We start from the raw sequence: 53,345 nt of genomic DNA on the forward strand, positions 1-53,345 counted from the left end.
GCTGGCCGGACCGGGCCCGCGCGCAGGAGGTCGTCGCCCGGCTGCGCGCCGCCGCCCCGATCGTCACGCCCGCCGAGACCGCCCGGCTCGCCGAGCGGCTGGCGGCCGTCGCCCGGGGCGAGGCCTTCCTGCTCCAGAGCGGCGACTGCGCGGAGACCTTCGCCGACAACACCGAGCCGCACCTGCGCGCCAACCTCGGCCTGCTGCAGCGGATGGCCCTGGTGCTCGCCCGCACCACCGGACTGCCGGTGGTGCCGGTCGCCCGGGCCGCCGGCCAGTACGCCAAGCCGCGCTCCCACCAGGTCGACGCCCACGGCCTGCCGGTCTACCGGGGCGACATCGTCAACGGCGTCGAACCCACGCCCGCCGCCCGCACCCCGGACCCGGAGCGGATGCTGCTGGCCCACGCCGAGGCCTCTCGGACGGTGGACATCGCCCGCCGGCTCCGCCGGGACGGCCTGGGCGACCCGCACGCGCTGCACGCCGAGAACCTCCGCTTCGTCCGCGACGCGCCGGGGGGCCACCGGTACGCGCCGGCGGCCGAGGAGATCGGCCGCGGCCTGGGCCTCCCGGCCGGCCCGGGAGCCGGTGGCGGGACGGCGCCCGGGAGCGAGGTCTACGTCAGCCACGAAGCCCTGCTGCTGGACTACGAGAGCGCCCTGCTCCGGGTGACGGACGACGGGCCGGAGCCGCTGTACTCCAGCGGACTGGCGCACTTCCTCTGGATCGGCGAGCGCACCCGCGGGCCCGAGGACGCGCACATCGCCTTCGCGGAGCTGCTGGCCAACCCGATCGGCGTGAAGATCGGCCCGGGCACCACCCCCGAGCAGGCGGTCGAGTACGTGCGCCGGCTCGACCCGCACGGCACCCCCGGGCGGCTGACGCTGATCAGCCGGATGGGGCACGCGCGGGTCCGCGAGGTGCTCCCGCCGATCGTCGAGAAGGTCACCGCCTCCGGCCACCAGGTGGTCTGGCAGTGCGACCCGATGCACGGCAACTCCCGCACCGCGGACAACGGGTACAAGACCCGCCACTACGACCACGTCGTCGAGGAGATCGCCGGCTTCCTCGACGTCCACCGCGCGCTCGGCACCCACCCCGGCGGCCTCCACCTGGAGGCGACCGGCGAGGACGTCACCGAGTGCCTCGGCGGCGCCCGGGGGATCGCCGAGCACGAGCTGCCCGGCAACTACCGGACCGCCTGCGATCCGCGCCTGAACGCCGAGCAGTCGATGGAACTCGCCTTCACCGTCGCGGAGATGTTCGCGGAGGCGGTCGCACAGGGCACCGCACCCCGCCCCGGGAGGCCACGATGACCGACACCCCGCAGCCCGCCATCCCGCCCGGCCCGCCGATCGGCGGGGCCACCCGGCTGTACGCCGTCCTCGGCGACCCGGTCGCCCAGGTGCAGTCACCCGGGCTGCTGAACCCGCTGTTCGCCCGGCTCGGCATCGACGCGGTGCTCGTCCCGGTGCACGCCCGGCCGGGGGACCTGGCCACGGTGGTCCGCGGCCTGCAGCACATCGGCAACCTGGACGGCCTGTTCGTCACCGTGCCGCACAAGGCCGCCGCCGCCGGCCTCGCCGACCGGCGCAGCCGCACCGTGGAGATCACCGGCACCGCCAACGTGCTGCGCCGCGAACCCGACGGCGGCTGGCTCGCCGAGAACTTCGACGGCTCCGGCTTCGTCGCGGGCCTGGCGCGGGCCGGCCACGACGTCCGCGGCCGCCGGGTCGCGCTGGCCGGCGCCGGCGGGGCGGGCAGCGCCATCGCGGCCGCCGTGCTCGCCGCGGGCGCGGAGCGGCTCGCCGTCACCGACCCGGACGGGCCCCGGCTGGCCGCGCTCGTCGCACGGCTGGCCGAGCACTGGCCCGGCCGGGTCCGGGCCTCGGCCGAACCGCCCCTGCACGACAGCGACATCGCGGTGAACGCCAGCCCGCTGGGCCTGCGCCCGGGCGACCCGCTGCCGTTCCGGCCGGACGCCCTCGCGCCCGGCGCCGTGGTGGCGGACATCATCATGCAACCGAGGGAGACGCCGCTGCTGCGGCTGGCGGCCGCCCTGGGGTTCGACGTCCACCACGGAATCCACATGCTGAACGGTCAGGTGGACGAGTACCGCGCATTCTTCGGGCTGCGCTGACGGGTGATCGGCAGGTCGGGGCCGACGACTACCAGAACGAGGGATGCGGGCCGCCGAGGGCGGCGCCTACTGTGAGGCCGCAATACCTTGCGTGACATCCCAGGGGCCATTGTTCCGCTCTTCCGTCGGCCACGCGCCCCGCCCGCTCAATCCCGCCAGGCCGTCCAAAAGCGGAGACCAGTTCGTAGCGGAGATTTGGAGAGACATGAACGCGCGACCGGCACCGGAATTCCCCTCCTGGCCGCAGTACGACGACGACGAGCGGAGCGGCCTGATACGCGCTCTGGAGCAGGGCCAGTGGTGGCGCATGGGCGGGGACGAGGTGAACTCCTTCGAGCGCGAGTTCGCCGACCACCACGGCGCACCGCACGCCCTGGCGGTCACCAACGGCACGCACGCGCTGGAGCTGGCGCTGCAGTGTCTGGGCGCCGGCCCGGGCACCGAGGTCATCGTGCCGGGCTTCACCTTCATCTCCTCCTCCCAGGCCGCCCAGCGGCTCGGCGCGGTCGCCGTCCCCGTCGACGTCGACCCCGTGACCTACAACATCGACGTGGCGGCCGTGGCCGCCGCGATCACCCCGCGCACCCGGGTGATCATGCCCGTGCACATGGCCGGGCTCATCGCGGACATGGACGCCCTCGGCAAGCTCTCCGAGTCCACCGGCGTCCCGCTGCTCCAGGACGCCGCGCACGCGCACGGCGCGCGCTGGCAGGGCAAGCGGGTCGGCGAGCTCGGCTCGGTGGCCGCCTTCAGCTTCCAGAACGGCAAGCTGATGACCGCCGGCGAGGGCGGCGCCCTGCTGTTCCCCGAGTCGGAGCTGTACGAGGCCGCGTTCCTGCGGCACAGCTGCGGCCGGCCGCGCACCGACCGCCGGTACTTCCACCAGATCGCCGGCACCAACATGCGGCTCAACGAGTTCTCGGCGTCCGTGCTCCGCGCCCAGCTGCGCCGCCTCGACGCCCAGACCGACCTGCGCGAGGAGCGCTGGAACCTGCTGTCCGGCCTGCTCGGCGCGATCGACGGCGTCGTCCCCCAGGGCAGCGACCCGCGGGCCGACCGCAACTCGCACTACATGGCGATGTTCCGGATCCCCGGCATCTCCGAGGAGGGCCGCAACGAGCTCGTCGACCGCCTGGTCGACGCCGGCCTGCCGGCCTTCGCCGCGTTCCGCGCGATCTACCGCACCGACGCGTTCTGGGAGACCGCCGCCCCCGACGAGACCCCGGAGGCGGTCGCCGAGCGCTGCCCCAACACCGAGGCCATCAGCCGGGACTGCGTCTGGCTGCACCACCGCGTCCTGCTCGCCTCCGAGGAGGCCCTGCACGCCACCGCCGCGATCGTCGCCGACGCAGTGGCAGCCCTGTGAGGCATCGCGCCGCCGTCGTCGGGCTCGGCTGGGCCGGCCGGGAGCTCTGGCTCTCGCGGCTCAGGACGCACGAGGACTTCGACGTGGTCGCCGTCGTCGACCCCGACCCGGCGCTGCGGGCGGCGGTCGGCGAGGCGACGGGCATCCCCGCCCACGCGGCGGTGGACGCCCTCCACCCCGAGGACGTCGACGTCGCCGTCGTCGCCGTGCCCAACCACCTGCACGCCGAGGTGGCCGCGGCGCTGCTGCGGCGCGGCCTCGCGGTCTTCCTGGAGAAGCCGGTCTGCCTGACCTCCGCCGAGGCGGACGACCTGGCGCGGGCCGAGCTCGACGGCGGCATGCTGCTGGCCGGCAGCGCCGCCCGGCACCGCGCCGACGTCCGCGAACTGGCGGCGCTCGTCCCCGACCTGGGGCGGGTGCGGCACGTCGACCTGTCGTGGGTGCGGGCCCGCGGCGTCCCGAAGGCCGGCGGCTGGTTCACCCGGCGCAGCACGGCCGGCGGCGGGGTGCTGGTCGACCTCGGCTGGCACCTGCTGGACGCGCTGGCCGCCCTGGTCGGGCCGGCCGAGTTCGCCCAGGTGGTCGGCGCGACCTCCGACGACTTCGTCAACGTCGGCGCCTGGTCCGCCGCCTGGCGCCAGGACCGGCCCGCCGACGCGCTCACCGGCGACGTGGAGGACACCGCCCGCGGCTTCCTGGTCCGCGAGGACGGCATCTCCGTCTCGCTGCGGGCCAGTTGGGCCTCCCACGAGGCCCTTGACGTCTCCCGGATCGTGGTCGAGGGCAGCGCCGGCAGCGCGGAACTGCGCTGCACCTTCGGCTTCAGCCCCAACCGGCAGCCCGAGCCGGTCCTGACCCTGACCCGGGAGGGCACCACCCGTCGGATCGCCGTGCCGGCGGAGCCGATCGGGGCCGAGTACCGGCGCCAACTGGACGGCCTCGGGGCACTGCTGGCCGACCCCGCCCATCGCGGCCGGGCCATCGCGCAGGCGCGTGGCACGGTCCAGCTCATCGAGAGTTTCTACGAGTCGGCCCGTGTTGCCGGCCGGGCGCGATCCGCCCGTCCCGCAGCCGCCCACGAGGAGGTGAGGACCTCATGACCGCCACATCGGCACCCGGGTCCGCCACGACCACGGACAGAGCAGCGAACCCCCGGCAGGCGGTCGTCTTCGACCTGGACGGGGTCATCGTCGACAGTTTCGCCGTGATGGGCCAGGCGTTCTCCATCGCCTACGCCGAGATCGTCGGCGACGGCCCGGCGCCCTTCGAGGAGTACCAGCGCCACCAGGGCCGCTACTTCCCGGACATCATGCGGATCATGGGCCTGCCGCTGGAGATGGAGGCGCCCTTCGTCCGCGAGAGCTACCGGCTCGCGCACCAGGTGCAGGTCTTCGACGGCATCCCCGAGCTGCTCCAGGAGCTCCGTGACCGGGGCCTGCGGATGGCCGTGGCCACCGGCAAGGCCGGCGACCGGGCCCGCTCCCTGCTGGACGGCCTGGGCCTGCTCCCGTACTTCGCCCACGTGATCGGCTCCGACGAGGTGGCCCGGCCCAAGCCCGCCCCCGACATCGTGCTGCGCGCGCTGGAACTGCTGGACGTACCCGCCGACCAGGCCATCATGATCGGTGACGCGCCGACCGACCTGGCCAGCGCCCGCGGCGCCGGGGTCGCCTCCGCCGCCGCCCTCTGGGCCGGTCCGGACGAGGCCGAGCTGCTCGCGGCCGGCCCCGACGTGGTGCTGCGCCGCCCGGTCGAGCTGCTCGCCCTCTGCCCGGCCCTCAGCGGGCGCTGACCCGACCGCGCGGAGGCGGCACACCATGCGGACCGGCGAGAACGGACCGGCACCGGGGCCCGGCGGCGCGACGGACGCCGAGGAGGCGCCGCGCTACCTCGGCATCGACGTCGGCGGCACCAAGGTCGCCCTGCGGGCGGAGTCGGCGACGGGCCGGGCCGAGGAGACCACCTTCGCCTGGGGCCCGGGCCGCGACGCCGACCACGACCTGGCCCGGCTCGCCGAGCACGTCGGCACGCTGACGGCCCGGTCGGGCGCGCCCTTCCGGGCCGTCGGTGTCGCGATGCCCGCCACCGTCGGCCCGGACGAGCGGGTCACCGCCTGGCCCAGCCGGCCGGAGTGGACCGGTCTGCCCCTGGGCCCGGCGCTGCGGGCGCTGTTCCCCGGGGCGGCCGTCGTCTGGGCGGACGACGGGGACCTCGCGGCCCTCGCCGAGGCCGAGGCGGCGGCCTGCGCCGACCTCCTCTACCTGGGCGTCGGCACCGGCATCGGCGGCGGCCTCGTGCTCGGCGGCCGGCTCTGCCCGGGCCCGGCGCACGGCTCCTTCGAACTCGGCCACCTGGTCGTCGAACTGGACGGCCCGGTCTGCGTCTGCGGCCGCCGGGGGTGCCTCCAGGCGACCGCCTCGGGGCCCGCCACCCTGGCCCGCGCCGAGCGGCTGCGCGGCGCGCCCGTCACCTTCGACGAGCTGCGGGCGGGGCTGCGGGCCGGGCAGTCCTGGGCCGTCACGGCACTCGACCGGACCGGCCGCGCCCTGGCCGCCGCCGCCGTGGGCGTGGCGGAGCTGCTCCACCCCCGGCTCGCCGTGCTCGGCGGCGGCTTCGCGGCCGGGATCCCCGAACTCGCCGACCGGACGGCCGAGCACCTCGCCGCGCTCGCCCGGCCGGGCCTGGCCCCGCTGCCGGTCGCCCCGGCCCGGCTGGGCGGGCTCTCCTCGCTGCGCGGCGCCGTGCTGCTGGCCCGCGGGCAGTAGGGCGCGGGACGGCCCGCCCGGACCGGCCGGTCCGGGCGGGGCCGCGCCGCGTCAGCCCCCGTGGCCCGCCGCGCCCGCCGGTACGGCGGCCGTCAGCCCGGCCCGCAGCCCGTCCACCAGCGCGGCCGCGCCCGCCGGCTCGCCGGCCGCGCCGAACACGTGGTAGTCCGGGCGGACCAGCAGCGCGCTCGCCCCGTACCGCGCCAGGTAGGCCCCGTAGACGCCGTCCGTGTCCACCACCCGGACCTCGCCGGATTCCCCGGCGCCGGCGTCCCCCTGCCCGTCCCCCTGCTCGTCCCGGGTCCGGCCGGCCGGCAGCAGCCGCACCACGTGCGCCCGGAGCCCGGCGAGGAAGGAGAGCCGCTCGGCGCCGAGCCGGGCGTCCGCCCCGGGCGCGAGCAGCAGCACGAAGCCGCGCCCGACCACCTCGTCGAACAGGCCGCGGCCGCCGGGCCCGTCGACCACCCCCTGCGGCACGACCTCGCCGGCCGGCCTGAGCGGTCCGTCGCCCCCGCCGCCGTACAGCAGGCCCTCGGTGAGGGGCTTGGCCGGCTCCGGCCGGGTCGGGCCCCGGCCGTGCCGGTTGGCCAGCACCGTGGCGTCCCGCTCGGCGGCGGCGGCCGGGTCGGTCACGCAGATCACCCGGCCCAGCTGGACCGAGGCCAGGATCGACTCCCTGACCTGCGCCCGGCGTTCCCCGGTGTAGGTGTCCAGCACCGCCTCGTCGGCGAGACCGCGCAGCACGAGGTCCAGCTTCCACGACAGGTTGACCACGTCCCGGATGCCCGAGCACATGCCCTGCCCGGCGAACGGCGGCATCAGATGGGCCGCGTCACCGGCCAGCAGCACCCGGCCCGCCCGCCAGCGGTCGGCCCACCGGGCCTGGAACATGTAGGTGGTGCTGCGCAGCAGGGTGGCGGTGTCCGGCGTGACCCCGAACGGGGCGAGCAGCCGCCAGGCCGTCTCCTCGCGGTTCAGCTCGGCGGCCCGCTCGCCCGGCAGCCGCATGAACTCCCAGCGCCGGTGCCCGGGGCCGCTGCCCACCAGCGTGGTGGGCCGGGCCGGGTCGCAGATCTGCAGGTTGGTCGGTACGAAAGCCCGCGGTTCGCGCAGTTCGACGTCGCACAGCAGCCACTCGTAGGAGAAGCCGAGGTCGGTGACGGGGACGTCGAGGTGGTCCCGGACGAAGCTGTTGGCGCCGTCGCAGCCCACCACCCAGCGGGCCGAGACCGTCCGCGCCGCGCCGTCCTCGTCCTCGGCCGTCACCAGGACCCGGTCGCCGTGGTCGGCGATCCCGACGACCTGCCGGCCGCGCTCCACGGTGACCCCGGGCAGCCGCGCCGTCCGGGCGGCCAGCAGCTCCTCCAGGGCGGGCTGGTGCATGGTGTTGGCATCCGGCCAGCCGTACGGGCCCGGGGTCCGGAACTCGATGTCCAGCAGGGTCTCGCCGGCCGCCGTCCGCCACTGGTAGCCGGAGGCCGGTTCGGTGATCCGGCCGAGGTCCGGGCCGATCCCGCAGGCGGCGAGCAGCCGGGCGGTCTCCCCGTCGAAGCTGGTCGCCCGGGGCAGTGTGTACGGGCGCCGGCGGCGTTCCAGCACGGTCGTCCGCCAGCCGTGCTGGGCGAGCAGGACGGCGAGCGCGGACCCGATCGGCCCGTTGCCGACGACGACCACGTCCGTGTCCGTCGGGCCGGTCGGGGGCTCGTGCGGTGACACCTTGGGCATAGGGACCCCTCATCGCAGGGAGGCGGCGGACCGGTGCGGACCGGTGCACGGCGGGTGGGCACGGCGGCGGGAACACGGCGGAGGAGCGCGCAGGCGCTGCTCGGACGCCGCGGCGGCTGCGCGCGACAACGGGGCGCGACAGCCCTGGCAGGAACATCGGAAGACTACTACCGCGACCCGCGTGAAGCGTCAACGTCCGCCCCGGGCTATCAGATCGGGGGATACCACGACCGGTCTTGATCGGCCTACTGTGCGGACGTCCCGAAGAATCCGGGGACCCGTGCGCAGTCCGCCCGCCACCGCCTTCCGGCGTGGGCCCGCGGCCGCGCCACGGACCGTTGCCCGAAGGGAAGATCCGGCATGGCCCAAGCGACGACCGCCCACTACGAGAAGTGGGTCAGTGTCTTCCACCCGGTGCCGACGAGCACCGTGCGGCTCGTCTGCCTGCCCTACGCCGGCGGGTCCGCGAGCTTCTTCTTCCCGGTGTCCCGGGTGCTCGCCCCGAAGGGGATCGAGGTGCTGGCGATCCAGTACCCGGGCCGTCAGATGCGCCACCAGGAGCCGGGCATCGACAACATCCCCGAGTTCGCGGACGAGATCTTCGCGGCGGTGCGCCACCTGGACGACAAGCCGCTGGCGCTGTTCGGCCACAGCATGGGCGCGGTGCTCGCGTACGAGGTGGCCCTGCGCCTGCGGCGGGCCGGACTCCCGGCGCCGGTAAGGCTGTTCGCCTCCGGCCGGCGGGCGCCGTCCCGCTACCGCGACGAGAACGTCCACACCGGCTCGGACGCCGACGTGGTGGCCGAGCTCAAGGCGCTGAGCGGTACCAGCCAGCTCATGCTGGCCGATCCGGAGAACCTGGCGATGATCCTGCCGGCCATCCGCAGCGACTACACCGCCATCGAGCGCTACCGGCACGACCCCGACCAGCGGCTGGACTGCCCGCTGACGGTGCTGGCCGGCGACAGCGACCCGCGGGTGTCGATCGACGAGGCGCGGGCCTGGGAGGAGCACACCACCGGGGCGACCGAGCTGGAGGTCCTCCCCGGCGGACACTTCTTCCTCGCCGACCGGAGCGCCGAGGTGATCGAGCTGCTGGCCCGGAGACTCACCGGGCAGGACGCCGCAACCAACCGCTGAACCACCTCCTGGAATGGGTCGACATGCGAACCGCCGCACCCTTGCCGACGATCGGCCAGCACTCGCTCCTGGTGTTCCTCCTCCAGGTCGCCGTGCTGCTCCTCCTGGCACTCGTCCTCGGCCGCCTGGCCCAGCGCTTCAACCTGCCCGCGGTGGCCGGTGAGCTGTGCGCGGGCGTACTCCTCGGGCCCTCGGTCCTCGAACCGCTGCTGCCGGGCTTCTCCGACTGGCTGCTGCCGCAGAAGCCAGACCAGCTGCACCTGCTGGACGCCGTCGGGCAGCTCGGCGTGCTGCTGCTCGTCGGGGTCACCGGCGCGGAGCTGAAGTTCGCCCTGGTCCGCCGGCGCGGGCTGACCGCGGCCCGGGTCAGCATCGCCGGTCTGCTGCTGCCGCTGGGCCTCGGGATCGGCACCGGCTACCTGCTGCCGCGGTCCTTCCTCCCGAGCGGCGCGGACCCGGCGGTGTTCGCGCTCTTCCTCGGCGTGGCGATGTGCGTCACGGCGATCCCGGTGATCGCCAAGACCCTGCTGGACATGAAGCTGCTGCACCGCGACATCGGCCAGCTCATCCTGGCCGCCGGGGTGGTCGACGACGTGGTGGGCTGGTTCCTGCTCTCCGTCGTCTCGGCGATGGCCACCGCCGGGCTGACCGCCGGGGTGGTCACCACCGCGGTGCTGTACCCGATCGGCGTGGTGGTCTTCGCCCTGGTGGTCGGCCGCCCGCTGGTCGGCCGGGCCCTGCGCGCGGCCGGCCGGTCGGAGGGCCCGATGCCGACGATCGCCACCGCCGTGGTGCTGGTGCTGTTCAGCGCGGCGGCGACGCAGGCGATGCACCTGGAGGCCATCTTCGGCGCCTTCGTCTGCGGTGTGCTGATCGGCACCAGCGGCGAGCTGGACCCGGCGAAGCTGGAGCCGCTGCGGACGACGGTGCTGGCCTTCCTGGCCCCGCTCTTCTTCGCCACCGCTGGCCTGCGGATGGACCTCACCGCGCTGGGCCGCCCGATCGTCCTGGGCGTCGCGGTCGCGGTGCTCGCCGTGGCGATCTTCGGCAAGTTCGTGGGGGCCTTCATCGGGGCCAGGCTCAGCCGGCTCAACCGCTGGGAGGCGCTGGCGCTCGGCGCCGGGATGAACTCCCGCGGCGTCGTCGAGGTGATCGTCGCGATGACCGGCCTGCGGCTGGGCGTCCTGAACACCGAGACGTACACCATCATCATCCTCGTCGCGATCGTGACCTCGCTGATGGCGCCGCCCATCCTGCGGTACGCGATGACCCGCGCCGAGGAGGTGGCCGGGGCCGAACTCGGCCTGGGCGACCAGCACACCGACCCGGTACAGACCCCCGACCGGGCACCCGGCGCGATCCGCGTCTCCGACCAGCGAGGTGACTCATGACCACGATGCTTCTCCTGAACGGCCCCAACCTCGGGATCCTCGGCCAGCGCGAGCCGGAGATCTACGGCACCGACACGCTGGCCGACATCGAGAAGGCCGTCGCCGAGGAGGTGAGCGGCGTGGGCTGGGAGGTCCGCTCGATCCAGCACGACTCCGAGGGCGACCTCGTCCGGGCCATCCACGAGCACCGGCTCAGCAGCGTCGGCGCGGTGGTCAACCCCGGCGCGCTGATGATCGCCGGGTGGAGCCTGCGCGACGCGCTGGCGAGCTATCCGCAGCCCTGGGTCGAGGTGCACCTGAGCAACGTCTGGGCGCGCGAGCAGTTCCGGCACGAGTCGGTGATCGCCCCGCTGGCCGGCGGTGTGGTGGTCGGCCTCGGCGCCTTCGGCTACCGCCTGGCGGCCCGCGCCCTGGTGCACCTGACCGCCGCCGACCGCTGACGACCCGCCGCGGACGGCCGCCGGACACCGCCGGCCCGTCAGACACCTCCGGACCGTCCGAACCACGCGTTGAGAGGAAGACCCGGCCCATGAGGCTCAAGCTCCACGAAGTCGGCGACGGCGACAAGGTCGCCCTGCTCGTCCACAGCATCATCTCGTCGTCGGACACCTGGAGCCGGGTGGCGCCCCGGCTGGCCGACCGCGGCTACCGGGTGATCATGCCGGACCTGCGCGGCCACGGCGAGAGCCCGCAGGCCGACTCCTACTCGCCGGAGCTGCTCGCCGCCGACCTGGTGGAGTCGCTGCCGGCCGGCGCCGACCTCGCGATCGGCCACTCCTTCGGCGCCTCGGTGCTCTCGCTGGCGGTGGAGGGGCTGCGCCCGGCCAAGGTGGTCTACAGCGACCCCGCCTGGCGTTTCACCGAGAAGGCGGTCGCGGAGATCCGCGAGTTCGCCCAGTTCACCAAGGCGGCGACCGCCGAGGCCATCCGTCCGATGTTCCCGCGCTGGCAGCCCGAGGACATCGAGGCCGAGCTCGCCGGGTACGCGCGGTGGGACGTCCGGGCCGTCGACTGGCTGGAGAGCTCGCACAGCTACGTACCGGCCCGCCCGGTCGTGCCCTCGCTGGTCCAGGGCGCCGGCGACCACCACCTCGTCCCGGACGAGCTGGCCGAGACCCTGCGCGCGAGCGGGTTCGAGGTGCGGTACGTGCCGGACACCGGCCACTGCATCCACCGGGACGACCTGGACGGCTTCCTGGCCTCCCTCGAAGGCTGGATCTGACCCTATGGGCAACGGAAGTTGACGTCCGATCAGGTCTTTCGGCCGGCGACGCGACACGGTCGCCGGCCGAGCGGCCGAACGGTGATCGGCCTGCGTGGTAGTGTCGCCGCGTGAGCTCTGGCCGCCTTGATCACGCACATGAGGGCACTTCTCCGACCGACGGGAAACCGCAGGTCGTCCACGGTTCCTTCGCCCTGCAGGTCGGCTTCTCGGCGCCGCCGGAGCAGGTCTTCGCGGCCTTCGCCGAGCCCGCGCTGCGCACCCGCTGGTTCCGCCTCCCCGGCTCCTCGAAGCACGCCACCCACGCGCTGGACTTCCGGGTCGGCGGCAGCGAGGTGGCGACCAACCTGTTCGTCTCCGGGGACATCGAGGAGCGGCTCGAATACCGCTCCCGGTTCCACGACATCGTGCCCGGCGAGCGCATCGTCTACGTGTACGAGGCCCACGTGGACGGCCTGCGCCGCTGGGTCTCCCTGGTGACGCTCGAACTCGCCGCCCAGGGCGCCGGATCCCGGCTCGACTGGACCGAGCAGTACGCGTACCTGGTGCTGAGCGGGGACGGCACCCAGGACACCGCCCACCTCCAGGGCGGCACCCGGCTGATGCTCAACGGACTGTCCGCCGTGGTCGACCCGGAGCGCTACCGGGGCCTGGCGAAGATCCGCCCCGAAGGATCCTGACCGTTCGTCAGTTCCTCGCGAGAGGCGCAGCCGGCACGGGCGGCCCCCCTGCCGAGGGGGCCGCCCGGACCGCCGGCCGTGACGGGACCCGGGTGGCGGCCGGGATCCGCTCGCGCGGGGGGCGACGGAGCGTCAGGTGTTCGAGGCGCGCACCGCGGTGAGGGTGGCCGGCTCCGCCGGGCTCGGCGCGGGACGGCGGCGCCGGGCGAGGGCGAGGAGGAGGGCGCCCGCGGCCGCGCCGGCGAGGAGGACGATCGCGGCGACCGAGGCCGCGCGGCCGACGGCGTCGGTGAAGACCTGGGCCACGTCCTGCGGCCGCGGGTTCCGGAGGGCGCCGAGCCGCTCGCCGAAGCGGCTGGTCATCAGGGTGCCGAGGACGCTGGTGCCGAGCACCGCGCCGACCTGGCGGGCGGCGTTGACCGTGCCGGCGGCCGCGCCCTCCTTGCCGCGCGGCACATGGCCGACCGCCAGCGCGGTCGAGGGCGCGCCGGCCAGGCCGCAGCCGAAGCCGAACAGCACCAGCGCCGGGGCGTAGCCGCCGAACCCGTCGGCCGGTTCGACGGTGGCGAACAGGCCGGCGCCCGCCGCCGCCAGCAGCAGCCCGGTGACGATGAGCCGGGCCGCGCCGAACCGTGGCCCGAGGATCCCGGCGACCGCCGAGGCCAGGATGAACATGCCGAATTCCGTGAGGAGTTGGACGCCCACCTGGAGTGCGGTCAGCCCGCGCACCTGCTGCAGCCAGAGCACCTGGAGCATGGCGAGCCCGACGAAGCCGAACAGGACGGTGCCGGCCAGCAGCAGCGCCGCGCTGTACGAGGGGTCGCGCATCAGCCGGAGGTCGAGCAGCGGGTGGGTGCGGCGCAGTTCGACCACGGCGAAGGCGGCGAGCAGGACGGCCGCGCCGAGGGCGGCGGCCAGCGGGGCGCCGCCGAGGTAGCTGTGGTGGCCGCCGTCGATCAGCCAGTAGATGAGCAGGGCGAGCCCGCCGGTGGCGAGGATCTGCCCGGGCCAGTCCAGGCGGACGCCCTCGGCCCGGGACTCGGTCACGCCGAACAGGGCGGCGGCGCCGGCGAGCGCGGCGATCACGGGGCCGAGCCAGAACGCGGTGTGCCAGGTCGACCAGCGCAGCGCCAGCCCGGCCGTGATCGGCCCGAGGGCGAGGCCGAGGCCGGAGGCGGCGGCCCAGGCGGCGATCGCGCCGGCCCGCCGGCGCGGGTCGGGGAAGGCGTCGGTCACCAGGGCGAGCGAGCTGGGGGTGATCAGCGCGCCGCCGAGTCCGGCCACCGCCTGTCCGAGCAGGACGGTGGACAGGCTCCCGGCGAACACCAGGACCACCCCGCCGGCGGCCATCGCGAGCGCGCCCAGCAGGAAGATCCGCCGGCGGCCCCAGCGGTCGGCGAACGCGCCGCCGCCGAGTACGACGGAGGCCACCACCAGGGTGTACATGCTCGGGATCCAGACCAGGTCCGCGGCGTCGAGGCCGAGGTCGGCGCGGACCGCGCCCAGCGTGCCGATGGTCTGGGTGGTCTGGATGAAGACGGTGAAGAGGCCGAGGCAGGCGGCCAGCAGCACGGTCCCGGTGCGGTCAGTGCGCGGCATCCGGCACCTCCGGGGTGCGGGGCGCGGCGGTGCGGGGGGCGGTCACGAGAGCTCCCAAGGGGCGTGGGTTTGACATCGCGACTCACTGTAGCGGCATGCGTTTGATAATCCAACTATGCAGGTGGATGGCGTGACGCAGCGGCGGGGCGCCCGGTAGGTCCGAGGCGCCCCGCCGCCGGGGGAGGAGTGGTCGGTCAGCTGGGCGTGCTGCCCGTGGCGCCGGGGCAGGGCGGGAGGGTCGAGGGCGCGACGGTCGCACAGGTCGCCGTGGCCACCGTCGGTCCGGACGCCGTCGCCGAGTTCGCGGACGCCGTCGCCGTGGAGGGCGTCACGCTGGCGGTGGACGGGCCGGGCGGCGAGGACGAGGTGGGGCCGGCGGACTTGGTCGACGACGAGGCCGACGCCGAGCCGGTGCTCGCCGAGGACGACGGGCCGGAGGACGGCCCGGACGGCGTGCCCGAGGAGCTGGAGGCCGAGGCCGACCCGGTCGACGGACCGGTCGAGCCCGAGGTCGAGCCGGAGGTCGAGGGCGAGCCCGAACCCGAGGTGGAGCCCGACATCGACGCCGACGGGGAGACCGGCTTCATCGGAGCGGCCGGCGGGATGCCCGGCACCAGGACCTCCGGCGGCTGGACCGTCTTGTCCACCACCTTGATCTGCCCGGTCACCCGGGCGAACCAGCCACCGGTGGTGATGTCCACCAGGACGAGCTCCGTCACCGGCTTAGGCGCCGCCACCACGATGACCAGCGAGGACGGCTGGAAGCCGGTCCACGACTTGCCGGTGTACTTGGCGTCGCTCACCAGCTCCGGCGGCTTCAGCGGGTTCCCGCAGCTGCAGCGCACCCGCGGTACGCCCTGCGCGTCGACCAGGACGGCGGTGCCGGCCTGCAGCACCGACTGGTAGGCGACCGACGCCCCGCCCTTGTAGCTGTGGTTGGTGACCCGGGTGTCCACCCGCAGGTAGGCGGAGGTCAGCGAGCGCAGGTAGCCCGGGATGGCGGACTGCTCGATCCCCTGGGCGGCCGCCCAGGCCCGGCCGGTGTCTCCGGTCGACGTCATGGAGATCAGCCGTTCGACGTCGCAGGCCGGCTTGGACTTCTCACCGGCGTAGAGCCCGGCCGAGGAGCCCTGCACGGTGTGGATGCCGCTCGGTGAGGCCGCGGCGGTGCTCTTCGTGGCGCCGCCCGGACTGCCCGGGGCCGACGCGGGAGAGGAGACGGCGGTGGTCTCGACCGACTGGGTGAACGGCGCCGGTCCCGGATCGCCCGGCGTCTGCAGCGCCACCTCGTTCGCGGCCGGGATGGCATCGCTGGGGGTACCGCTCCCGCCGCCGCTGTTGACGATCAGCACCGTCGCGAGCACGGCCAGCGCCGCGGTCCCCCCGGCCAGCGCCAGCTTCGTGCGGGACCGCCACCACGGCGTCGGACGCCCACCCGGCCCACCGGCCGAGGAGCCGCCCGGCCCGGACGGCCCGGACGGGGGAACGGACGGCGGTCCCGGCGGGCCGCTGGACGGCGGCCCGGAGAGCGGGCCGGACGGCGGGCCGGACGGGGGCCCGGAGAGGGGCGGTTGGGAACTCATCGAGGCTCCGTTTCGCGGGCGGCCGGCGAAACGACCGGCACAGAAGGCTCCTGCCACTGGCTTCCATTTCTGCCCCCGCCCGCCAACCGCCGCAACAGCACGCCACCGCCGGCTCGCCGTGCGCACACAGCGCGCGCGGCCCGGTCCTGGGTGACGCTGGACTCAGACGCGAGGGGGGCACCCGAGTCCACCAGGAGCCCGCATGCCCCAGGAGCCCCCCACCACGGCGCCCGGCCCGCCCGGCGTTCTGCGCGGTTGGCTGGACGCGTCGGCGGTCGTCCTCGCCGGGATCGCCGCGATGGCGGCGGTGGCCGCCCTCGGCCTCTGGGCCGCCGGCGCCGGCTCCCTGCCGGGCGGCGGCTTCCCGTACGTCCTGGCCGGTGCGCTGGCGCTCGCCGTCGGCGGCTCCGTGCAGCTCGACGGCGGGGCGGGCTTCTTCGCCCAGGTGGACGCCGGGATCACCGCGATGCCGCTGACCGTCGGACTGGTCGGCGCCCTGGTGATGGCGGAGGTGTTCCTGCGCCAGCTGCGCTTCCGGGCGGTCGCCGGCGGCGCCGAACTGCTCGGCCGGGTGGCCCGGACGGCGGCCGTCTGGGTGGTGGCCCTGGTGCTGATCACCCTCGCCGCCCGGCACACCTTCGTCGTCCCGCTCGGCGGCGACCTCGTCCAGGACCTCGGCGGCGCCCTCGGCCTGACCCCCGAGATCGGCTTCCACGCGGAGCCGCTGAGCACCATCGGCCTCGGGCTGCTCTGGCTGCTGGTGGTCCTGGCGGCCACCTTCGCGGTCTCCCGCCGGGCGCCGCTGCCGCGCGGCCTGGTGCCGTTCCAGCAGGCCGTCCGGCCGGCCGCGTTCGCGATGCTGCTGGTGCTGCTCACCTGTGTGGTGCTCGGCCTGGTGGCGGGGCTCGTCACCGCCGTCGTGCACGGCGACGCCCGGGCGACGCTGGCCCTGCTCCTGCTGGCGCTGCCCAACCTGGTCTGGCTCGCCCTCGGGCTGGGGATGGGCGCCGAGTGGCACGGCCACCTGGTCGGGGCGATCGGGCTGCCCGTCCCGGAGTCGCTGTCCGAGGTGCTGCGCGCACCCGAGGGCAAGTCGGCCACCATCAGTCTCAGCACCCTCGCGGAGCAGGACGGCCGGGTCTGGTGGCTGCTGCCGCTGACGGCCGTGCTGCTGCTGGCGGCCGGCTTCCTCACCGCCTACCGCTCCCCGCGCGGGGTCCGGCTCTGGCAGCACGCCGTCCGGCTGGGCGCGGCCGCGGCCGTGACGATGCTGCTGGTGGGGGTCTGGTCCCGGGTCTCCGCCGACTACGGCCTCTCGGTGCTCGGGGTCGGCGCCGGAGACGGCGGGCTGGGCGATCTCCTCGGCTCCGTGCTCGGCGACACCAACCCGGTCGCGGGCCTCGGCGGCGGCTCGCTCGTGCTCGACCCGCAGCTCTGGCTGCTGGTGCCGCTGGCGGCGGCCTGGGGCCTGGTGGCCGGCCTGCTCGGCGGTCTGCTGGCGGCCCACCGGAGCAGGCGCGGCGAGATCGCGGCGGACGGCGGCTGACGGCCGGGACCGCCGCGCCTCAGCGTCTCCGGGGGTGGACGACCGGCGTCGCCCAGTCCGGCGGCTCGGGCACCGGGGGCGAGACGTACGGCCCGCCCGCGCCGCCGCCGTACGCCGGGAGCACCTGGGTGGCCGGTCCGTCCGCCACCCAGGGGGTGGCGGGGCTGGGCGCCTCGGCGGTGGCGGCGCGCAGCTCGGCGACGAACTGCAGGCAGCTGGCGTACCGCTGCTCGGGTGATTTGGCGAGTGCCCGGGCCACCACGGCGTCCACCTCGGCGGACAGGTCCGGGCGGTGGTCCCGCAGCGTCGGCGGCGGGTCGTTGAGGTGGGCCCAGAGCAGCGCGAGGTCGCTCTCCCGGCGGAACGGCGGCGTCCCGGCCAGCATCTCGAACACCACGCAGCCCAGGCTGTACTGGTCGCAGCGGCCGTCCAGCGGCCGTCCGGAGATCTGCTCGGGCGCCGCGTAGTCCAGGGTGCCGACGATCTGCCCGACGGTGGTCAGGCCGCTGAGCGAGAGCGACTTCTTGGTGAGGCCGAAGTCGGCCAGGTACAGGTGCTCCGGGTGTTCGCTGTCCGTGCCCGCGGCGACCAGCACGTTGCCCGGCTTGACGTCCCGGTGGACCAGGTCCTGGTCGTGCGCGGCGTCCAGGGCGGAGCCGATCTGCAGGGCCAGCCGGGCCGCCCGGCCGACCGTGAACGCGCCGCCCCGGTTCATCAGCTCGCGCAGGTCGCCGCCGTGCACGAAGCGCATCGCGATGAACAGGATCCCGTCCGTCTCGCCCGCCTCGAACACCGGGATGATGTGCGGGTGGTCGATCGCGGCGGCGGCCTCCGACTCGTGGATGAACCGCTGGCGGAACACCTCGTTGCGGGCCAGCTCCGGCGCCAGCAACTTCACCGCGACCGTCCGGCCCAGCCGCAGGTCCTTGGCCCGGTACACGACGGCCATGCCGCCCCGGCCGATCTCGGCCTCCAGCCGGTAGCCGGCCACCCGCCGCCCGACCATGCCGGACGGCAGACCGGGGACCTCCTCGGTGTGCGACCCGGTCGGCGGCGGCGGTTCGGTGGGCTCGCCGCTGCCCGACTCCTCCGGGGGGATCACGGCTCAACCGTCCGGGTCGGTTCGTACCCGGTGGGGGCTCGGCCGGGCGCGGGCGAGGCGGCTGGGCCGGGCGCGGGCGGGGGTGAGGCGGCCGGGCGCGGGGTCGCGGCCGGGGAGGCGTTCGGCCGCCCGGGCGCCGCGTAGGTCTGCAGCTGGAGGCCGTCGCAGTAGCACCAGCGGTCGTGCACCGGGTCGAACAGCCAGAGCGCCTCGCCGTCGACGACCAGCCCGATCCGCAGGCCGCGGGCCCGGTCCCGGAAGGTCTCCAGATCGGCGCTGCCGGCCGCGAGGTCCTCCAGCAGCGCCCGGTAGCGGGCCAGCGCGCCCTCGGCCTCGGCCAGCGCCGGGCGGGGGTCGGCCGTCCGGGCCGGTGGGCCGGTGGCGTCCGGCGGCGCCGTCGGGAGGTTGATCAGCAGCCGGCCGTCCACCCAGGTGGTCCAGCCGTTGGAGCAGAGCACGTGCCCCCAGTCGCCCTGCCGGGCGATCAGCTGGACCGGCAGCAGCGGGTCCAGCCGGGCGGCCGGCTGCGCCGGGTCGGGGGCCGTCCAGGTGGCCATCCCGTCCGGCGGGGCGACATGGGTCGGGCGGAACGCGAATTCGTCCATGGGCTCCGTCCATCGGAGGCGTTCACTTCTGCGTGATCACTTCCAGCTGATCACCTGCGTCCTGCGCACCCCGGGTCCCGGTCGTGCGCATCCGATCACTTCCGCATGATCGAGGGCTCCTGCCGGCGCAGCAGTGCCAGCACGGCGCCGCCCAGCACCACCGAGAGGCCCACCAGGATGCCCAGGCACCGCAGCCAGCGGGTGCGGTCGGGGCGGAACAGCGGGTCCGCGGTGATCGCGGTCGGGAAGACCGTGTGCAGGTCGACGGTCTGGGCCATGGCGGCCAGACCCCAGCGCGACGGCACCAGCCAGGCGAACTGCTCCAGGCCGGGCACTCCGTGCAGCTTCAGCATGGCGCCGCTGAAGACGATCTGCACCACCGAGAGGAGCACCAGCATCGGCATGGTGGCCTCCTCCTTGCGGACCAGCGCGGAGACCAGTAGGCCGAGCATCATGGCCGAGAAGGAGAGCATCGCGACGGCCAGGATCAGCTCGGCGAGCGGCGGCAGCACGACGCCGCTGTGCACCGTCACCCCGTTGGGCAGCGTCGGGCTGAGGTCCACCCCGGCCAGACCGACCGTGGTCAGCACGGCCGCCTGGGCCACCGTGACGGTGCCGAGCACCACCACCTTGGAGACCAGGTACGCCGATCTGGAGAGCCCGACCACCCGTTCCCGCTGGTAGATCGGCCGTTCCTTGACGATCTCGCGCACCGCGTTGGCGGAGCCGGTGAGCAGCCCGCCGATGCACAGGGTGAGCACCACGTTGATGGCGTTGTCGGGGGAGATCCGGGAGCCGGCCATCGCCCGGCACATCACGCCGATGATGAACGGCAGGGCGATCATCACGGTGAGGAAGAGCCGGTCGGCGGCCAGCACCGCGGTGTAGCGGCGGACCAGGGTGCCCAGCTGGGAGAACCAGCCCTGCGGCTTCTCCCGTCCGATCGGGCTGCCGCCGACCGCGGCCGGGCGCCCGACGGGGACGCCCGGCACCGCGCCGGCGGCGACGTACCGCTGGTACTGCGGGGACGCCAGGAACCGGCGCTGCCAGGCGGCGTGGTCCTCGCTCTCGAAGGCCTCGAAGGCCTCGGGCCACTCGGAGTAGCCGAAGAACTCCAGGGCCTCGCCGGGCGGCCCGTAGTAGGCGGTCCGCCCGCCCGGGGCCAGCACCAGCAGCCGGTCGCAGACGGACAGGCTCAGGACGCTGTGGGTGACCACCACGACGGTGCGGCCGTCGTCGGCGAGGCCGCGCAGCATCGTCATCACCGAGCGTTCCATGCCCGGGTCCAGCCCGGAGGTCGGCTCGTCGAGGAAGAGCAGGGAGGGCTTGGTCAGCAGCTCCAGGGCGACGCTGACGCGCTTGCGCTGGCCGCCCGAGAGGCTGGAGATCACCAGGTCGGCCCGGCTGTCCAGGCCGAGTTCGTGGATCACCTCGTCGACCCGGGCCTCGCGCTCCGCCTTGGTGGTGTCCCCGGGGAAGCGCAGTTCGGCCGCGTAGGAGAGCGCGCGGCGGACGGTGAGCTGGGTGTGCAGGATGTCGTCCTGCGGCACCAGGCCGATCCGGCGGCGCAGTTCGGCGTAGTCGCGGTACAGGTCGCGGCCGTCGTAGAGGACGGTGCCCTCGTCGGCCGGGCGCAGCCCGGTGAGGGCGTTGAGCAGGGTGGACTTGCCGGCGCCGCTGGGCCCGGCCACCGCGAGCAGGGCCTTCTCGGCGAGCGGGAATCCGACGCCGTCCAGCAGCACCCGGCGGTCGGGGCCGACCCGGACCACCAGGCCCTGGACGTCCAGCGAGATCTCGCCGGTGTCGGTGTACTCGACCAGCTCGTCGCCGGACAGGCAGAGCGCGAAGTGGCCGATGCCGACGATGTCGGCCGGCCCGACCGGGGCCCGGACCACCGGGCGGCCGTTGAGGTAGGTGCCGTTGTGGCTGGCGAGGTCGACGATCTCGTGCCCGCCGTCGGGGAGGGTGCGCAGCTCGGCGTGGTGGCGCGAGACCACCAGGTCGTCCAGGACGAGGTCGTTGTCGTCGGCCCGGCCGATCCGCACCGTCCGGCCCGGGAGCCGGATGATCGCGCTGGGCTGCCGGAAGACGCCGGAGGCCTGCGGGGCGATCAGCGACGGCCGCTCGCGGCCGGCCGGCGCGGGCAGCCCGGCGAAGGTCGCGGAGGGGCCGTCGGCGGGGTTGCCGAACCGTAGCCGGGTGCCGGGGCCGACGTCCTGGTGGTCGATCCGGCGGCCGTCGGTGAAGGTGCCGTTGGTGCTGCCGACGTCGTCCAGCAGCCAGTGGCCGTCACTGGTGTGCAGGACGGCGTGGTGCCAGGAGACCCGCGGGTCGTCGATGACGATCTCGCTGGTCGGGTCGCGGCCGACGTGGTACGACCGGCCGGGATCGATCAGCTGCGAGTCCCGATCGGTGACGAGGACCAGAGGCGGCGCGACGGGCGCGCCTGCGCGCTCTCCCATGGTTCGGATTCTAGTCCGGCCGGGGCGGCCCGGCGTTCCCGGCGGGGCTCCGGGGGCGCTCCCGCCCTTGACCAGCCCGAGTCAATTGGACTGGACCACTGGATCGGAAGCGGACCGCTGCCCTATCGTTTGCCCCATCGTCCGGAGCGTCTGCCACGCCGTCCGGAGCGTCTGCCCGCCGCCCGGAGCGCTCCGGGCGGCCCCCCGCGAGCCCCTGGATGGACCGATGAGTCTCTGGCCGCAGTTGCGCGATTCCCGGCTGGTCCGGGCCGGCCGGGCCCCGGGGACCCGCCTGCGCTGCGGGCTGATGGACACCATGCTGGCCGACCTCTCGGTCTCGGTGGTCCTCTTCTTCGAACAGACCCTGGACGAGGACCGGCTCGCCGCCGGCCTCGCCCGGGCACTGGCGCAGGTCCCGGTGTTCGCCGGGCGGCTGCGCACCGACGGCGACGAACTGACCGCCGTCTGCGACGACTCCGGTGTACCGATGGACAGTTACGACATCGACGGCACGCTGGCGGAGGCGATGGGCCGGGTCACCTCGGCCGGCGCCGCGCTGGTCGACCCGGTGGACGCCCCGGCCGCCCGGGCCGGCGGCGTCCCGCTGCTCACCGTCCGGATCACCCGGCCCTCGGCCGGCGGCACGGTGCTGGGCTGCTCCTGGCACCACGCGATCGGTGACCTGCAGAGCTTCATGCTGCTGATGCGGGCCTGGTCCGCCGCGGTGGAGGGCGACGAGCTGCCCGAGGCCGAACTGGTCGAGGACCAGGACGCGTTGCTCGGCAAGGTGCTGCCCGCCGAGGACTGCGGGCGGCCCGGGTTCCGACTGCCCGGCCCGGCCGAGGCCGCCGTGCTGGCCGCTGCGGTGGCGGCCGGGCCGCGCGCCAACCGGACCGTCCAGCTGTACTTCGGCGAGGCCGAACTCGCCCGTATGCGCGAGGTGTTCAGCGCGACAGCAGGGCGAAGACTCTCCTCCGGCGACGTGCTCTGCGCCCATGTCGTCAGTACGGTGCGGGAGTTGGACGAGGACGGCGAGACCCGCTGGCTCACCGTCCCGGTCAACGCACGCCGCCCGCTCGGTCTGCCGCCGACCCTGGTCGGCAACCTGCTGGGGGACGTCCACCTGCCCCACGCTCCGCAGGACGGCCCGGCGGCCCTCGCGGCCGCCCTGCGCGAGGCCCTGGAGGGCTTCGCCGACGGGCACCTCAACCTCCGCTCCAACCTGGCCTTCCTGGAGGCGATCGGGCGGTCCCGGCTGCGCGACTGTGTGCCGCTCGGCTTCGACCCGGAGCACCGCCGGTTCAGCTTCTCCAACTGGAGCCGGTTCGGCGCCTACCGGATCGCCTTCCAGGGCCACCGGCCGGTGTTCTTCAGCCCGGCCGCGAACTACCCGCTGCCGTGGGTCTCCTGGACGGTGGAGGGGTTCCACGGGGCCGGAGCGCTCACCACGGCGGTGCTCCCGGCCCGGTTGGCCGCCCGGCTGCGCAGCGCCGAGGGGCGGGCGGCACTGCACCGCCACCGCGACCCGGCCGACGTGCTGCCCGAGCTGGCCACCACCCTCGCGAAGGTGCTCTGACCGGGCCGGGCCGCCGCGTACGGCGACGCCGACGAGGGGGTGGGCCGTCGGGCCCACCCCCTCGCGTCGGTCCGGGGCTCCGGAGGCCCGGAGGGCACCAAGGCGGTGCGTGCACTCCCGTGCACTCCCGTGCACTCCCGTGCCCTCCCGTGCCCTCCCGTGCCCTCCGGCACCGTCCGGTGCCGGTCAGGCCGGGAAGGCCTCCTCGATCGCCGTCCAGAGCCGCACCCGGGCGCTGAGCGCGAGCCGGACGGTCTCCGCGCAGGCCGCCCACTTGGCGTCGTCGTCGCCGCAGAGGTCGATCAGCATCTGCATCGCCATCGGGGTGTGCTGCTCGCCGTCGACCTCGATGTGCCGGGCCAGGTAGTCCTTGAACACGGTGAGCGCGCCGTCCGGGTCGTCGATGCTGATGACCTGGGCGAACATGTCGGGGATGAGGTCCTCGCGGCCGAAGGCGAACGCGGCCGCGCGGCAGTGCACCGGCGCGTTCTCGATGATCTCCCAGGTGGTCGCGGTGAAGTCCACGGCGGCCTGCGGCACCCCGGCGGCCTTCAGCGCCTCGGGCACCGGGGTGCCCGCGCGCAGCAGCTCCAGGAAGGCCTCGACCGGTGCCGGGTCGGCGCCGGCCTGCCGCATGCCCTCGACGTACAGCTCGAAGTGGCTGGTGAAGCCCTCGCCGAGCTCGTCGCTCTCCTCCACCAGCACGATGTCGTTGATCAGCCGGCGGCTGGCGGTCGGGCCGTTCGGGACCCACGGCACGTCGACGCAGGTCAGCTCGCGCTGCAGGCTCTTCAGCAGCGACATGAAGTCCCACACGGCGAAGACGTGCCGGTCCAGGAAGGTCCGCACGTGTCCGATGCTGGTCAGTCCGCCGTAGACGGTGTGGCCGACGACCTCGCGGCGCAGCGGGTCGATGGCCTCCTGGAGACCGGTCAGGCCGGGGTGCGAACGGTCCCAGTGGTAACGGCTGGTGGACATGTGGAGCTCCTTCACAGGGGGAACGGGATTCTGCCACGAGGGGTGCGCGCCGGACAGGGGGCGCGCACCCGCCGGGTTACTTCATGACGGCGCGCAGCGCGTGCCGCAGTTGCTCCCGGCCGGGCTGGAGGGCGCGGTCGAGGGCGGGGGCGAACGGCAGGACGGCGCCGTCGGGGCGGGTGACGCGGCGGGGCGGGGCGATCAGCCGCATCTCCTCGGCGGCGGTGGCCAGCACCTCGGCGCCGATGCCGCAGCTGCGGTTGGAGTCGTCGACGACCACCAGCCGGCCGGTGCGCTCCAACGAGGCGGCCAGCGCCGTCCAGTCGAAGGGGTGCAGCGTACGGGGGTCGAGCACCTCGACCGAGATCTCGTCGGCGAGCTCCTCCGCGACCACCAGCGCGTCGTGCACCAGGTGGCCGACGGCGACCAGGGTGACGTCGGTGCCGGTGCGGTGGACGCGCGCCGAGCCGAGCGGGATCGGCTCCAGCGCCCAGGTGACGGTCTCGCGCACGGCCAGCGCGGCGGCCGGCGCGAACACCACCACCGGGTCCGGGTCGCGCACGGCCGAGCGGAGCAGGCCGTACGCGTCGGTCGGCGTGGCGGGCACCACCGTCTTCACCCCGGCGTGCGCGAACAGGCTGTAGGGGTGGTCGGAGTGCTGGCCCGCCCAGCCGTCCCGGGAGCCGGATCCGGGGACCACACAGGTCAGCGGGACACTGGCCTGGCCGCCGGTCATCAGGGAGAACTTGTGTGCCTGGTTGACGAGTTGCTCGAAGACGAGGAACAGCAGCGAGGGGATCTGGAACTCGATCACCGGCCGCCGGCCGCTCAGCGCCGCGCCGATCGCCATCGCCGTGAAGGCCTGTTCGGAGAGCGGGGTGTCGACGATCCGCCCGGGCCCGAAGCGGTCGAGCAGCCCGAGGGTCGGACCGGCCAGGCCGGCGCCGATGTCCTCGCCGAACACGCAGACCGCGGGGTCCTCGGCCAACTCGTCGGCCAGTGCCCGGTTCAGCGCCTTGGTGTAGGAGAGTCTGGTCATCCCGTCGCTCCCGCCCGCGGCCGCCGTCCGTCGGCGTACAGATAGTCCAACGCGCCCTCAAGATCGGGCAGTTCGGAGGCGAGCGCGAATTGCTCGGCGGCCGCCAGCTCGGCTGCCACCGAGGCGTCGAGCTCGGCGGCGCGTACCTCGCCGATCGCGGCCGCGGCGCGCGGCAGCGGGTCGCGGGCCCGCCAGTCGGCCACCTCCTCCGGCGTGCGGTAGCGCAGCTTCATCCGGCGTTCCATGGTGTGGTGGCCCTCGAAGCGGTAGGTGCGGCACTCCAGGAAGCCCGGGCCGCCGCCGGACCGGGCCCGGGCGACGGCCTCCTCGGCCGCGGCCCGGACGGCCTCGGTGTCCATCCCGTCGACGGTGACGGCGGGGATGCCGAAGGCGGCCGCCCGGCCGACCGCGCTGCCCGCGACCGCGGTGGCGGCCGGCAGGGTGGTGGCGTAGCCGTTGTTCTCGCAGACGAAGACCACCGGCAGCCGCCACATCGCGGCCAGGTTGAACGACTCCAGCAGGACGCCCTGGTTGAGCGCGCCGTCACCGAAGAAGGAGACCGCCACCCGGTCGTCGCCGGCCTGCCGGGCCGCCCAGGCGGCGCCGACCGCGATCGGCGCACCGGCGCCGACGATGCCGTTGGCGCCCAGGATGCCCAGCGAGAGGTCGGCGGCGTGCATGGAGCCGCCCCGGCCCCGGTTCAACCCGTCGACCCGGCCCGCCAGTTCGGCGAGCAGCCGGCGGGGGTCGACGCCCCGGGCGAGCACGTGGCCGTGCCCGCGGTGGGTGGAGGTGAGCCGGTCGCCCGGGCCCAGCGCGGCGCAGACGCCGACCGCCACGGCCTCCTGGCCGATGTAGGGGTGGATGCCGCCGGTGATCACCCCGGACTTCACCAGGGTGAGCGCCTGCTCCTCGAAGCGGCGGATCAGCCGCAGCATCCGGTACCGCTGCTCGGGGGTGCCCAGCGGCGCGGGCCCGGCGGCTCCCGGCCGGGGGACCGGGCCCGTCGTGGTGGCGGTGCCGCCGACCGCCGTCACGGGGTGCCCCGCCAGAGGGTCGGGCAGATGTCCGGGTCGGCGTAGTCCGGCCGGCCGTCGGCGGTGCGGCGGACCACCACGTCGTGGTTGTAGACCACCGTGCCGCCGTCCGGCCTGAGGTGGTGGCGGTACTCGTTCCCGCCGTCCTGGAGGTGCAGCGAGACGGCGCGGCGCGGTGCGTCGGACAGGTTGGCACCGCTGCCGTGGTAGGTCCGGCAGTGGTGGAAGCTGACGTGCCCGCGCGGGATCTCGATCGGGACCTTGCGCACCTGCTGCCCGTTGTGGTGCGCGTTGGCGGCCAGGATCGACTCCAGTTCGGAGCGGTCGCGGTGGGCGAAGTGCCGGGTGGAGTCCTCGCCGGAGTCCAGCTCGCGCCAGCGGTGGCTGCCGTCGATCATGGTGATCGTGCCGTTCTCCACCCCGCAGTCGTGGAACGGCAGGAAGGCCGTGAGCATCCGGTCGGAACTGGACGTCTGCCAGTAGTGCTTGTCGAAGTGCCAGGGCACCTGGTTGGTCGGCTCCTCGGGCACCGGCGGCTTGTAGATCAGCGTCGCCTGGAAGACCCGGATCTCCTCGGCCTCGGCCAGCAGCGCGGCGACTGCGCCCAGCAGCGGCTTGCGCAGGATCGCGCCGATGGCGTCGCTCTCGTAGTGCACGTAGTCGTTGTGCCGCTGGACCGGGCCGTGCTCCGGCGTCCAGGCGGCGAGGTTCGGCGGGCGGACGGCGAGTTCGCGGTCGCGGTGGCCCTCGTAGTACTTCTCGGTGGCGGCCTGCAGGGTGTCCAGCTCCTCGTCGCTGAACAGCCGGCGGGAGAGGTACCAGCCGTGTTCGAGGTAGCCCGCCACCTCCTCGGGGGTGGGCAGCAGTGCGCGCTCGGCCTCGGTGAGCCGGAACTCGGGTGCGGTGGTCATGCGGGGGCCTCCTTCTGCGGGGCGGGGGTTGCTCAGACGGAGGCGGTGGCGTTCGTCCGCTCGACGGCCTCGTACAGGGCCTTGATGTTCGCGGTGCCGAAGGTGCCCGCACCCTGGCGCTCGATCAGTTCCAGGAAGTACGTCCGGCGCGGGTGGGTCGAGCGCAGGAAGATCTGGAAGAGCTGCCCGCCGTGGTCCTGGTCGACCAGCACGTCGAGTTCGCGCAGCGTGTCGACCGGGATGGCCGTCCCGCCGAGCCGCTCGGCCAGCGCGTCGTAGTAGGCGCCCGGGGTGGTGAGGAACTCCACCCCGCGCTCGCGGATGGTGCGCACGGCGGTGGCGATGTCGCCGGTGCGGAAGGCCAGGTGCTGGACGCCCGCGCCCTCGTTGTCGGCCAGGAAGGTGTCGATCTGGCCGGGCCGGCGGGAGGTGTCGGGCTCGATGAGGGTGAAGGTGACCTCGCCGGAGGCGCTCTGCACCACGCTGGAGTCCATCGCCTGCTCGCCGACCTCGATGTACTCGCCGAAGATCCGGTGGAGGCCGAGCGCGGCCTCGCAGAACCGCACGGCGGGGGCGAGTTCGCCGGCCGGGACGCAGATCGCCGCGTGGTCGAGGGCGTCCAGCAGGGCGCCGGGGGCGGGTTCCGCGGTCGGGCCGGAGACCGCCCCGGCGGCGGTGTCGGGGACGAACCGCAGGGCGACGTCGCCGAAGCCCGCCACCAGGCCGCCGGCCCGGTCCAGGACGCGGGCGCCGTGCCGCTCGGCGCGCTCCAGCGAGGCCTGCGGGTCGGTGCAGCCGAGCGCGATCACCCCGACGCCGTCGCCGTGCACGGCGACGAACCGGGCGACCGGGTGGGCGGGGTCGGCGGCGGAGACGAGGTGCAGCCGGATGTCGCCCTGGCGCAGCCGGACGGTGCGTACGCCGTCCGGCCCGGCGGCCGGCTCCCCGGGCGCCTGCTCCGCCGACGTCCGCGCATCGGGCGTGCGGGCGTCGGGCGTGCGGGCTTCGGGCGTGCGTTCATCGGGCACGAAGCCGAAGTCGGCGCGGAGGCCGGCCGCGGTCTTGTCGGCGTCCGCGCAGTGGAACTCGACATGGGTGATGGACTGGATGGACAACGGGTGCTCCCCGGGGGTGGCGAATGATGGGTGGCCGGGGCACCGCGCCGGACCGGGTCGGCTCCGACGGGTGCCCCGGGGCAGGCCGGGGTGCGACCCCGGTGCCCGGTCGGTTACTTGACGGACCGGGTGGACGCCGGGCCGAAGACCAGGCTGAGGTTGTGCCCGCCGAAGGCGAAGGCGTTGCTCAGCGCGGCGCCCGGCGGTACGGACCGGGCCGCGCCGCGCACGTGGTCGAGCGCGCAGGCCGGATCGGGATCGGTCAGGTTGAGCGTCGGTGGCAGCGTCCCCCGGGCGACCGCGAGCGCGGTCACCACTGCCTCCAACGCCCCTGCGGCGCCCAGGAGATGGCCGGTCGCGCCCTTGGTGGAGCTGACCGCCGGACCGTGCTCGCCGAAGACCGCGCGCAGGGCGGCGGTCTCGGCGACATCGCCCAGTTTGGTGCCGGTGCCGTGCGCGTTGACGTAGCCGATGTCGGACGGCGCCAGACCCGCGTTGGCGATCGCGGCGCGCATCGCGTCGGCCGCGCCCGAGCCGTCCGGTCGCGGCATGGTCGGGTGGTGGGCGTCCGTCGAGGCGCCCCAGCCGGTGAGGTCGGCGTACCCGGCCGCGCCGCGGGCCTCCGCGTGCTCGGCCCGCTCCAGGACGAGGACGGCGCTGCCCTCGCCGAGGACGAAGCCGTTGCGGCGGGCGTCGAACGGCCGGCTGGCCTCGGTCGGATCGTCCCAGCCGGCCGACAGTGCACGGGCGTTGGTGAAGGCGGCGGCGATCGTCGGGTGCAGCGAGGACTCGCTGCCGCCGCAGACCACCACGTCGGCGTCGCCGGCGCGGATCAGCCGCAGCCCCTCGGCGACGGCCTGGGCGCCGGCCGCACAGGCCGTCACGATGGCCGAACTGAAGCCCCGGATACCGTGTTTGATGGCGATCCGGGCGGTGGCCATGTTGGAGAGCATGCCGGGCAGCAGGTACGGGCTGACGCCGGGCCGGCCGCGCTCCAGTCGGCGGTGCGACTGCTGCTCGAAGGTCTCCAGCCCGCCGCCGCCGGTGGCCAGTACCACGGCGGTGCGGTGCGGGTCGGCGTCGCGGCCGACCACCAGGCCCGCGTCGGCGAGCGCGTCGTCGGCGGCGGCGAGGGCGAGCAGCACGAACCGGTCCACGCACCTGGTCTCGGTGGGCGGCAGCACCTCGCGGCCCTCGACGGCGGGTGCCAGACCGGCGGCGGTGAGCCAGCCGTGCGCGGCGTGGCCCTCGGGCAGCGCGCGGATGCCGGAGCGGCCGGCGGTGAGCGCCTCGAAGACCTCGGCCGGCTTCCGGCCGACCGGTGTGACCAGGCCGATCCCGGTGACCACGGCGCCCGGGCGGGCGGTGGCCGCGCTCACCGGGCGGCCACCGAGTCGAGGTAGCGGCGGCGCAGTAGCACCTTGCGGACCTTGCCGGTCGGCCCGAGCGGGATGTCGTCGCCCGCCACCACCAGGACCTGGCGGACGGTGGCCGCCGCGGCCTCGTCGAGGGCCGCGGTGACCGCCTTGGTGCGGTCGGCCGTCGGATCCGCGTCCGCGGTCAGGATCAGCAGGACGTCGGTGACCACCTGGTCGCCGTCCCGGACGGCGACCACCGTGCAGTCCGCCACGTCGGGGCAGGCGGCCAGTACCCGCTCCTCCGACATCGCGGTGAACAGCCGCTTGCCGCCGCCGAGTTCGACCGAGTCCACGGCACGGTCGACGTGGTAGTAGTAGCCCTCCTCGTCCCGGTACATGAGGTCCCCGGTGAGGAAGCGGCCGCGGATCCGGGTGCGGAAGGTCTTGACCGAGTCGTTCCAGTAGCCGAGTGCCAGGGTGGGGGAGGCGGTGGCGAGTTCGCCGACCTCGTTCGTCCCCAGCGGCTCGCCGTCCGGGCCGACCAGCTCGCAGTCGACGAAGGCGTGCGGGCGGCCGACGCAGCGGCCGTAGCGTTCGGTGCCGGGTCCGTGGGTGATGAAGAAGTGCGAGTGGCCCATCTCGGTGGAGCCGAGGCCGTCCACGAACAGCGAGCCGGGCAGCCGGACCCGGCCCTCGCGGGTGACTGCTTCGCGGCTGCCGGCGGCGATCAGCCGGCGGATGTGCACCTCGTGCGCGCAGTCCCCGGTGTTCCACCAGAGCGCGACCGACGACAACTCGCGCTTCGCCAGGTCGTGGTGGGCCAGCTCGGCCCAGGTGGCGGCGAAGCCGATGACACCGGTGGGCCGGCGCTCCTCGATGGCGTCCAGTACACCGGCGCCGGCCTGCCGGGAGAGCAGGTCGAGCCGGGTGTGCGAGCTGAGCGCCAGGTTCACCGCGATCAGGGTGGCGGCGTGCGGCGCGGGCAGTGCGCTGAGCATCCGCTCCTGGCCCTGCGGGCGGGGCAGTCGCAGGCGGTGGCGGATCGCCGCGTACAGGCTCGCGTGGGAGTGGACGACGGCCTTGGGCATCCCGGTGGTGCCGGAGGAGTGCGTGATCGCCACCGGGTCGTCGGACCAGTGCCGGTAGGGGGCGGGGGCGGCGTCCGGGTCGCCCGAGCCGAGCGTGCCGACCTCCGGGAGCAGCGGGGCGCCCGGGTCGTGGCCGGCCAGCGCGGCGAGGTGCGGGGCGTCGGCGAGGATGCCGACGGCGCCGATCCGGGCGATGTAGCGGGCGGCGCGCTCCCCGTCCACGTTCGGGTTCAGCAGCGCCGGGATGGCGCCGAGCCGGGCCAGTGCGAGGAAGGAGAGCACATGGTCGGCGACGTCCGTCGCGTAGACCACCACCGGATCGCGGCGGGTGACGCCGAGGCCGTGCAGGGCCGCCGCCCGGGCCCGGACGGCGCGGTCGAGTTCGCGCAGTGTGAAGGGCTGCCAGGCGGCATGGCCGTCGACCGGGGTGTCGAAGGCCAGCAGCGGTTCGTCCAGTCCGAGGCCCAGGGCCATCCGGCGGGTGAGGACGTTGCCGGCGCCGACGTCGGGGTCGTCCGCGAGAAGGGTGCGGATACTGCGGATGCTCACGGTGGTGAATCCCTCCCATGGTGCTGGGCGTACTTCGGCGGGGCGCGTCGGGTGCGCCGCTCGCTCGATGGCGGTGCGGGCGATACGGGGTGGCGGGGTACGGAGGCGGCGTGGCGTGCGGTGGCGGGGCGGCGCGGGTCAGCCGGCCGTGACCAGGACGGCGGCGGCCCGGTCCGCCCCCCCGGCGGACTCCGCCTGCTCGGCGGCGACGACGAGCACCTGGTCCGCGTCGCCGTCCGCGAGGAGCAGCGCCGCCAGGTCGAGCGCGTCCTGCGGCACCCGGCCGGGTACGGACTCGGCCGGGCTGATCGACACCACCGGCCCGGTCAGGCCCCAGCGGGCGGCGATGTGTCCGAGCACGGCGTTCGGGTTGGACTGGAAGAACAGCAGGGGCGGCACCCGCCCCCCGGAGGCGGCGGCGTCGTCGATGGCGCGGGCGGTGGCGCGGTCGCCGCCCGCGCTGGCCAGCAGCAGGGCGGTCCGGCCGGGGGCCGGGGCGCTGCCGTGCCGGGCGCGCAGGCAGCGCTCGGCGGTCTCGGCGACCAGCGGATTGAAGGAGGAGGCGGTGAAGCCGGGGATCGGCGGGAGCGGCTCGTGGTGGCCCGGCTCCGGCCAGCGGGCTTCGGCGAGGACGCGCAGTGCGGTCACCGGGTCGCCACCAGGAGTGCGGTGTTGGCGCCGCCGAAGGCGGAGTTGAGCGTCAGCGCGTAGCGTGGCCGGCCGGCGCGCGGGCCGTCCAGCACGAGGTCCAGTCCGACGTCCGGGTCCGGGCCGAGCCAGCCGGCGTTCACCGGGAGCCGCTCGTCGCGCAACGCCCCGATGGTGACGGCGAGTTCGAGTAGGGCGGAGGCCTCCAGGGCGTGCCCGTGGACGGCTTTGCTGGAGCTCACCGGGAGCCGCCCGGCGTGCGCGCCGAACACCCGGTGCAGGGCGTTGGCCTCGGCCCGGTCGGACAGCGGCGAACCGGTGCCGTTGGCGTTGACGTAGCCGACCTCGTCCGGGGCGAGGCCCGCCCGGGCGAGCGCGGCCCCGACGGCGCGGGCGACGCCGTCGCCGCTCGGCTCCGGGCGGCAGACGTGGTGGGCGTCCCCGGACCGGCCCCAGCCGGCCAGCCGGGCGAGCACGGGTGCGCCGCGCAGCTCGGCCCGCGGCTCCGCCTCGACGACCACGGCGGCGGCCGCGTCGCCGAGCAGGGTGCCGGTCCGGCCGGCGCTGAACGGGCGCAGCTCGCCGTCCCGGGCCAGCGCCCGGCCGGCGTCGAAGGCGGCGAAGACGCCCGGCTCCACCAGGTGGCCGGCGGCGACCAGCACCCGGGGGTGGCGGCCGGCGGCCACCAGGGCGGCGGCGTCGGCCACGGCGGTGCCGGCGGCGACGCAGGCACCGGTGTAGACGCGGGTGACGCCGGCGGTCCCCCAGGCGGCGGTGGCTCCGGCGGCGACGGCGGCGGTGACGGCCCGGGTGCGGAGGTCACTGTGCAGCGCGAGCAGGACGGGCATGCCCTCCCGGTCCGCCGCGGCCCGGCCGTCGCCGTCGGGGCCGTCACCGCCGCGCCCGGCGGGCAGGCCGGCCTGGCGGCAGGCCTGGTCCACGGCGGCGAGGACGGCGTCGGCCAGCGGCACCGGCTCGGCCAGCAGCGCGGCCCGGGTGGTCCGGCGCGCGGAGACGTCGAACCTGGTCACCGTGGTGAACGCGGTCTTGCCGAGGGCGGCCGCGTCGGTGAGCGCGTCCAGCCCGGTGCCGGCCGCGCTGAGCACGCCGACACCGGTGACCACGGGCCGGACGGCGGGCGGGGCGTGGCCGGTCATGACTGCGCGACCCCTGCGGTCCGTTCCAGCGGAGCGCCGGCGGCCGCCGCGAGGACGGCGGAGCGGAGCACCTCGACGGCGTCGTCCACCGTCCGGATCGCCTCGAAGCGTTCGTCGTCGAGATCCGGCTCGATGCCGTATCGCTGCTCGAACTCGGCTATCAGCCAGGTGAGTTCGAGGGAGCCGAGTTCCTCGGGGACGGTGTCGGCGGCGCGCTGCCCGAACGCCGCCAGGATCGTCAGTACCTCGGCCCGGTCGGGGAGGACGGGCTCGGTCACGCGGGGCTGCCCGAGGTGGCGGTGACGGCGGCGAAGCGCTTGGCGACGTCGGCGGTGAACTCGTCGAGCGTCATCAGCGCGGTGCTCTCCATCTCGTCGAAGTCGAACTTGATCCCGAACTCGTCCTCGACCTGGACCGAGAGGTCGGCCAGCGCGAGCGACTCCAGGTCGAGCCCGGCCGGGCCGAGGTCGGTGTCGCCGGTGACCTCGGAGACGTCGTACTGCATCTCGGTCAGGGCGGCGAGGACGAACTCGCGGATGCGGTCCTGCATGGTGTGCTCCTGTACTCGCGCGCAGCGGCGCGCGGATCGTCGGGGGAGAAGCAAGCGGCGGGGAGAAGCGGTGGGGAGTCGGGGACGCGGCGGTCCGGGGGCGGCGGGTCTGTCCGGCGCCTCCCGGCGGGGCCGGTCAGCGGGGCGGTTCGGCGGCGGTCGCCCGCAGGGCGGCCGGGTCGCGCAGCAGCTTTCCGGTGGCGGTGCGCGGGAGTTGCGGGAGGAAGGACAGCCGGCGGGGCCGCTTGTAGGCGGCGAGCCGCCGGGTCAGCCCGTCCCGGACCAGCGCGTGGTCGGCGTCCTGGTCGGCGGCGAGGTACGCCTCGATGGCGCCCTCGTCGAAGACCACGACGGCCTCGCGGACCTGGGGCAGGGCGGCCAGGATCAGTTCGACCTCGGTGAGGTCCACCTTCAGCCCGCCGATCGAGACCTGGGAGTCCCGCCGGCCCAGCACGGTGACCAGCCCGGTGGCCCGGTCCAGCTCCGCGGCGTCGCGGGTGTGCAGCCAGCCGTCCGACCACCGGGTCGGGTCGTCCAGCCCAGGGTACGGCGAGGCGGCCGTGCCCAGCTGCAACTCGCCTGCCACCAGGCGCAGTTCCATGCCGTGCACGGGACGCTTCGCCGGGTGCAGCGCGCCGTCCAGATCGGTGGCGATGACGCCGAGCTCGGTCATCCCGTACATGGTGCCCAGCGGTACGCCGTACCGGGCGGTGAAGGCCGCCGGCAGGCCCGGGCGGACCAGCTCCCCGGCCACCACCATCCGGCGCAGCCGTGGCAGCGCCGGGGGCGCGGCCGCACCGGCCAGCAGTTCGGCGTGGAAGGGGACACCGATCACGGTGGTCGGCCGTTCCCCCTCGTCGCCGACGGCGGCCAGGATACCCGCCGCCGTCATCCGCTCCGGCACGGTGAGCGGCGCGTGGGCGTACAGGCTGTTCAGCAGTCCGCCGACCAGTCCGAGCACGTGCACCACCGAGGAGAGCAGCACCACCCGCTCGCCCTCGCCGGGGAAGTCCGCCAACCGCCGGTAGCAGTCGAGTTCACGGAGCAGGTCGCCGGCGGTACGGGCGATGACCTTGGCCGGGCCGGTGGACCCGGAGCTGAGCTGGACCAGCGCGTGGCCGGTCCGGGCAGGTCGCCCGCCCGGTAGCCGGACGGCCACCGGCTCGACCTCGGAGAAGCCGCGCAGCGCCGCCGAGGGCCGGTGCTCGGACCCTACCAGCACCTGCGGGGTCAGCCGTTCGACCGCCAGGGCGATCTCGTGGTCGGTCAGCCGGTGGTCCAGCAGGGTTACCTGGGCGCGCAGTTGCCAGCAGGCGAGCAGCGCGGCGACGAAGCCCAGGGAGGGCGGCAGTCGCAGCGCCGCGGTGCCGCCGGGGCCGAGGCCGGCCGCGGTCAGCCGGGCGGCCTGCTCGTCGACCAGGGCGCGCAGGGTGGCGCGGTCGACGGGTGTGCCGAAGCGCAGGCACTCCGCGTCCTCGGGGCCGGCCAGCAGGAACCGCGCCACCCAGTCGTCCGGGGCGTCGGCGTGCGGCGGTGAGGAGGGTGGAAGTGCGGGGAGGGAAATGCCGGTCAACGCCACTCCACGGAGAGGAGATTTGACATGGACGCCGTTCTCAAACCAATACGGTCAATTCCGTTGCCAGACCTTTGCACAGACGTTTGGTCAAATCAAGGTCTATACCAATCTGGTCCGTACCTTCTACGCTGCCGAAGCGGGACTGGTCCGAGCGCGGCCGTCCGGGAACGAGGATGCCCGTGGGACTACTCACGCTGGCCGGGATGGAGCGCGCGGCGCGCGCCCAACTACCACCGGAAATATGGGACTTCATCGAGGGTGGCAGTGGATCCGAACGCACCCTGGCGGCCAACCGGGAAATGTTCGGTCACTATGCACTGCGCCCCCGCACGCTGGTCGACGTCTCGACCTGCTCGACCGCCGTCCCGCTGCTCGGAACCGAGCTCCGGACGCCACTCGCAATTGCCCCGATGGCCTACCACCGGCTGGTCCATTCGGACGGGGAAACCGTGACCGCCCGGGCGGCCGGCCGGGCCGGCGCGGTGCTGGTCGCCGGAATCTTCGCCAGCCGCAGCCTGGAGTCCATCGCGGCCGCGGCCACCGGGCCGCTCTGGTTGCAGCTCTACTGGCTGCGCCGGCGCGACGCCCTCGCCGCCCTGATCGAGCGGGCCGAGGCAGCCGGCTTCGCCGCGCTCATGCTGACCGTGGACGCGCCCCGGATCGGCCGCCGGCTGCGCGACCTGCGCAACGGCTTCGCCGTTCCGCCGGACATCCGCGCCGTCAACCTCGACCCCGCGCTGATGGCCGCCAGCCACCGGGCCGACGCGGGCTCCTCCGGCATCGCCGAGCACGCCCTGGAGCAGTTCGACCCCAGCCTGACCTGGTCCGATCTGGCCTGGCTGCGGGCCCGCACCCGCCTCCCGCTGGTCCTCAAGGGCATCCTGACCGCCGAGGACGCCCGGCTCGCCGCCGAACACGGGGTGGACGCCGTGGTGGTCTCCAACCACGGCGGCCGTCAACTGGACGGCGCGGTCCCGGCGCTGGCGGCGCTGCCCGAGGTGGTCGCGGCGCTCCCGCCGGAGGTCCCGGTGCTGCTCGACGGCGGCGTCCGCACCGGCACCGACATCGCCGTCGCCCTCGCGCTCGGCGCCCGGGCCGTCCTGGTCGGCCGCCCCGTGCTGTGGGGGCTCGCCGTCGACGGCGAGGCGGGCGTGGTCCGCGTCCTCGACCTGCTCCGCGACGAACTGGAGCACACGCTGGCCCTGCTGGGCCGGCCCACCCTCGCGGACCTGGACCACAGCGCCCTCGCGCCCTGGCCCACCGCCCCCGCGCCCCGGCCCACCGCCTGACGGCGCGACCCCGGCCCCCGGCCCCACCGCGCGACCCCGGCCCATCCCCCCGCGCCCGGCCCACCGCCCCACCGCGCGGCCCCGCACCGAGCTCCGGACCGAAGTTCCGGGCCGAAGCACCGCACGCCCGACAGAGAGACCGACGACATGAAGAACCAGGACCCCTTCGCCGGCTGGGACTGGGACGACCCGGACGGCCTCGCCGTCCGCCTCGACGCGTTCAGCGCCGACGTCGCCACCTGCGAGAAGCTCGAACCGGCCGCCGGCGGCCTCCCGCGGGACCACCAGGGCTTCCGCGAACTCGGCATCACCGGCATCGAGTTCGCCGCCTTCCGGACGGCCCACCCGGAGGGCCTCGGCACCGACCTGACCGCCCTGCGCAGCCCCGGCGCCAGTACCGAACCCGGCACCCTCTACCGCGTCGACGGCGACCGCTGGTTCACCCAGCTCGACATCGGCCGCCCGCTGCCCTTCGCGGACGCCAGCGTGGACTGGGTCTACGCCGAGCACCTGATCGAGCACGTCACCATGCCGGTCGCGATCGGCTGGCTGCGCGAGGCCCGGCGGGTGCTGCGCCCCGGCGGCGTGCTGCGCGTCACCACCCCCGACCTGGCCCGCTACCTGGTCGGCTACGCGACCGACGACGGCTTCCTCGCCAAGCACCGCCGGCGCCTCACCACCATGGGGTTCGGACCGCCGATGCCGCCGCGCCCGGCCTTCCTGGTCAACCAGATCTTCCGGTACTACGGCCACCAGTGGATCTACGACCTGGACGAGCTGCGGCACGTCCTCACCCAGGCCGGCTTCGAGGCCGACGCGATCCGCCACTGCGCCTACCGGCAGGGCGTCCGCGCCGACGTCGCCGACCTCGACACCGCGTTCCGCACCGACGAGACGATCTACGTCGAGGCCGACCGCTAGGGAGTGCCGGCAACGTCCCGCCTGATCCGACGCGACTTTGCCAGCACCCCCATGACTTGCCCGACACTCCCCGCCGCGCTTCTCCTTTGCGACGGGAACTGCTCGGACAAGCCCCAGGACTCCCCTCCGCGAGCCTGTCCGGGCGTGACCGACCGGGCAGGCTCCGAGCAGGAGCGCCCGACCCCCGCCGTCCGATGGGATGACCATGCCCTTGCACCCCCAGGCCCAGGCCCTGCGCGAACGCCGTGCGCAGGCCGGCACACCCCCGCTCTACAGCCTCACCCCGGCCCAGGCCCGCGCCGCCGACCTCGCCGACGTCCGGTCCGCCGCCGGCACCCCCGAGCCCGTCGCCGCCGTCGAGGAGCACCGGATCCCCGGCCCCGGCGGCGAGCTCGCCCTGCGGCTCTACCGCCCCGAGCCGGCCGGCCGGCCGCTGCCCGCGCTGCTCTACCTCTTCGGCGGCGGCTGGACCCTCGGCTCGCCCGACACCAGCGACGCGATCTGCCGCCGGCTGACCAACGCCGTCGGCTGCGTCACCGCCTCCGTCGGCTACCGCCTGGCCCCCGAGCACCCCTTCCCCGCGGCCGTCCACGACTGCCGCGCCGCCGCCCGGTGGCTGGCCGGGAACGCCGACGCCCTCGGCATCGACCCGGCCCGGCTGGCCGTCGGCGGCGACAGCGCCGGGGGCAACCTCACCGCCGCCCTCACCCTGCTCGCCCGGGACGAGGGCGGCCCGGCCCTGCGCCACCAGCTGCTGGTCTACCCCAACACCGACCACCGCGCGGTCGCCGCCGCACCGCCGGAGCGGCACGACGACCCGCTGCTCTTCAACCGCCGCTCGGTGGCCTGGTACTGGGGCCACTACCTGGCCGATCCCGCCGACGGCGACCACCCCTACGCCTCCCCGCTGCGCGCCCCGAGCCTGGCCGGGCTGCCGCCCGCCACCGTGATCACCGCGGAGTACGACCCGCTGTGCGAGGAGGGGGAGCACTACGCCGACGCGCTGCGGGCGGCCGGCGTCCCGGTCGAGTCCCGCCGGTTCGCGGGCATGCCGCACGGCTTCTTCGCCATGACGGGCGTCCTGGACGCGGCCGGCGAGGCCCAGCGGTACGCCGCCGAGCGGCTGCGCGAGGCCCTGCGGTGACCGCCCTCCGCCCGCTCGCCCCGCCCGACGCCCCGGCCGTGGAGCCCCTCGCGCTGTCCGGACTGCACGCCTCGCTGTCGGATCCGCTGCTGGACGCGATGACCTTCCTCAACGAGGTCACCACCCGCTACCCCGGGGCCGTCTCCTTCGCCCCCGGCCGCCCGTACGAGGGCTTCTTCGAGCCGGAGGACGTCCACGGCCACCTGGACGCCTATCTGGACCACCTGGCGGCCCGCGGCCTCGACCGGGACGCCGTGCGCACCACGCTGTTCCAGTACGGCCCGACCAAGGGCGTCATCGCCGACCTGGTCGCCCGCACCCTGGCCAACGACGAGGGCCTCACCGTCGCCCCCGAGTCCCTGGTGCTCACCGTCGGCGCCCAGGAGGGCATGCTGCTGACGCTGCGCGCCCTCTGCGCCGGCCCGCAGGACGTCCTGCTGGTCAGTTCGCCCTGCTACGTCGGCGTCACCGGCGCCGCCCGGCTGCTCGACCTGACCACCGTCCCGGTGCCCGAGGGCCCCGACGGCGGCCCCGACCCGCAGGCCGTCCGGGCAGCCGCCCGGGCCGTCCGGGCCGGGGGCGGGCGGCCGCGGGCCCTCTACGTGGTGCCCGACTTCGCCAACCCTTCGGGCACCAGCATGCCCGTCGGCGCCCGGGCGAGGCTGCTGGAGACCACCGCCGCGGAGGGGCTGCTGGTCATCGAGGACAACCCGTACGGCTTCTTCGCCCGCGACCCCGGCGAGCGGCCGACCCTGAAGGCGCTGGACCGCCGCCGGCAGGTCGTCTACCTCGGCTCCTTCGCCAAGACCTGCTTCCCCGGCGCCCGGCTCGGCTACGTCGTCGCCGACCAGGAGGTGGCCGGCCCCGGCGGCCGGCGCTCGCTGCTCGCCGACGAGCTGGCGAAGCTGAAGAGCATGACGACGGTGAACACGCCCGCGCTCAGCCAGGCCGTCATCGGCGGCATGCTGCTGCGCCACGACTGCCGGCTGCGCGCCGCCAACGCCCGCGCGACGGCCTACTACGCGGCCAACATGACGGCGCTGCTGGGCGCGCTGGAGCGGGAGTTCCCGGCGGCGGAGCGCCGGCGGCTGGGCCTGTCCTGGAACGAGCCGGAGGGCGGCTTCTTCGCCGTGCTGACGGTGCCCTTCACGGCCGACGAAGCGGCCATGGAGCGGTGCGCCAGGGACTTCGGAGTGCTCTGGACGCCGATGGCGCCGTTCTACCCGGCGGGCGGGGGAGAGCACCGGCTCCGGCTCTCGGTCAGTTCGCTGACGGAGCACCAGATCGACGCGGGCGTCGCCGAGCTGGCCCGCTTCATCCGGGCGCAGGCCCGGTAGCGACACGGACGAGGGCGGGGCCGGGGCTCGAAGAAGCCCCGGCCCCGCCCTCGTGCCGCATGGGGGATCGCGCGGGGCTCAGCGCACCCGGGTCGAGAACAGGCGGGCCGACCAGTACACGGACACCACCGTCATCAGGACGACCACCAGCAGCCCCTGCCAGACCACGCTGTCCCCGACATGGCCGGAGAACAGCGCCCGCATGCCTTCCACGGCCCAGTAGAAGGGGTTCCACTTGGCCACGTTCTGCAGCCACACCGGCGCCAGCACCAGCGGCAGCAGGACGCCGGAGAGCAGCGCGATCGGCTGCGCGAGGGTGTTCACCACCGGCGCCATCGCCTCGTCGGCCGGGAGCACCAGCGCGATGCCGTAGGAGATCGCCGAGGTCATCAGGGCCAGCAGGCCGAGCAGCAGGTACGCCAGCAGCAGGTCCAGCGGTGCCACCCGCAGCCCGAACGGCAGCGCGATCAGGGTGATCAGGACGGCCTGGACGAGCAGCGCCACCGTCTCGCGCAGCGCCCGGCCGAGCAGCAGCGCCAGCCGGCTCACCGGGGTCACCCGGGACCGTTCGATGATCCCGGCCTTCAGCTCGCCGAGCAGGCTGAAGCCGGTGTACAGGCCGCCGAAGATGCAGAGCACCGCCAACAGGCCCGGTACGTAGATCTGGTAGGCGTCGGCGTAGGTGATCGCGCCCATCGGCGCCAGCACCGTCTTGAGCAGCGGGGCGAACAGCAGCAGGTAGAAGAGGGGCTGGATCAGCCCGACGGCGATCCAGATCGGGGTTCGCCACATGATCAGCAGCTGTCGCTGGAAGACCAGCCAGGTGTCGCGGGCGAGCTTCATGGGGGCCTCTCGGGGATCAGTGCTCAGGACTGCTCGATGGAACGGCCCGTCCGGGCCAGGAACACGTCGTCCAGGCTGGGCCGCTGCAGCTGCACGGTGCCGGGCACGACGCCCGCCCCGTCGAGGGCGCGCAGAAGTCGCGGGATCGCGGCCGCGCCGTCGTCGAGGTAGAGCCGCAGGTCGTCCTCGCCCTGGGTCTCCAGGCGGTGGAGGTACGGCTGTTCCCGCAGCGCCTTGGTGGCGCGTTCGGCCTCGCCGGCCGCCAGGCCGACCAGGACGACGTCGCCCGAGATCTCCCGCTTCAGGCTCTCCGGGGTTCCCTCGGCGACGACCTCGCCGTGGTCGACGATCGCCACCCGGTCGCAGAGCGCGTCGGCCTCCTCCAGGTAGTGCGTGGTCACCACGACGGTCAGGCCCTCGGCGTTCAGGCGGCGGATCTCCGCCCACACCTGCACCCGGCTGGCCGGGTCGAGCCCGACGGTGGGTTCGTCGAGGAAGAGCACCCGCGGCGCGTGGATGACGCCCAGTGCGATGTCCAGCCGGCGGCGCTGGCCGCCCGAGTAGGTGCGGCACGCGCGGTCGCCGAACTCGGTGAGCCCGAAGGCCTTCAGGGCCTCCTCGGCCCGCTGCTGGGCCAGGGTCTTGCGGGCGCCGTACATCCGGGCCTGCATCACCAGCTCCTCGCGGGCGGTGACGGCGTCGGCGGTGCCGCCGCCCTGGGCGACGTAGCCGATCCGCTGCCGGACTCCGGCCGGGTCGGTCAGCAGGTCGGCGCCGGCGATCCGGACCGCACCGCCGTCCGGCCGGATGAGGGTGGCGAGCATGCGCAGGGTGGTCGTCTTGCCGGCGCCGTTGGGCCCGAGAAAGCCGAAGATCTCGCCTGCGGCCACGTCCAGGTCGATGCCGCGGACGGCGTCGACGGCAGCCTGGCCGCGTTGTTTGGAGGGATAGGACTTGCGAAGTCCTTTGGTCTCGATCAACCAGAACTCCCGTGCGGGGATGGATGTGCCACGTCGACGACGTCCAGCGCACACAGGGCTGGACGGTCCGTGCGGGGAAGGTGGCCGGGGCACCTGGGAAGCGGTGCTTCGCGCCACACTAGGGTCTGCGGCGCCCTGGATACAATGGCCTAGACCAATGGATTCGATCGTTCTGCCCCGGTTCCGACCAGCGCCTCCAGTCGGTCGGCCGCCGTCAGGGCCCCGCCGCCGGAGCGCAGTTCGGCGCCCACCCGGGCGGCCGCCGCGCGGTGCTCCGGTGCGTCGAGGACGGTGCGCAGCGCGGCCGCCAGCCCCTCGGGCGTGACGCGCGCGAACGGCACCCGCAGCCCGGCGCCGGCCGCCGCCACCTGGGCCGCGACGAACGGCTGGTCGTGTCGGATGGGCGCGGTGACCAGCGGGATCCCGTGCGCCAGCGCCTCGCCGACGGTGTTCATCCCGCCGTGGCACAGCACCGCGTCCAGCGCTCCCCGCGCCATCAGCTCCAGCACCGGCGCCCGGTCCACGGCCACCGCGTGGCGGGGCAGTTCGGGCAGCAGCGCGGCGGGCGCGGCGATCACCGGCTGGACGTCGTCCCCGCACAGCGCCAGGGCCCGGACGGCCCGGGCGTGGAAGTCCGCGCCGAGGTCTCCGGCCAGCGTCCCCATGGTGACCAGGACCCGGCGCCGGCCCGGCTCCAGCCGTTCCCAGGGGAAGGCCGGGTCGGCCGGCCGTTCGGCGAGCACCGGCCCGACCAGGGCGTAGTGCGCCGGGAGCGGCGCCGGACCGGCCAGCGCGGGACCGGTCGTCGCCAGGACGAGGGCGGGGGAGAAGCGCGGGTCGGTGTACTCCTCCTCCGGCAGTCCGGCCCGTCGCCAGAGCCCGGTGAGCAGCCCGGTCATCCAGGCCTCGACCTTCGGCAGCGCCCGGAACGGCCGCCCCAGCTCCATCGCGCCCGGCGCCAGGCTGGCCCACGGCAGACCGTGCCGGTGGGCGACCAGCGCGCCCGCGGGCGTGTGCTGGTCGACCAGCAGGGCGTCCGGCCGGTACTCCCGCACCGCCGCGTCCAACGGCTTCGCGGTGAACCGCGCGTAGGGAACGATGAAGCCCTCCCAGAGCGAGCGCAGGGCGGCCAGTCCGTGCCCGCCCTGCGCCCGGAACGCCCGGGTGCCCGTCCCCAGGACGACCGCCCCGGGGCCGAGCAGCGGCCGCAGGACCGACTCGGTGCCGGTCCAGGCGACCTCGTGGCCGCGCGCGGCCAGCTCGCGGGCGATCCCCACGACCGGATTGACGTGTCCCGTCAACGGCGGTACCACCAGCAGGAATCGGCTCATCGGACGGGCTCCTCGGCGGGCAGCAGCCGCTGCACCTCGGCGACGGTCAGGGCTTCCAGCTCGGCCAGGTCCAGCCCGGCACGGTGTGCGGCGAGGCCGGCGGTTGCCCCGAAGTGCCCGCACAAAAGGGCATCGAGCACCGTCAGTTCGTGCTCGTCCAGCAGCAGATCGGCGTCCAGCCGGGCCTGCGGGGTGACCAGCGCGGCCCACTCGGGCGGCGCGCCGGCGGCCCGGGCCAGCAGGGCGACCAGCTCCGGACGGACCTGGGCGGCGGAGGATTCGGGTTCGGAAGAGGTCATGGGGGCTCCACCTGCTCGACGGCACGGGGGCGGATCGGGACTGCGAAGGGCCCGAGATCACTTGTGCGACCCGTCGGGCGTCGGAATACTAGCCCGCGTGACAGCACTGGAGGCAGTGGCCGTCCACCTCCCCCAGCACACCGTGCCCATTGAGGCAGTGGGCGAGCGGATCGGCCTGACCCCGCGTCAACTTCGACTCTTCCGCCGTTTCCACGGACTGGACCAGCTGCGGCTGGATCCGGACGGGAAGCTGCCCGACCTGCTCGGCGCCGCCGTCGAGGCCTTACCGGAGCTGCGCGGACGCGAACGGCACGTCCGTTTCGTGATCCACGCCCGCAGCATGCCGGTGGCGGTGCCGTACCCGCTCAACCCCCTGCACGACCTGCTCGGCCGGTACGGCCTGGCGCACGCCTCGGCCTTCACGGTGACCCACCACGCCTGTGCGGTGGGTCTGCTGGCCGTAGACCTGGCCGGCCGCCTGCTCGCCGGGCAGGACGACCCGGAGGCCCTGGCGCTGGTGCTGGCCGGCGAGAAGACCTTCACCAAGGACGCCCAGGTGGTGCCCGAGACCGGGATCTTCGCCGAGGGCGCGGCCGCCTGCCTGGTCCGGGCCACCGGCGAGCGCAATCGGGTGCTCTCCTACGCCGTCCGCCACCGCCCCGAGTTCGACGGCCGCCTGGCCGGGGACGCGGACCTGCTGGCGCGCTACCAGCGGGAGTACCCGGTGGTGATGATCGAGGCGATCGAGGCCGCCCTCGACCAGGCAGGTCTGGACCTCTCGGACGTCGCCCTGGTGCTCCCGCACAACGTCAACCAGGCCTCCTGGCGGATGATCTGCCGACGGATCGGGTTCCCGGTGGAGAAGGTCGTGCTGGACAACGTGCGCTCCGTCGGGCACAGTTTCGCTGCAGACAGCCTCATCAATCTCCACACCGCCACCACGCGGGGGCTGCTCCACCGGGGCGACCGCTACCTGATCGCCGCCGCCGGTGTCGGAGCCACCTTCTCCGCCATGGCCGTCGAACACTGACGCATCGTCGTTTCGGCGCACCCGGGCGACGCAGCGGCACGGCGAGGACGACCACGCCTCCGCCCGCCGCACCCATTCACCTCTCACGCACGACGGGACGGGACATCCATGCCAGAACCCGCGGTCCAGACCACTGAGGTCGAGCTGCGCGACCGGATCCTGCGGAGCATCGGCGAGCTGCTGCCGCGCGTCCTCAAGCGCGACCTCCCCGAGATCCCCGAGAACGCCTGCCTCTTCGACGACCTCGGCCTGACCTCGGCCGGCACCATCGAGCTGATCCTCGAAGTCGAGGAGACGCTGGACATCCAGGTCGACGTCGAGCAGATCGGCGAGGACGACCTGCGCTCGGTGACCAGCCTGGCCGACTACGTCGCCGGGCACATCATCCCCGAGGACTGACCGGGTGGCCGCCGATTCCGCGCCGCCGCTCGCGCTGGGCGTCACCCGGATCCTCGCGCGGTCCTTCGACGGCAGGTCGGAGACCTCGCTCGACCCGGACCTGCGGGTGTTCGTCACGGACCTGGTCCGGCCCTACGGCCTGCCGGTGCGGGAGGACCTCCTCGCCGAGGGCGTCGGCCACTCCTACGAGGAACTGGCCGAGGGCCTGCTGGCCGAGGCGCTCGCCGACGGCGTGCCGGTGGACCTGCTGATCCTCGCCTTCGACTCGCCCGACGTGCGCCCGGGGGCGCCCAGCTCGCTGGCGCTCAGCCGGTCCTGCCCCGGCGCGCCGCTGGCCTTCGCCCTCTGCGACCAGGGGTCGGCGGTGGCCTTCAGCGCCCTGCGGGTGGCCGCCGAGTACCAGCGCACCGGGGCGTGCCGGCGGGCGGTGGTGGTACTGGCGGAACAGACCGCGCTGCACTACCGGCCGGCGGGGCCGGTCGACCTGCCCGAGCGGCACAGCGTCGTCGTGCTCGTCCTGGACGAGACCGCCGACGTGGAACTGACTGTGCGTCAGTTCTCCGCGCTCGACGGCCGGAAGGCGGCCGAGGTGGTCGGCGCGGAGGTCGGAACCCTCGGGTCCGACGCGGCCGTCCTGCTGGGCTCCGGCCTGGCGGCCGAGCCGGTCCCCGAGGTGGCCGCCGCGGCCGGTCTGCCGTTCGCCGGCCTGCCGTTCACCGGTCTGCCGTTCACCGGTCTCTGGGCGGAGCTGGCCGAGCGACTGCCCGAGTGGCAGGAGAAGGGGCGGCCGGTGCTGGCCGCCGGGTTCGACCGCAGGCTGGGTGTGCTGAGCACCCTGACCCTTCGGGCCGGCCCGTGACGGCGGGTCCGGCCACCGCCACCGCCTCCACGTCCACCTCAGCCTCCGATGTCGCCTCCACGTCCGACACCGCCTCCACGCCGGACAGCGCCGACCGGATCGACCTCTGGACCATCCCCACCGACCAGCCGGACGAGGTCGTCCGGAGCCTGCGAAGCCTGCTGGACCGTGACGAACTCGCCCGCGCCACCGGCCGGGGCCCCGCCCGCGACCCGGTGGCCGGCCGGCGGTTCACCGTGGTGCACGGCGTCGTCCGGCTGCTGGTGGCCGAACGCCTCGGCCTGCACCCCGCCGAACTCGCCTGGCGGTACGGCCCGCACGGCAAACCCGAACCGGCGGTGGGGCACGAGCGGGTCGGCGTCAGCTACTCCGGCTCCGGCGCCCTGGCCGTGCTGGCCCTGACCGCGGGGCGGCCGGTCGGTGTCGACGTCGAGGAGGTCCACGACGCCCGGGTGGCCACCCGGGTGGCCGAGCGCTACTTCCCGGGAGCCGAGGCGGAGTTCCTCGCCCGGTCGGCCTCGCCCGCCGTACTGGCCGAGCGCTTCACCACCCTCTGGTGTCGCCGGGAGGCCTGCGTCAAAGCCTACGGCGGCCGACTGGTGCAGGGCTTCGGGCTGCCGCTGGCCGGCCCGGCCCCGCTGCGCCTGGCCCACCCGGGCACGCTCGGCGAGGGCCCCTGCCTGCTCGACGACGTCCCGGTGCCCGGGCCGTTCCGCGCCGCCGTGGCGGTGCTCGGGGAGCAGCCGTTCCGGCTGCGACGGCACCGCTGGAAGGCTTTGTCAGAGGCCTGTCAGCCCTTCTGGCAACGGAACTGACGGTCAGTCGGCGCTCCCAGAAATCTGGTCTGTACCACTTCGCCGGGCCGCTGATAGCGTCCCGACCCGCACTCCGCTCCAACCCCAGGCCGGCCGAAGGGCGCGTACGACGTGAGAGAGACCAGCCGGCGGATCACCGTCCGGTACAGCGGCGCGAGCAGCGGCTTCGGGCCGCTGACCCTCGGCCAGGACAACATGATCCGCTGCATCCGGCGGGACCGACCCGAGCAGATCAACAAGGAGTCCGTCTGGCCGGTCCCCGACGGGACGACCCTGACGGCCGCGCTCGACGCCATACGCCGGCTCGTCGAACGGCACGACTCGCTGCGGACGGTGTTCCCGCCCGGCCCGGGGCCGGACGCCTTCCCCGAGCGCCAGCTGGTCTGCGGCGAGGGCGAGTTCGGCGTCACCGTGGTGGACAGCCGGTCGACCGGCGGGGCGGCGGGGATCGACGCGCTCGCCGAGGAGCTGGGCCGGGCCGACGTCGCCGTCCCGTTCGACCTGGCGGCCGGGCCCCGGCTCCGGTTCACCCTGCTGACCGAGGACGACCACCCGCTCCGGCTGGTGGTGGTCGTCTGCCACGCGGGTGCGGACGGCGCCGCGACGACGCTGCTCATCGAGGACTGGTTCGCCCTCGCGGCCGGCAAGGAGCTCCCGCCCGTCACCGCCCGGACGCCGCTGGAGGTGGCCGCGGTGGAGCAGAGCGACCAGGGCCGGCGCAAGGCCGCCGCCGCGCTGCGGCACTGGCAGAAGGTCCTGTCCACCGCGCCGCAGGCCGCCTTCGCGGACTCCCGGATCACCGGCCCGCCGGACGGCGTCGCCGCCGTCGTCCTGCGCTCGCGGCAGGCCGCCGCCGACCTGCTCGCCACCGCGCGGCGCACCGGCGCGAGCCCCTCCGTCGTCCTGCTGGCGGCCTTCGCGGCCCTGGTGGCCCGCCGGGCCGGCCGCGGCGACCTGGTGATGTCGGCGCTCTCCGCCAACCGCCAGCGCGCCGCGATGGCCGACCACATCGGCACCCTCGCCCAGGACGCCCTGATCGCCCTGGACACCGACGCGGCCGACCTCGACGAGGTGATCGGCCGGGCCAAGGCGGCGTCGCTCGCCGGCTACTGGCACAGCACCCTCCCGGCGGGCGCCGTCTGGCAGCTGATCGAGGACGTCGCCCATCTGCGCGGCTCCCGCTTCGCCCGCCAGGTCGTGGTCAACGACCTGAGCATGACCATCCCCGAGGCGATGTCCGACGCCCGCCCGTCCCCGACGAGCGACCCCGAACTGACCTGGCTGCCGGACCAGCCGGTCGCCGTCCGGCTGATGTTGAACATCCTGCGGACCTCGAACAGCCTGGAGTTCGCACTGGTCGCCTGCCCGCAGGTGCTCGACCGCGAGGAGACCGGCCGTTTCGCGCTGGCCCTGCCCGCGCTGCTCGAAGCCGCCGCCCGGGGGCCGGTCCCGCTCGCCGGTCTGCCCGCGCTGACCGGTCTCGGCGGCGCCGTCCGGACCGGTGCCTGGCAGCGGATCGAGAACTCCTGGGTGGACCTGGACGCCGTCCGGGCCCTGGTCGTCGACGCGCTCGGCACCGCCACCCGGGTCGACTTCGTCGACGGCCGTCTGATCGCGCGGATCGCCACCGACGACCCCGGGTTCACCCCGCTGGTCGCCCACCGCACGGTGATCGAGGCCCTGCCCGGCCGGGACACCGCGATGGCCCCGCAGCACTACGTGGTCCATGCCGCCGCCCACCCGGCCGGCCCGCCGTGCTGGGACGACGCGACGGTGGTGGCCGAGGGCTCCGGCCGGTGCCCGGAGATCGCCGGCCGCCTCGCCCCGCGCTGAGCGCCCGGGGCGGGCGCCGCCCGGCGCCCGCCCCGTCCGGAGGTCGCCGGCCCGGGGACTCACCCGAACGGGGCCGGCCCGTCCCACCGCCCGGTTCACCCCTGCGCGCCGTCCCAGGAACAGGCCGAGGTCGCACCCGAGGTCAGCCCCCACGGGCTGGGTACGTCACCGCTCCGGTCCGGGTCGCCGTGGTCGGCGTCGCCGTGGCCCGGGTCGCCCTGGCGCGGCAGGCGGTCGATCACCTCGACCAGCGCCGGGGGCAGTTGCGGCGCCAGGCCCCGGTGGCAGCGCGAGAGCACGTCCCGCCGGACGTCGTCCGGCAGCAGCGGCCGGTCCACCCCCGGCGGGGTCGGTCCGCGCGGGCGCGCTCCCGGCGGGCCCAGGGCATCGGCGAGCTGGTCGGACCAGGCCCGCCAGTAGTCGGCGTCGTCGGTCTCGCCGTACCGCAGGTGGTACAGGTGCAGGCAGTACGCCGCCGTGCCGCTGCCCGATCCGGCGGCGAACCGCCACCAGAACTCGGCGCCCTCCTCGCGGCCGGTGGCGTAGAGCAGCGCGGCGAACACCTCCGCTCCCTCCGGCTGGATCCGCCGCGCGTTGACCAGCAGGTCCAGCCCCCGGGCCGCGTCCGGGGTGCCCAGCACCAGGGCGACCACCAGGCCCAGCTCGAAGGCGGCCTGCTCGTGCTCGGACGGCAGGTGGGTGGGCGCGGCCGTGAGCCTGGCCAGACGCAGTGCGGCGATCCGCTCGGCGTGCGCGCGTTCGGGCCGGGGGATGTGCGGCGGCGCCGTCCCGCCCTCGGCCGGTGGCACGGCGCCCGGGGTCGTGGCCGGTGCGGCGGGCGCCTCGGCCGGGGGCCGGGGGATCACTGCTCGCCTCCCCGGTCCGGCAGTTCGCGCACACCGAGCCGTCTGGCCAGCCGCTCGCGGGCGTGCCGGAGGTTGGAGTGGACGGTGGCGACGGGCCGGCCCAGATAGGCGCCGATCACCTTGACGTGCAGCCCGAGCAGGTACCGCAGGACGACCACGTCCCGCTGCCGGTCGGGGAGTTCGAGGATCGCCGCATAGAGCCGGACCTCGTCCGCCTCGCTGTGCAGCAGGCCGTTGGCGACATCCTTGAACGCTCCGATGACGGCCTCGAAGGTGACCGCCTCCACTTCGACCCGCTCCTCGCCGGACACCCAGTCGGCGACATGACGGTTCGCCAGCCGCCAGGCGTACGCGGCCGGTTCCTCGAACCGCAGGACGTGGGCCCAGTGCCGGGCGAGGTCCTCCTTGACCGCCTCGACGATCAGCGCCGCGTCCGCGCGGTTGCCTATCCGGGTCAGGGCGAGGGCCCGCCAGGCCGGCTCATGGGTCTCGCAGAACGCCGAATAGGCGAGCTCCAGGCGGATGTTGGCGTACTCCGGGCCGCTGTACCCGTGCTCGTCGGCGTCCCCGTGGCCGTCCCCCCGGCGGCCGTCCCCACCCGGGCCCGCCAGTGCCGGCCCTCCCCGGTGTCCGAGTACCCGGACACCCCTGTCGATCGTCATCGAACCTGCCTTCCACCGCCGCCGACCGACCGCCGGCCGCCCGAGGGTGCGGGCCCCGTGCCCGCGGGCCCCATTCCACCAGGTTTCGTCACCGCAGGCGTTTGTGCGAATACCGACAGTCATTGCGTCCGATCTACGGATCATCGGCTGGCGGAACTCCACGGACCGGAACGGTGGTTGACGGTCCGGTAGCGTGGGCAACGATGGGTGAGTCCTGCGGCGGGGGAGAGCGATGAGCCTTTACGACGGTGTCGACCTACGACTGAACGTGCCGCACTCGGCCCGGATGTACGACTACTTCCTGGGCGGCATCACCAACTTCGCCGCCGACCGCGAGGCGGCCGGCCAGGCGCTCGCCGCGCTCCCCTGGGTGCGCGCGACCGCGCGCGCCAACCGTGCCTTCATGCACCGCTCGACGCGCGCCCTCGCCGAGGCCGGACTGGACCAGTTCCTCGACATCGGCACCGGCATCCCCACCTCGCCCAACCTGCACGAGATCGCCCAACGGGTGAACCCGCGGGCCCGGGTGGTCTACGTCGACAACGACCCGATCGTGCTCTCGCACGCCCAGGCGCTGCTCACCGGGGCCCGCGAGGGCCGCACCGCGTACGTCGAGGCCGAGCTGACCGAACCGGCGGCGCTGCTCGCCGCACCCGGCCTGCGGGACACCATCGACCTCGCCCGCCCGGTCGCCCTCTCCCTGAACGCCGTCCTGCACTTCGTCCCCGACGTCCCCGACGACCCCGGCGCGTCCGACGACCCCGACGCGCCGGACGGCCCCGACGGCGCCGCGGGGCAGCGCGCCCACGCGATCGTCGAACACCTGAAGGCCGCCCTCGCGCCCGGCAGCGCCCTGGTGCTCTCCCACGTCACCGCCGACTTCGCGCCCGAGGAGATCGCCCGGCTGGCCGGCATCTACCGCGCCGCGGGCGCCCCCGGCCAGGCCCGCGCGCACCATGAGATCGCCCGGTTCTTCGACGGCTGGACGCTCCTCGCCCCCGGGCTCGTCCCCACCCCGCGCTGGCGCCCCGCCGGCCCCGAGGACACCGCCGTGTCCGACACCGAGGCCTCCCTCTACGCGGCCGTGGCCATCAAGTCGTGACACCGGCGCGCCGGCCCGCGCCGGTGCGGCGCCCTCCGTGCCCGCACCCCGTGCGGGTACGCCCGCACGGGACGAGACTGGTCGTGGAGCCCGCCCCGAGGAGCGAGGAGAGTCATGCTGCTCGGACTCACCACCGCCCTGGTCGCGACCGTCTGCTTCGGCTTCGGCTCGGTCTTCCAGGCGCGCGGCGCACGGTCGGCGCCACGGTCGGACCGGGTGCGGGTCGGGCTGCTCGCCGCCCTCGCGCGCTCCTGGCAGTTCCTGCTCGGGACGGCGCTGGACATCGGCGGCTTCGTGCTGAGCGTCGTCGCGCTGCGCAGCCTGCCGCTCTTCCTGGTCCAGGCGGTCACCAACGCGGGTCTGGCGGTGACGGCGCTCGCCGCGGTCTGGCTGCTCGGCGCCCGGCTGCGGCGCGGCGACGTGGCCGCGATCGTGGCCGTGGTCGCCGGGCTCACCCTGCTGGCCCTCGGCTCCGGGCGGGAGGGCCGTGAGTACGCCGCGCCGGCCTTCCACTGGGCGCTGCTCGGGACCACCGTCCTGATGCTGCTGCTCACCCTGGTGCTGGCCCGCCGGGGCGGCGGCGCCGCGGCGGCCGGTCTCGGCCTGCTCGCCGGGGTCGGCTTCGGCGTGACCAGCCTGGCCGTCCGGGTGCTGGACGTCGGCGGGGTGGCCGACGTGCTGACCGACCCGGCGGCGTACGGGCTCGCCCTGGGCGGCCTCGGCGGCTACCTCGCGTACGCGCTCGCGCTGCAGCGGGGCACCGTGACGGCGGCGACGGCGGCCGGGACGGTGACCGAGACCTTCGGTCCGGCCCTGGTCGGCGTGGTCGCGCTGGGCGACGCGGCGCGGCCGGGCTACGCCTGGTGCGCGCTGGTCGGCTTCGCGGTGGCGGTCGGCGGCACCTTCGTGCTCTCCCGCTTCGGCGAGGTGGAGGCCGAGGTGCGGCCGGTCGCGGCGGCGGCCGACGGCCGGAGCGAGGCGGCCGCGATCCCACCCCGGTAGCCCGGACGGCGCCCCCGTGCGAAGGTGACTTGCCGGACAAAACGGACGGCCAGGTGTGGGAAGGACGGGAGCAGCCATGGTGGACGAAGGCCGTCACCGGCCCCGGCGGCCGGACCGGCCCGGGGCCCCTGCCGCCGGGCCGCCGGTGGCGCTGGTCACCGGAGCCTCCTCCGGCATCGGCGCGGCGACCGCCGCCCGACTCGCGCCGTCCGGCTGGCAGCTGCTGCTCTCCGGCACCGACCGCACCCGGCTGGACGCGGTCGCCGCCCGCACCGGCGGCCGGGCCCTGCCCCAGGACCTCTCCAAGCCGGACGGCCCGCAGCGCCTCGCCGAGGCGGCCCTGGCCGCCGCCGGGCAGGTCGACGTCCTGATCGCCAGTGCCGGCCTCGGCTGGCGCGGCCCCTTCGCGCAGACCCCCACCGACACCCTGGACCGGATGATCGAGGTCAATCTGGCCGCCCCGCTGCGGCTGGTCCGCCTGCTGCTCCCCGGCATGCTGGAGCGCCGGCGCGGCCGGATCGTGCTCCTCGGCTCGATGGCCGGGCAGGTCGGCGTCCGCGACGAGGCCGCCTACTCGGCCACCAAGGCCGGGCTGGCGATGTTCGCCGAGAGCCTCTGGTACGAGCTGCGCGGTACCGGCGTCGGCGTCCGGATCGTCCTGCCGGGCGCGGTGGACACCCCCTTCTTCGCCCAGCGCGGCACCCCCTACCAGCGTGAACGGCCTCGGCCGGTGACCGCCGAGCGGGTCGCCGAAGCCGTCGTCGGGGCGATCAGCACGTCCTGCGACCGGCCCTTCGTCCCGCGCTGGCTCGGCCTCGCCGCACGCGTCCACGGCGTCGCACCGGGGGTGTTCCGGCGCATGGCGTCCCGGTTCGGCTGACCCGGGGCGGGCACCGATGGACCGGACGCGCACCGCCCGCCGGGCGGCCCTCACCGTGGCGGGCGCCGAGCTGCTCCACCTCGCCCCGGCCGCCGTCCGCCTGCCGCCCGTGCGCCGCACCCTCGCCCGGCGCACGGCCGGGTACGGCGACGCGCCCCGGCACGTCGCGCTGACCTTCGACGACGGCCCCGACCGGCGCAGCACCCCGTACGTCCTGGACGCGCTGGACGGCCTCGGTGTCCGGGCCACCTTCTTCCTGCTCGGCACGATGCTGGAGCGGGCCCCGGAGCTCGGCCGCGAGCTGGTGGCCCGGGGTCACGAGGTGGCCGTGCACGGCTGGTGCCACCGCCCGCAGTGGTACCCGGCCCCCGCCCGCGACCTGCGCGAACTGCGCCGCGCCACGGCGGCGGTCACCGAACTCTGCGCGGCCCGTCCGTCCTGGTACCGCCCGCCGTACGGCGTCCTGGCGGCCGGCCCGGCGCTGGCCGCCCGCCGCCTCGGCCTGCGCACCGTGCTCTGGACGGCCTGGGGCCGGGACTGGACCGACGACGCCACCGGCGCCTCCGTGTACGCCACCGCCCGCCCCGGCCTGTCCGGCGGCGCCACCCTCCTGCTGCACGACTCGGACTGCACCTCCGCCCCCGACTCCTGGCGCGCCACCCTCGCCGCCCTCCCCCTGATCGCCGCCCACTGCCGCACCCACGGCCTCACCCTCGGCCCACTCCGCGACCACGCCGTCCCGCCCCGCACGGGTCGGACCGGCTAGGGGTGTTGGGGGGGGGGGGCGGGGGGCGGGGGGCGGGGGGCCCGGGCGCACAACCCCCCCCCCCCCCCCGGGGGGGGGC

General features: G+C 75.1%; 50 protein-coding genes. 26 read left to right on the plus strand and 24 right to left on the minus strand.

Features of this window, described 5'->3' with window-relative positions:
* The 6 genes from ABT263_RS28265 to ABT263_RS28290 all read left to right on the plus strand — a co-directional run.
* On the plus strand, positions 1-1,316 hold a 1,316-nt coding region (locus ABT263_RS28265; protein WP_352294544.1), incomplete at its 5' end, for a 3-deoxy-7-phosphoheptulonate synthase.
* A complete protein-coding gene (locus tag ABT263_RS28270) occupies positions 1,313-2,140 on the plus strand; it encodes a shikimate dehydrogenase family protein (RefSeq protein WP_352294546.1) in 828 nt (275 codons plus the stop codon). The genes ABT263_RS28265 and ABT263_RS28270, both read left to right, overlap by 4 nt.
* 205 nt (positions 2,141-2,345) lie before the next feature.
* Positions 2,346-3,506: a 3-amino-5-hydroxybenzoate synthase gene (gene rifK, locus ABT263_RS28275; protein WP_352294548.1), complete on the plus strand. Its 1,161-nt coding sequence runs from the start codon at positions 2,346-2,348 to the stop codon at positions 3,504-3,506.
* Positions 3,503-4,606, plus strand: a complete 1,104-nt coding sequence (locus ABT263_RS28280) for a Gfo/Idh/MocA family protein (RefSeq protein WP_329491274.1) — start codon at positions 3,503-3,505, stop codon at positions 4,604-4,606. Before rifK ends, ABT263_RS28280 begins: the two co-directional genes overlap by 4 nt.
* Positions 4,603-5,298 carry an HAD-IA family hydrolase gene (locus ABT263_RS28285; RefSeq protein WP_352294550.1) on the plus strand — a complete coding sequence of 232 codons (696 nt, stop codon included), beginning with the start codon at positions 4,603-4,605 and terminating at the stop codon, positions 5,296-5,298. Before ABT263_RS28280 ends, ABT263_RS28285 begins: the two co-directional genes overlap by 4 nt.
* Positions 5,299-5,323: 25 nt before the next feature.
* Positions 5,324-6,271: an ROK family protein gene (locus ABT263_RS28290; RefSeq protein WP_352294552.1), complete on the plus strand. Its 948-nt coding sequence runs from the start codon at positions 5,324-5,326 to the stop codon at positions 6,269-6,271.
* A 51-nt stretch (positions 6,272-6,322) separates the two neighbouring features.
* Here the strand turns inward: ABT263_RS28290 and mhpA are convergent, their stop codons facing one another.
* Entirely contained in the window at positions 6,323-7,996 is a 1,674-nt protein-coding gene (gene mhpA, locus ABT263_RS28295) for a bifunctional 3-(3-hydroxy-phenyl)propionate/3-hydroxycinnamic acid hydroxylase MhpA (RefSeq protein WP_352294554.1), read from the minus strand.
* A 360-nt stretch (positions 7,997-8,356) separates the two neighbouring features.
* Here mhpA and ABT263_RS28300 point away from each other — a divergent pair, with 360 nt between their 5' ends.
* The 5 genes from ABT263_RS28300 (at position 8,357) to ABT263_RS28320 (ending at position 12,429) form a co-directional block, all read left to right on the plus strand.
* Positions 8,357-9,136, plus strand: coding sequence for a thioesterase II family protein (locus ABT263_RS28300; protein ID WP_329491278.1), 780 nt, complete (start codon positions 8,357-8,359; stop codon positions 9,134-9,136).
* Between the two features lie 23 nt (positions 9,137-9,159).
* On the plus strand, positions 9,160-10,527 hold the full coding sequence (locus tag ABT263_RS28305) for a cation:proton antiporter (RefSeq protein WP_352294556.1): 1,368 nt from the start codon (positions 9,160-9,162) through the stop codon (positions 10,525-10,527).
* On the plus strand, positions 10,524-10,967 hold the full coding sequence (locus ABT263_RS28310; protein WP_329491280.1) for a type II 3-dehydroquinate dehydratase: 444 nt from the start codon (positions 10,524-10,526) through the stop codon (positions 10,965-10,967). Before ABT263_RS28305 ends, ABT263_RS28310 begins: the two co-directional genes overlap by 4 nt.
* 89 nt (positions 10,968-11,056) lie before the next feature.
* A complete protein-coding gene (locus ABT263_RS28315) occupies positions 11,057-11,749 on the plus strand; it encodes an alpha/beta fold hydrolase (protein WP_352294558.1) in 693 nt (230 codons plus the stop codon).
* Positions 11,750-11,859: 110 nt separating this feature from the next.
* Complete coding sequence (locus ABT263_RS28320) at positions 11,860-12,429, plus strand: SRPBCC domain-containing protein (RefSeq protein ID WP_352294560.1); 570 nt, start codon at positions 11,860-11,862, stop codon at positions 12,427-12,429.
* Positions 12,430-12,561: 132 nt separating this feature from the next.
* Here the strand turns inward: ABT263_RS28320 and ABT263_RS28325 are convergent, their stop codons facing one another.
* Complete coding sequence (locus tag ABT263_RS28325; RefSeq protein WP_352294562.1) at positions 12,562-14,028, minus strand: MFS transporter; 1,467 nt, start codon at positions 14,026-14,028, stop codon at positions 12,562-12,564.
* A 194-nt stretch (positions 14,029-14,222) separates the two neighbouring features.
* Complete coding sequence (locus tag ABT263_RS28330) at positions 14,223-15,611, minus strand: DUF6777 domain-containing protein (RefSeq protein WP_352294563.1); 1,389 nt, start codon at positions 15,609-15,611, stop codon at positions 14,223-14,225.
* A gap of 202 nt (positions 15,612-15,813) precedes the next feature.
* Here ABT263_RS28330 and ABT263_RS28335 point away from each other — a divergent pair, with 202 nt between their 5' ends.
* Positions 15,814-17,157, plus strand: a complete 1,344-nt coding sequence (locus tag ABT263_RS28335) for a streptophobe family protein (RefSeq protein ID WP_352294565.1) — start codon at positions 15,814-15,816, stop codon at positions 17,155-17,157.
* A 19-nt stretch (positions 17,158-17,176) separates the two neighbouring features.
* On the opposite strand, the gene ABT263_RS28340 is transcribed toward ABT263_RS28335, so the two are convergent.
* The 3 genes from ABT263_RS28340 to ABT263_RS28350 form a co-directional block, all read right to left on the minus strand.
* On the minus strand, positions 17,177-18,163 hold the full coding sequence (locus ABT263_RS28340; RefSeq protein WP_352294628.1) for a serine/threonine-protein kinase: 987 nt from the start codon (positions 18,161-18,163) through the stop codon (positions 17,177-17,179).
* Positions 18,164-18,255: 92 nt separating this feature from the next.
* On the minus strand, positions 18,256-18,864 hold the full coding sequence (locus ABT263_RS28345) for an SH3 domain-containing protein (RefSeq protein ID WP_352294567.1): 609 nt from the start codon (positions 18,862-18,864) through the stop codon (positions 18,256-18,258).
* Between the two features lie 95 nt (positions 18,865-18,959).
* Positions 18,960-21,326, minus strand: coding sequence for an ABC transporter ATP-binding protein/permease (locus ABT263_RS28350; RefSeq protein WP_352294569.1), 2,367 nt, complete (start codon positions 21,324-21,326; stop codon positions 18,960-18,962).
* A gap of 226 nt (positions 21,327-21,552) precedes the next feature.
* On the opposite strand from ABT263_RS28350, the gene ABT263_RS28355 reads away from it, so the two are divergent.
* The gene (locus ABT263_RS28355) at positions 21,553-22,902 is read left to right on the plus strand and encodes an acyltransferase (RefSeq protein ID WP_352294571.1); all 1,350 of its coding nucleotides are present in this window, start codon (positions 21,553-21,555) and stop codon (positions 22,900-22,902) included.
* Positions 22,903-23,088: 186 nt separating this feature from the next.
* Here the strand turns inward: ABT263_RS28355 and ABT263_RS28360 are convergent, their stop codons facing one another.
* From ABT263_RS28360 to ABT263_RS28415, 12 genes are all read right to left on the minus strand, one after another.
* The gene (locus ABT263_RS28360; protein WP_352294573.1) at positions 23,089-23,880 is read right to left on the minus strand and encodes a DUF3050 domain-containing protein; all 792 of its coding nucleotides are present in this window, start codon (positions 23,878-23,880) and stop codon (positions 23,089-23,091) included.
* 76 nt (positions 23,881-23,956) lie between these two features.
* Positions 23,957-24,919: an alpha-ketoacid dehydrogenase subunit beta gene (locus ABT263_RS28365; protein ID WP_352294575.1), complete on the minus strand. Its 963-nt coding sequence runs from the start codon at positions 24,917-24,919 to the stop codon at positions 23,957-23,959.
* On the minus strand, positions 24,916-25,956 hold the full coding sequence (locus tag ABT263_RS28370) for a thiamine pyrophosphate-dependent dehydrogenase E1 component subunit alpha (protein WP_352294577.1): 1,041 nt from the start codon (positions 25,954-25,956) through the stop codon (positions 24,916-24,918). The genes ABT263_RS28365 and ABT263_RS28370 overlap by 4 nt, the downstream gene beginning before the upstream one ends.
* Positions 25,953-26,867, minus strand: coding sequence for a phytanoyl-CoA dioxygenase family protein (locus tag ABT263_RS28375; protein ID WP_329491292.1), 915 nt, complete (start codon positions 26,865-26,867; stop codon positions 25,953-25,955). Before ABT263_RS28375 ends, ABT263_RS28370 begins: the two co-directional genes overlap by 4 nt.
* Positions 26,868-26,899: 32 nt before the next feature.
* Positions 26,900-27,982 (minus strand): 4-hydroxyphenylpyruvate dioxygenase, encoded by a 1,083-nt coding sequence (gene hppD / locus ABT263_RS28380; protein WP_352294579.1) that lies wholly within the window; start codon positions 27,980-27,982, stop codon positions 26,900-26,902.
* Between the two features lie 113 nt (positions 27,983-28,095).
* Positions 28,096-29,361 (minus strand): beta-ketoacyl-[acyl-carrier-protein] synthase family protein, encoded by a 1,266-nt coding sequence (locus ABT263_RS28385; RefSeq protein WP_352294581.1) that lies wholly within the window; start codon positions 29,359-29,361, stop codon positions 28,096-28,098.
* The gene (locus tag ABT263_RS28390) at positions 29,358-30,977 is read right to left on the minus strand and encodes a class I adenylate-forming enzyme family protein (RefSeq protein WP_352294583.1); all 1,620 of its coding nucleotides are present in this window, start codon (positions 30,975-30,977) and stop codon (positions 29,358-29,360) included. Before ABT263_RS28390 ends, ABT263_RS28385 begins: the two co-directional genes overlap by 4 nt.
* A 138-nt stretch (positions 30,978-31,115) precedes the next feature.
* Positions 31,116-31,625, minus strand: coding sequence for a beta-ketoacyl synthase N-terminal-like domain-containing protein (locus ABT263_RS28395; protein WP_352294585.1), 510 nt, complete (start codon positions 31,623-31,625; stop codon positions 31,116-31,118).
* Entirely contained in the window at positions 31,622-32,782 is a 1,161-nt protein-coding gene (locus ABT263_RS28400) for a beta-ketoacyl synthase N-terminal-like domain-containing protein (RefSeq protein WP_352294587.1), read from the minus strand. The genes ABT263_RS28395 and ABT263_RS28400 overlap by 4 nt, the downstream gene beginning before the upstream one ends.
* A complete protein-coding gene (locus ABT263_RS28405) occupies positions 32,779-33,060 on the minus strand; it encodes an acyl carrier protein (protein ID WP_352294589.1) in 282 nt (93 codons plus the stop codon). The genes ABT263_RS28400 and ABT263_RS28405 overlap by 4 nt, the downstream gene beginning before the upstream one ends.
* A complete protein-coding gene (locus ABT263_RS28410) occupies positions 33,057-33,332 on the minus strand; it encodes an acyl carrier protein (protein ID WP_329491299.1) in 276 nt (91 codons plus the stop codon). The genes ABT263_RS28405 and ABT263_RS28410 overlap by 4 nt, the downstream gene beginning before the upstream one ends.
* A gap of 136 nt (positions 33,333-33,468) precedes the next feature.
* Positions 33,469-34,905 (minus strand): class I adenylate-forming enzyme family protein, encoded by a 1,437-nt coding sequence (locus ABT263_RS28415; protein WP_352294591.1) that lies wholly within the window; start codon positions 34,903-34,905, stop codon positions 33,469-33,471.
* 176 nt (positions 34,906-35,081) lie between these two features.
* On the opposite strand from ABT263_RS28415, the gene ABT263_RS28420 reads away from it, so the two are divergent.
* The 4 genes from ABT263_RS28420 to ABT263_RS28435 all read left to right on the plus strand — a co-directional run bounded on the left by ABT263_RS28420 (position 35,082) and on the right by ABT263_RS28435 (position 39,599).
* Positions 35,082-36,197, plus strand: a complete 1,116-nt coding sequence (locus tag ABT263_RS28420; RefSeq protein ID WP_465706523.1) for an alpha-hydroxy acid oxidase — start codon at positions 35,082-35,084, stop codon at positions 36,195-36,197.
* A gap of 147 nt (positions 36,198-36,344) precedes the next feature.
* On the plus strand, positions 36,345-37,118 hold the full coding sequence (locus ABT263_RS28425; RefSeq protein ID WP_352294595.1) for a class I SAM-dependent methyltransferase: 774 nt from the start codon (positions 36,345-36,347) through the stop codon (positions 37,116-37,118).
* A gap of 205 nt (positions 37,119-37,323) precedes the next feature.
* Positions 37,324-38,262 (plus strand): LipP1 family hormone-sensitive lipase, encoded by a 939-nt coding sequence (gene lipP1 / locus ABT263_RS28430; protein ID WP_352294597.1) that lies wholly within the window; start codon positions 37,324-37,326, stop codon positions 38,260-38,262.
* A complete protein-coding gene (locus ABT263_RS28435) occupies positions 38,259-39,599 on the plus strand; it encodes an aminotransferase-like domain-containing protein (RefSeq protein ID WP_352294599.1) in 1,341 nt (446 codons plus the stop codon). The genes lipP1 and ABT263_RS28435 overlap by 4 nt, the downstream gene beginning before the upstream one ends.
* Before the next feature lie 78 nt (positions 39,600-39,677).
* Here ABT263_RS28435 and ABT263_RS28440 read toward each other — a convergent pair whose 3' ends face one another.
* From ABT263_RS28440 to ABT263_RS28455, 4 genes are all read right to left on the minus strand, one after another.
* Entirely contained in the window at positions 39,678-40,442 is a 765-nt protein-coding gene (locus tag ABT263_RS28440; RefSeq protein ID WP_329491305.1) for an ABC transporter permease, read from the minus strand.
* 23 nt (positions 40,443-40,465) lie between these two features.
* A complete protein-coding gene (locus tag ABT263_RS28445) occupies positions 40,466-41,422 on the minus strand; it encodes an ATP-binding cassette domain-containing protein (protein ID WP_352294601.1) in 957 nt (318 codons plus the stop codon).
* Between the two features lie 149 nt (positions 41,423-41,571).
* Positions 41,572-42,753 carry a glycosyltransferase gene (locus ABT263_RS28450; protein WP_352294603.1) on the minus strand — a complete coding sequence of 394 codons (1,182 nt, stop codon included), beginning with the start codon at positions 42,751-42,753 and terminating at the stop codon, positions 41,572-41,574.
* On the minus strand, positions 42,750-43,052 hold the full coding sequence (locus tag ABT263_RS28455; RefSeq protein WP_352294605.1) for a hypothetical protein: 303 nt from the start codon (positions 43,050-43,052) through the stop codon (positions 42,750-42,752). Before ABT263_RS28455 ends, ABT263_RS28450 begins: the two co-directional genes overlap by 4 nt.
* Before the next feature lie 97 nt (positions 43,053-43,149).
* Here ABT263_RS28455 and ABT263_RS28460 point away from each other — a divergent pair, with 97 nt between their 5' ends.
* The 5 genes from ABT263_RS28460 to ABT263_RS28480 all read left to right on the plus strand — a co-directional run bounded on the left by ABT263_RS28460 (position 43,150) and on the right by ABT263_RS28480 (position 47,988).
* Complete coding sequence (locus ABT263_RS28460; RefSeq protein WP_352294607.1) at positions 43,150-44,082, plus strand: 3-oxoacyl-[acyl-carrier-protein] synthase III C-terminal domain-containing protein; 933 nt, start codon at positions 43,150-43,152, stop codon at positions 44,080-44,082.
* A 108-nt stretch (positions 44,083-44,190) separates the two neighbouring features.
* Entirely contained in the window at positions 44,191-44,481 is a 291-nt protein-coding gene (locus ABT263_RS28465; RefSeq protein WP_352294609.1) for an acyl carrier protein, read from the plus strand.
* 4 nt (positions 44,482-44,485) lie between these two features.
* Positions 44,486-45,340: a hypothetical protein gene (locus ABT263_RS28470; RefSeq protein ID WP_352294611.1), complete on the plus strand. Its 855-nt coding sequence runs from the start codon at positions 44,486-44,488 to the stop codon at positions 45,338-45,340.
* Positions 45,337-46,155, plus strand: a complete 819-nt coding sequence (locus ABT263_RS28475) for a 4'-phosphopantetheinyl transferase family protein (protein ID WP_352294613.1) — start codon at positions 45,337-45,339, stop codon at positions 46,153-46,155. Before ABT263_RS28470 ends, ABT263_RS28475 begins: the two co-directional genes overlap by 4 nt.
* Positions 46,156-46,266: 111 nt before the next feature.
* On the plus strand, positions 46,267-47,988 hold the full coding sequence (locus tag ABT263_RS28480) for a condensation domain-containing protein (protein ID WP_352294615.1): 1,722 nt from the start codon (positions 46,267-46,269) through the stop codon (positions 47,986-47,988).
* Positions 47,989-48,083: 95 nt separating this feature from the next.
* On the opposite strand, the gene ABT263_RS28485 is transcribed toward ABT263_RS28480, so the two are convergent.
* Positions 48,084-48,854, minus strand: coding sequence for a hypothetical protein (locus ABT263_RS28485; protein ID WP_352294617.1), 771 nt, complete (start codon positions 48,852-48,854; stop codon positions 48,084-48,086).
* Positions 48,851-49,516 carry an RNA polymerase sigma factor gene (locus ABT263_RS28490; RefSeq protein WP_352294619.1) on the minus strand — a complete coding sequence of 222 codons (666 nt, stop codon included), beginning with the start codon at positions 49,514-49,516 and terminating at the stop codon, positions 48,851-48,853. Before ABT263_RS28490 ends, ABT263_RS28485 begins: the two co-directional genes overlap by 4 nt.
* A gap of 232 nt (positions 49,517-49,748) precedes the next feature.
* Here ABT263_RS28490 and ABT263_RS28495 point away from each other — a divergent pair, with 232 nt between their 5' ends.
* The 4 genes from ABT263_RS28495 to ABT263_RS28510 all read left to right on the plus strand — a co-directional run bounded on the left by ABT263_RS28495 (position 49,749) and on the right by ABT263_RS28510 (position 53,266).
* Positions 49,749-50,618, plus strand: a complete 870-nt coding sequence (locus ABT263_RS28495) for an SAM-dependent methyltransferase (protein ID WP_352294621.1) — start codon at positions 49,749-49,751, stop codon at positions 50,616-50,618.
* A gap of 114 nt (positions 50,619-50,732) precedes the next feature.
* A complete protein-coding gene (locus tag ABT263_RS28500) occupies positions 50,733-51,620 on the plus strand; it encodes a hypothetical protein (RefSeq protein WP_352294623.1) in 888 nt (295 codons plus the stop codon).
* A 76-nt stretch (positions 51,621-51,696) separates the two neighbouring features.
* A complete protein-coding gene (locus ABT263_RS28505; RefSeq protein ID WP_352294624.1) occupies positions 51,697-52,500 on the plus strand; it encodes an SDR family NAD(P)-dependent oxidoreductase in 804 nt (267 codons plus the stop codon).
* 16 nt (positions 52,501-52,516) lie between these two features.
* Entirely contained in the window at positions 52,517-53,266 is a 750-nt protein-coding gene (locus ABT263_RS28510; RefSeq protein WP_352294626.1) for a polysaccharide deacetylase family protein, read from the plus strand.
* Positions 53,267-53,345 lie beyond the last annotated feature (79 nt).

This window comes from Kitasatospora sp. NPDC001603, from assembly GCF_040298365.1.
In the GTDB taxonomy this organism is placed as follows: Bacteria; Actinomycetota; Actinomycetes; order Streptomycetales; family Streptomycetaceae; genus Kitasatospora.

Coding starts and splice junctions, on each gene's coding strand:
- lipP1 (WP_352294597.1), top strand. CDS start 37,324: ATGCCCTTGCACCCCCAGGCCCAGGCCCTGCGCGAACGCCGTGCGCAG.
- ABT263_RS28305 (WP_352294556.1), top strand. CDS start 9,160: ATGCGAACCGCCGCACCCTTGCCGACGATCGGCCAGCACTCGCTCCTG.
- ABT263_RS28285 (WP_352294550.1), top strand. CDS start 4,603: ATGACCGCCACATCGGCACCCGGGTCCGCCACGACCACGGACAGAGCA.
- ABT263_RS28365 (WP_352294575.1), bottom strand. CDS start 24,919: ATGACCAGACTCTCCTACACCAAGGCGCTGAACCGGGCACTGGCCGAC.
- mhpA (WP_352294554.1), bottom strand. CDS start 7,996: ATGCCCAAGGTGTCACCGCACGAGCCCCCGACCGGCCCGACGGACACG.
- ABT263_RS28290 (WP_352294552.1), top strand. CDS start 5,324: ATGCGGACCGGCGAGAACGGACCGGCACCGGGGCCCGGCGGCGCGACG.
- ABT263_RS28410 (WP_329491299.1), bottom strand. CDS start 33,332: ATGCAGGACCGCATCCGCGAGTTCGTCCTCGCCGCCCTGACCGAGATG.
- ABT263_RS28450 (WP_352294603.1), bottom strand. CDS start 42,753: ATGAGCCGATTCCTGCTGGTGGTACCGCCGTTGACGGGACACGTCAAT.
- ABT263_RS28400 (WP_352294587.1), bottom strand. CDS start 32,782: ATGACCGGCCACGCCCCGCCCGCCGTCCGGCCCGTGGTCACCGGTGTC.
- ABT263_RS28335 (WP_352294565.1), top strand. CDS start 15,814: ATGCCCCAGGAGCCCCCCACCACGGCGCCCGGCCCGCCCGGCGTTCTG.
- ABT263_RS28350 (WP_352294569.1), bottom strand. CDS start 21,326: ATGGGAGAGCGCGCAGGCGCGCCCGTCGCGCCGCCTCTGGTCCTCGTC.
- ABT263_RS28345 (WP_352294567.1), bottom strand. CDS start 18,864: ATGGACGAATTCGCGTTCCGCCCGACCCATGTCGCCCCGCCGGACGGG.
- ABT263_RS28355 (WP_352294571.1), top strand. CDS start 21,553: ATGAGTCTCTGGCCGCAGTTGCGCGATTCCCGGCTGGTCCGGGCCGGC.
- ABT263_RS28510 (WP_352294626.1), top strand. CDS start 52,517: ATGGACCGGACGCGCACCGCCCGCCGGGCGGCCCTCACCGTGGCGGGC.
- ABT263_RS28340 (WP_352294628.1), bottom strand. CDS start 18,163: ATGGTCGGGCGGCGGGTGGCCGGCTACCGGCTGGAGGCCGAGATCGGC.
- ABT263_RS28495 (WP_352294621.1), top strand. CDS start 49,749: ATGAGCCTTTACGACGGTGTCGACCTACGACTGAACGTGCCGCACTCG.
- ABT263_RS28425 (WP_352294595.1), top strand. CDS start 36,345: ATGAAGAACCAGGACCCCTTCGCCGGCTGGGACTGGGACGACCCGGAC.
- ABT263_RS28505 (WP_352294624.1), top strand. CDS start 51,697: ATGGTGGACGAAGGCCGTCACCGGCCCCGGCGGCCGGACCGGCCCGGG.
- ABT263_RS28440 (WP_329491305.1), bottom strand. CDS start 40,442: ATGAAGCTCGCCCGCGACACCTGGCTGGTCTTCCAGCGACAGCTGCTG.
- ABT263_RS28455 (WP_352294605.1), bottom strand. CDS start 43,052: ATGACCTCTTCCGAACCCGAATCCTCCGCCGCCCAGGTCCGTCCGGAG.
- ABT263_RS28325 (WP_352294562.1), bottom strand. CDS start 14,028: ATGCCGCGCACTGACCGCACCGGGACCGTGCTGCTGGCCGCCTGCCTC.
- ABT263_RS28490 (WP_352294619.1), bottom strand. CDS start 49,516: ATGACGATCGACAGGGGTGTCCGGGTACTCGGACACCGGGGAGGGCCG.
- ABT263_RS28360 (WP_352294573.1), bottom strand. CDS start 23,880: ATGTCCACCAGCCGTTACCACTGGGACCGTTCGCACCCCGGCCTGACC.
- ABT263_RS28330 (WP_352294563.1), bottom strand. CDS start 15,611: ATGAGTTCCCAACCGCCCCTCTCCGGGCCCCCGTCCGGCCCGCCGTCC.
- ABT263_RS28375 (WP_329491292.1), bottom strand. CDS start 26,867: ATGACCACCGCACCCGAGTTCCGGCTCACCGAGGCCGAGCGCGCACTG.
- ABT263_RS28300 (WP_329491278.1), top strand. CDS start 8,357: ATGGCCCAAGCGACGACCGCCCACTACGAGAAGTGGGTCAGTGTCTTC.
- ABT263_RS28500 (WP_352294623.1), top strand. CDS start 50,733: ATGCTGCTCGGACTCACCACCGCCCTGGTCGCGACCGTCTGCTTCGGC.
- rifK (WP_352294548.1), top strand. CDS start 2,346: ATGAACGCGCGACCGGCACCGGAATTCCCCTCCTGGCCGCAGTACGAC.
- ABT263_RS28270 (WP_352294546.1), top strand. CDS start 1,313: ATGACCGACACCCCGCAGCCCGCCATCCCGCCCGGCCCGCCGATCGGC.
- ABT263_RS28315 (WP_352294558.1), top strand. CDS start 11,057: ATGAGGCTCAAGCTCCACGAAGTCGGCGACGGCGACAAGGTCGCCCTG.
- ABT263_RS28310 (WP_329491280.1), top strand. CDS start 10,524: ATGACCACGATGCTTCTCCTGAACGGCCCCAACCTCGGGATCCTCGGC.
- ABT263_RS28465 (WP_352294609.1), top strand. CDS start 44,191: ATGCCAGAACCCGCGGTCCAGACCACTGAGGTCGAGCTGCGCGACCGG.
- ABT263_RS28420 (WP_465706523.1), top strand. CDS start 35,082: ATGCCCGTGGGACTACTCACGCTGGCCGGGATGGAGCGCGCGGCGCGC.